A 57,671-nucleotide genomic window follows, 5' to 3' on the forward strand; every position below is an offset into this window, starting at 1 on the left:
GCGCCGGGTCAGGACGGCGGCCAGGGCGAAGACGGCCGCGGTGATGAGGATGGAGATCGGCAGGGTGAACAGGTATCCGGCACCGATCGATTTGTAGTGGTCGTTGGACACGGAGATGATCTGGCCGCCGGTGATGAGCTGGGCGACGCCGCGGCCGGCTGTCATGAGTACCAGGGTGGCGATGATCGGCTGCACGCCGATGGTGGACACCAGGAAGCCGTTCCAGACACCGAGGACGAGGCCGGCGACGACGGCGATGAGGACCGCCGTGGCGGCCGTCACCGGGGACCCGGGGTCGGGGGAGGCGGCGATGTAGGCGCACGAGGCGGCACCGGCAATCGCCACCACTGCGCCGACTGAGAGGTCGATGCCGCGGGTGGCGATGACCAGGGTCATGCCGAGGGCGATGAGGATGGTCGGGGCTCCGTTGCGCATGATGTCGATCAGGCTGCCGTAGAGGTGCCCGTCCTGCATCCGAAGGCCCAGGAAGTCGGGGCGGAAGACCTGGTTCAGCAGCAGCAGTGCTGCCAGGGCTATCACCGGCCAGGCAAGGCGGTGTTTGAGGAGTGATTTCACTGAGCACCTCCGGCGATGACCGTCATGACGTCTTCCACGGAGACGCCGTCGTTGTTGATTTCGGCGACCATTGCCCTGTCCTTGATGACCGCGACGCGGTCGCTCACGCGCAGCACCTCCTCAAGTTCGGAGGAGATGAAGAGGATGGACATCCCGTCGGCGGCGAGTTTGTTGACGAGCTTTTGGATTTGGGTCTTGGCTCCGATGTCGATGCCGCGGGTGGGCTCGTCGAGGATCAGGAGTTCGGGGTGGGTCACCAGCCAGCGGGCCAGGAGCACCTTCTGCTGGTTTCCGCCGCTGAGGTTGCGGATGAGCGCGTCGGGATTGGCCGGCCGGATGTCGAGGGCTTCGATGTACTCGGCCACCAGCTCATCCTGGACGCGGCGGGGGATGCGGCACACCCAGCCCTTGCTGGCCTGCATGGCCAGCACCAGGTTGTCGCGCACGGTGAGGTCCCCGATGAGGCCTTCCTCCTTGCGGTCCTCGGAGCAGAATCCGATGCGCTTGTCGATGGCCGCCCGCGGCGAACGGATCTTCTGGCCCGCGCCCTTGACCTTGATGGAGCCTTCGTCGGCCTTGTCCGCTCCGAAAAAGAGCCGGGCGATCTCGGTCCGGCCGGCACCGAGCAGGCCGGCCAGGCCCACCACTTCACCCGGATAAATGGACAGGTCCACGTTGGACACGGAGCCCTTCCGGCCGAGGCCCTGGGCCTCGATGAAGGGCGTGACGCCGGCGCCGCTGCCGGCGCGGGTCCGGGCAGGGGCCTGGTCCAGTTCGGCGAGGGCCTCCATGTCCTTGCCGATCATCTTGGAGATGAGGCTCATGCGGGAGAGGTCGCGGGTCAGGTACTCACCCACGAGTTTTCCGTTGCGCAGGACGGTCATGCGGTCGGAGATCTCGTAGACCTGCTCCAGGAAGTGGGAAACGAACAGGATGGCGACGCCGCGGTCGCGGAGGTCCCTGATGACGCGGAACAGCTGATTGACCTCGTCGGCGTCCAGGCTCGACGTCGGCTCGTCCAGGATAAGGACCTTGGCGTTGATCTCCACCGAACGGGCGATGGCGATCAGCTGCTGGACGGCGATGGAGTGGGTGGACAGCAGGGAACCGGGATCGATGTGGTCCAGCTGCAGTTCGGCCAGGACCTCCCGCGTCCGGGACCGCACGCCCTTCCAGTCGATGGAACCCCGACGGCGGGGCTCGCGGCCCAGCAGGACGTTTTCCTCAACGGTGAGGTTGGGGCAGAGGTTGACCTCCTGGTAGACGGTGCTGATGCCCGCGGCCTGGGATTCGCCCGGCGTCGAGAAACGCTGCGGTTCGCCGAGGACCGTGATGGCACCGGAATCAATGGTGTACACGCCGGTCAGGGCCTTGATCAGCGTGGACTTCCCGGCTCCGTTCTCGCCCATCAGGGCGTGGACCTCACCCTGGAACAGGCGGAAGTCGACGCCGTCGAGCGCCTTAACCCCTGGGAATCCAATAGCTATGTCGGTCATCTCGACGACCGGAACGATTTCGTTCATCCTCGTGTCTTTCCTGTGATTGGTGTGCCGTGCGGCGGCGGTAATCCGCCGCCGCACGGACGTTCAGGGGCGCCGCGGCTCAGTACGGGCGGCTGGCAAGAACCTGCTTGGCCTGCTCCTGCGTGAAGGTCGTCTCCTCGGTGACGACGCGCTCGGGCACGCTCTCACCGGCAATGACCTTCTTCGCGAGATCCATGAGCTGGTCGCCGAGCATGGGGCTGCACTCGACGATGTAGTTGATCTTGCCGTTGCTCAGCGCAGTCATGCCGTCCTTCACGGCGTCGATGGTGATGATCTTGATGTCCTTGCCGGGAACCTTGCCGGCGGCTTCGATCGCTTCGATGGCGCCGAGGCCCTCGTCGTCGTTGTGGGCGAACACGACGTCGATGTCAGCGTTGTTCTTGAGGAAGGCCTCCATGACCTGCTTGCCGCCGCTGCGGGTGAAGTCGCCGCTCTGCGAGGCGACGATCTTCAGCTTCGGGTCAGCCTTAATGGCTTCCGCGAAGCCTTCCTTCCGGTCGTTCGCGGGTGCGGATCCGGTGGTGCCCTGGATTTCGACGATGTTGACGGTGTCTGTTGCTGACTTGGACTCCTTGACCAGCCAGTCTCCGGCCTTCTTGCCTTCCTCCACGAAGTCGGAGCCGAGGAAGGTCTTGTAGAGCGTCTTGTCCGAGGAGTCCACCGCGCGGTCCGTCAGGATCACCGGAATCTTGGCATTCTTCGCTTCCTTCAGCACCGTGTCCCAGCCGGACTCCACAACGGGGGAGAACGCGATGACATCGACCTTCTGCTGGATGTAGGAGCGGATGGCCTTAATCTGGTTCTCCTGCTTCTGCTGGGCGTCGGAGAACTTCAGGTCGACTCCGGCCTTCTTCGCCGAATCTTGGACCGACTTGGTGTTGGCCGTCCGCCAGCCGCTCTCGGCGCCGACCTGGGCGAAGCCCATGGTGATCTTGTCATCGCCGGAGGTGCCGGCAGCACTGCCGGCACCAGCGGTCCCGCCGCACGCAGTGAGGGTAAGCATTGATGCGGCGGCAACCGCAAGCAGGGATTTCTTAAACACAACATCCTCCCGGAAGCGTAGTTACATTGCAGGCGGGAGACTTCAAACACCGCCGTTGCTGCAAGTGAGCTGATGCGCTCGTGGATCATTGTGAACGCTAACAATCCGGCCCGTCAAGTAGTTCGGGTCACAATTCCGTGCTCGTATGCGAAGCCTGCTGATTTTTGTGAATCCTCTTTACAAGAGGCGAAAGATGTCGAATACTCAACTCCGGTCGGCGTTTTGTTAGCGTTAACACTGATCGCCGGCGAACCGTTCAATGGAGAAAGGCCATCCCTTCCATGCCATCCAAACCATCAAGTCCCGCCAAGCGGACGTGCACGCTCGTGCTTGCCGGGTCCCTGACGGCTGCTCTGCTGTCACTGACGCCGGCCATCGGCGCCAATGCCGAGTCTGCCCAGAACCGGACCATCAGCATCGACACCGCCGGCTCCGGGCCTTCGATCGATTCGACCATGTACGGAGCCTTCTACGAGGACATCAACCAGGGCGCCGACGGCGGCATCTACGCGGAGCTCGTCCAGAACCGGTCGTTTGAGTTCAACTCCGCCGACAACCGCACCTACAGCCCGATGACCGCCTGGGAAACCCTGAAGCGGGGCAGCGACGGAACGGTCGCCGTCGTCAATGACAACAACCGGCTGAACGAAAACAACCGGAACTACCTGCTGGTCGAAGCCACCAGCGCGGGCGCCGGAACCGGCGCCGGGGTGGGCGTGCGCAACAGCGGATGGAACGCCGGGCAAAAGCTTGAGGCGCACAAAAAGTACAACTACTCGGTGTGGGCGCGCACGTCCAACCCTGCGGGATCAACCCTGGCCGTGACGCTGGAGACGCCCGAAGGCACCCGTCTGGACATCGCCGCCATCAAGGTCAAGGGTGACCGCTGGGCCAAGTACGAGGTGACTCTCTCGCCCAAGTCCTCCACGGGCGCCGGCCGGCTCACGACCCTCGTCCAGGGCACCGGCACGGTCCGGCTCGACATGGTGTCGCTGTTCCCCAAGGACACCTGGAACGGCAGGGAAAACGGCCTCCGTAAGGACCTTGCCGAGAAGATCAACGACCTGCACCCCGGATTCCTGCGCTTCCCCGGCGGCTGCATCGTCAACACCGGAAGCTATGACACCTACTCGGCCCCCAACTACACACGGGCCCGCACCTACCAGTGGAAAGACACCATCGGGCCGGTGGAACAGCGTCCGGCGAACCGGAACTTCTGGGGCTACAACCAGACCTACGGCCTGGGCTACATGGAGTACTTCCAGTGGGCCGAGGACATGGGAGCCGCCCCCGTGCCGGTGGTGCCGGTGGGCGTGACCGGCTGCGGCGACAACAACCAGGCCCCGGACCAGGCAACGCTTGACCGCTACATCCAGGACACCCTGGACCTGATCGAGTTCGCCAACGGCGACGCCAGCACCGAGTGGGGCGCCAAGCGCATCGCCTACGGCCATCCGGCACCGTACAACCTCGACCGCATTTCCCTGGGCAACGAGGAGTACAAGCCGGAGTTCAAGCAGTACTTCACCCAGTTCTACAACGCCGTCCGCAAGGCCCACCCGGAGATCAAGATCATCGGAAACACCGGCCCGTTCAGCCAGGGTCCCGAATTCGACGACCTGGCCAAATTCAACGCCGACACCGGCGTCGACCTCGTTGACGAGCACTACTACAACGACCCCTCCTGGTTCCTGAACAACAACCACCGCTACGACTCCTACGACCGCAACAGCTACAAGGTCTTCCTCGGCGAGTACGCCTCCCGCGGAAACAAGCCCGACAACGCACTGGCCGAAGCCTCCTACATGACCGGCCTCGAGCGGAATGCGGACGTGGTCAAGATGGCGTCCTATGCGCCGCTGATCGCGAACGAAGCGAACACGCAGTGGAGCCCGGACATGATGTTCTTCAACGGCACGTCCGTGCGCACCACCCCCAACTACGAGGTCCAGAAGCTGTTCATGAACAACGTCGGCAACCAGGTGGTGCCGAGCAGGCAGGACAACCCGGCCTCCACCGTCGTGCCGATTTCCGGCAAGATCGGCCTGTCCACGTGGGCCACCTCCGCCCGCTACGACGACGTCAAGGTCACCGGCCAGGACGGCGCAACCCTGTTCAGCGACGACTTCTCCGGAACCGCCGCGGCCTGGACCGGCAACGGTACCGGATCCTGGTCCATCCAGGACGGCGGCTACGTCCAGTCCAGCACCACCGCCCAGAACACCATGGTGACCGCCGGCAGCGCTGACTGGAGCAACTACACGCTCAGCACCAAGGCAACCAAGCTGGCCGGTTCCGAAGGATTCCTCGTCTCTTTCGGCGTCAAGGACACCGGAAACTACTTCTGGTGGAACCTGGGCGGCTGGAACAACTCCAAGTCCGTCGTCGAAAAGGCCGTCAACGGTGGCAAGACGAACGTCATCGAAAAGAACACCGTGATCCAGACTGGACATGAATACGACATCCGGATCGAGGTTACCGGGCGCACGGCCAAGCTCTCTACCTGGACGGAGTCCTGTGGGGCACGGTGGACGACACGCAGGCCGATCCCGTCTACTCCGTAGTCACCAAGGACACCAAGTCCGGCGACACCATCGTGAAGGTGGTCAACACGAAGGCCGACAAGACGCCGGTGGACATCAAGGTGGCGGGTGCAGCCAACATCAGCACCACGGCCGCGGTAACCACCCTGACCCAGACCGCTGACGGGCAAAACCTGGCCCCGGCGTCGAGCACCTTCAACGGAGCCGGGACGGCGTTCACCTATGAGTTCGAGCCCAAGTCGGTGACCTTCATCCGGCTCGCCGCAGCCCGCAAGTAGGCAGCACACCAAAGCCACGGCTTTGACCGGGAAGGCCCGGCTGGATTGCACAGCCGGGCCTTCCCCTTTACCCGGAACATTCCCCCAGGAGATCCAATGACGAATCACGTGTCCAGACGAAACATTCTTCGGCTTGGGGCTGCCGCGGCCGCCCTGCCCTGGCTGCCATCGCTTGCCTCCGCAGCCGCGACGGCCGCGGAGGGCCCGACGACCAATGCACTCGCCGCCGCGGCGGCGGCCGTCCGTCCCTTCAAGCTGTCCGACGTGAGCCTGGGGCCAGGGGTGTTCGGCCGGAAACGTGAGCTGATCCTGAACTTCGCCCGCGGGTACGACGAGCGTCGCTACGTCAACGTCTTCCGCGCCAACGCCGGCCTGCGGCCGCTCGACGGGGTGGTTCCGCTGCCGGCGGGAGGCTGGGAAGGGCTCGACGGCGAGGCGAACGGCAACCTGCGCGGGCACTTCACCGGGCACCACATGTCCATGCTTGCCCAGGCGTATGCGGGCACGGGGGAGGAGGCCTTCGGAACCAAGCTACGGAACCTGGTGGGGTCCCTGCACGAATGCCGGCAGGCGCTCGCCCGGGAGCCCACCATCCAGACCGTTGCCGGACGCCTGCCCGGGACCGCCGTCGACATTGCCCGGGGTTCCTACATGCACGGCCAGCTCCCCGCGGGCACCCTTGACGGGCTGGCGGCCATGACCTTCGCCGCGTGGGTGCGCCCGACGGCGGCGGCGAACTGGGCGCGCATCTTCGACTTCGGCAACGACACCAAAACGTACGCCTTCCTCGCCCAGCGCGACGGCGCCGGGCTGCCGCGGTTCGCCATCACACGGAACTTTGCCGGGGGTGAGCAGACAATCGTGGGCACTGCCCCGCTGCCGGTCAACGAGTGGAGCCACGTTGCGGTCACCCTGGACGGCCAGGCCGGAACGCTGTACGTCAACGGAAAGCAGGCCGGCAGGAACGCTGCCCTGACCCTGACCCCGGCCCTGCTGGGAAGCCTCGCCAACGTGTGGCTTGGCCGGTCGCAGTACAACGATCCCAACTTCCCCGGCGCCTACCAGGACGTGAACATCTGGTCCTCCGCGCTGACCGCCGGGCAGATCGGCGAGCTGGCGGCAGCCCGCGCGTCGGGCACTTCGGCGGGGAACGGCGACGTCCTCTCCCTCGCCTGCAGCGAAACCAGCGGAAACGTGCTGGCCGATGCCTCCGGGAAGGGCCGGCATGCAGCGCTCCGGCGCACCTGGGGCGTGCCCAGCCATCCCGGATTCCTCGCTGCCTACCCGGAGACCCAGTTCATCGAGCTGGAGAGCAGGACCACGCCGGACTACTTCCGCGTCTGGGCTCCCTATTACACCGCGCACAAGATCCTGAAGGGTCTCCTCGATGCCTACACCGCTACCGCGGAACCAAAGGCGCTGGACCTGGCAACCGGGCTCTGCGACTGGATGCACTCGCGGCTGAGCAAACTCACGCCGGCAGTACGCCAGCGGATGTGGGGAATCTTCTCCAGCGGCGAATACGGCGGCGTCGTGGAAGCCATCCTGGAGACCTACGGGCACTCGGGCAAGCCGGAGCACCTGGAGCTCGCCAAGTACTTCGATCTCGACTCCCTCATTGATGCGTGCGCCCAGAACAAGGACGTCCTCGCCGGGCTGCACGCCAACCAGCACATCCCGATCTTCACTGGTCTGGTGCTGATGTATAACGCGACCGGGGAGGAGCGGTACCTCACCGCGGCCCGCAACTTCTGGACCATGGTGGTGCCCACGCGCATGTTCAGCATCGGCGGGACCAGCCAGGGCGAGTTCTGGAAGGAACGGGACCGGGTCGCGGCCACCCTGAACGCGACCGACGCCGAATCCTGCTGCGCCTACAACATGCTCAAGCTGTCCCGCGAGCTGTTCTTCAGGGAGCAGAACCCCGCGTACATGGACTATTACGAGCGGGCACTTTTCAACCAGGTCCTCGGGTCCAAGCAGGACAAGGAAAGCGCGGAGCTGCCGCTGGCCACCTACTTCATCGGCCTGCAGCCGGGCGCCGTCCGCGACTTCACGCCCAAGCAGGGCACCACGTGCTGCGAGGGCACCGGCCTCGAGTCGGCCACGAAGTACCAGGATTCGGTCTACTTCACCGCCCATGACGACAGCGCGCTCTACGTCAACCTCTACATGCCGTCCACGCTCCGGTGGGCTGCGAAGAACGTTACGGTCACCCAGCAGACCTCCTACCCCTTCGAGCAGCGCACAACCCTGCAGGTTGCGGGCTCCGGACAGTTCGAGCTCCGGCTGCGGGTCCCGGCGTGGGCCACCGCCGGCTTCACCGTCCGGGTCAATGGTGCAGTAACGGAGGCAGCGGCCACCGCTGCTGTCCCGGCCACGCCGGGCACCTACCTCAGCATCGCCAGGGCCTGGAAGAACGGGGACACCGTGGACGTCGAGATGCCGTTCACCCTCCGCGCCGAGCGGGCCCTGGACGACCCGTCCGTGCAGACCCTCATGTACGGGCCGGTGCACCTCGTGGCGCGCGACGCCCGCACGAATCTTCTCCCGTTCAGCCTTTACGGGACGGCCAGACTCAACGGCGATCTCGCCCCGGCTCTCCGGCCGGTCGCGGGCAAGCCCCTGCACTTCACCCTCGCCGGCGTCGAACTGGCACCCTTCCTCGAGGGAACCGAGGATGCCTTCCACTCGTACTTCCGGCGCGCCGAGCCGTCCGTGGTGTTCGGCGGCGTGGACTCCGGCGTGGCCAACCCGGCGCGGGCCAACAAGATTACGCTCCTCGACGACGTCTGGCAGTCAGCACCGTTCGCCAACAAGCCGGAGCTGCTTCGGCGCGCGGCCCAGGTGACGGAGGCGTGGGTCTCCGAGGGCTCGCTCAGCCGCGCGGACGCAGACCGGATCTATGGTGCAGCCCAGCGGGCCGCGTTCGGCAGCCCCGAAAGCGAGATCGACGACCTGCAGCAGATTGCGGCGGCTGCGCTGGCGGCCGGCCGGATCACGGCGGAAACCGGCGACATGCTCGGCGCCCGGCTGAAATCGGCCAGCAAAGCGCTCGCCCAGAAAACCACGGCCAAGGCCGTGCACTATCTCGGGCAGTACATCGACGGCGCCACCCGGGATATTGCCGACCAGTCGCTGCGGGACCTGCTGGTCAGCGGCGCGCAGGCGCTGGTAGCCAGGCTGAACTAACTTACCCATCAACCATCGCGGCCTCCGGGCCGCCCGAACGAAAGTGTCTCAATGCTCCCTACACACCCACGGGCCCGCACGGGCCCGGCCATGACGACGGCGGCTGCGCTGGCCGCTTCGGCTGCCCTGGCGCTCGGCGGGCTGGTCGCCGCGGCGCCGGCCCACTCCGCCGTGGACGACGGTCTGGTCCTCAAATACAACCTGACTGAAGCCGCCGGGACCGTGGCGGAGGACAGCTCCGGCAACGGACGCAACGGCGTGATCAGCGGTGACGCCACCGCGCTGGGCAGTGAAGGGCTGCAGCTCGGGGGCACAAACGCTCACGTCCGGCTCCCGAACGACGTCATGCGCGGGCTCGACTCCATCACCGTCTCCACCGACGTAAAGATCGCGGCCGACCAGGGCGCGCCCTACTTCATCTGGGGGATGGGCAACACCACCAGCGGCACCGGGAACGGCTACCTGTTCACCACCGGCAACGCGTACCGGACGTCCATCGCGAGCGGCAACTGGTCCACCGAGCAGACCCTCAGTGCCAACCGGGACCTGGCGCGCAGCGCCTGGAAGACCATCACCTACACCCTCAGCGGCGGAACCGCCGTCCTCTACGAGGACGGCACCGAAGTTGCCCGCAAGACCGGCGTCTCCATTACGCCGGGAAGCATTGGGGGAGGAACGACGACGGCGAACTACCTTGGGCGGTCGGTCTACAGCGGTGACAAGTACCTCAAGGGGCAGGTCCGGGATTTCCGCATCTACAACCGCGCCCTCTCGGCAGCCGAGGTTCGCGAGCTCGGCTACGTTTCCCCGGAACAGCGGGTGGCCCTCGACCTGCAGGACCTGTCGCTGGGGGATACCTCCGCCGTGACTGCGCGCCTGTTGCTGCCCACCACCGGCCCGAACGGCTCGGCTTACACCTGGTCATCCTCGGATCCGGCCACGGTCTCAGCCCAGGGCGCGGTCACCCGCCCGGCTAACGGAACCGGAGACAGGACCGTGACGCTGACCGCCACGGCCACCTCAGGTGAGGCGTCGGCGTCGAAAACGTTCACCGTCACGGTGCGGGAAGACATCAGCGACGACCAGAAGGTCACCGAGGCCGCGGCGGCCCTGAACGTATGGGATGCCGACGCGATCCGGGGGAACATTACCCTTCCCACGGCGGGGCTGCACGGAACCAAGGTTGAATGGACGTCGAGCGACGAGTCCGTGGTCACTGCCACCGGCGAGGTGACGCGGCCGGCCTACGAAAGCGAGCAGGCCAGGCTCAACCTGCACGCCACTGTTTCCCTTGGCAAGACCAAGGCCAGGAAGAAGTTCCGGGTGACGGTGCTGCCGCTGCCCAAAGCCGAGGCCAAGGAAGGCTACGCCTTCGCCTACTTCACCGGCAACGACCTCGCTGGCGAGAACATCTACATGGCCGCCAGCCGCGGCAACGACGCGCTCAAGTGGGACGAGCTGAACGGCGGAAAGCCCGTCCTCAAGTCCGGGCTCGGCACCAAGGGCCTGCGCGACCCGTTCATCATCCGATCCCCGGAAGGCGACAAGTTCTACATGATCGCCACGGACCTCTCCATCGGCAGCGGCACCAGCTGGGACTCCTCCCAGCGCCAGGGCAGCCAGTACATCGAGGTCTGGGAATCGACCGACCTGGTCACCTGGTCCGGGCAGCGGCATGTGAAGGTCTCGCCGGACACCGCGGGGAACACCTGGGCTCCGGAAGCCCACTACGACGAGAAGATCGGCGCCTACGTCGTGTACTGGGCCTCCAAGCTCTACGCCGACAACGACCCCAACCACACCGGCGGCACCTACAACAAGATGATGTACTCCACCACCCGGGACTTCCGGACCTTCACCGAGGCCAAGGTATGGAATGACCCGGGCAACTCGGTCATTGACTCCACCGTCATCAAGGAGGGCGACACGTTTTACCGGTTCACCAAGGACGAGGGCCGTGTCTCCGGTTGCCTGGACATCATGCAGGAAAAGTCCAAGGACCTGCTGGCCGTTGACCTGCCTGCCACGAACCCCCGCAACTGGTCGCTGATGGGCAACTGCATCGGCAAGAACGCCGGAACGGGCGGCGTGGAAGGGCCCACCGTCTTCAAATCGAACACCGAGGAGAAGTACTACCTGTTCGTCGACGAATTCGGCGGCCGCGGCTACATCCCGCTGGAAAGCACCAGCCTGGAAAACCCCAACTGGAAGCTGTCCACCAACTACGAGCTGCCCCGCGCACCGCGCCACGGCACCGTCCTGCCCGTCACCAAGACGGAGCTGGAGCGCCTGCACAGCCAGCTGTGATTCTGCTCTGATTCGGCAAAAGGACAGGGGGCTTCGCCGATGCCGGCGAGGCCCCCGTGCCCTTTACCTTTTAGTGTCCTTCACCGCCTCGCCTGGGCTGTTGAGCCCAACGTGCCCGGCAGCCGCTGACTGCGGCTAAACTCCGGGGCGGGCCTACAATCCTTCTATTGATTTCTGCCGGCTCCCACGCTTTGGAGTTCTAATGATCCGGAAGGCTGTTGCAGGAGACGCTGCCGCCCTTGCTGACTTGGCGGCGGCGACGTTCCCGCTCGCTTGCCCGCCCGGCTCCTCGCCCGAGGACATTCGGCTCCACCTCAAGCGGACGCTCAGCGAGGACAAATTCGCTGAGTACCTCGCGGACAGCAAAATCGCCATCCTGGTGCTGGAACAGGGCGGCCGGCTTGACGGGTACACCCTGCTCGTCGACCGGCAGTCAAAGGACCCCGACGTACTCCGCGCCCTTGGCGCACGCCGGTCCATCGAGCTGAGCAAATGCTATGTGCACCCGGACCACCATGGACGGGGCGCAGCCTCCACGCTCATGCAGGCTTCCTTAGACTGGGCTGCGGACCAGGGCGCTAAAAGCGTCTGGCTGGGGGTCAACAGCCAGAACGCCAAGGCCATCCGCTTCTACGAGAAGTCGGGCTTCACCAAGGTTGGGACAAAATCGTTTACCCTGGGCGACTCGGTGGAGAGCGACTTCATTTTGGAGTTCACTCTCCCGGTGAAGGGCTGACCACGCCGCCCCTCTGCTGCGCCCGCCGCCTCCGCGGGAAGGAAGCCAGAAGCTGCTGCCGCATGGTGAGCCGGCTGCTCCGGACCACCACAATCACTGCGAGCAATCCGGTCAGCAGCACGACGGCGCCGCCCGCGGCAACTGACCAGCGGGCGCCGAACGTGCTGCCGAGCCAGCCCATGAGCGGGGCCCCCAGGGCAGTCCCGCCCTGCAGGGTTGCCAGGTAAAGAGCAAGCACCCGGCCCCGGTACTGTGGCTCCACGGAGAGCTGGATGCTTGTATTGCAGCTGTTCAGGAACGTCATTGAGGCGAGCCCCACCGGAACCAGAACGGCGGCGTACAGCCAGAACGACGGCGAGACGCTGCCGACCAGCGTGAAGAAACCCAGGCCCAGTGCTCCGCCGAGCAGGAAGCGCAGCCGGGGGCCGGACCTGCGGGCTGCCAGCAGGGCTCCGGCCAGTGTCCCGACAGCCATGATGGAGCCCAGGAGTCCGAATTCGCCGGGCCCCATTCCGAATTCCGCCGTGGACATCAGAGCGTTGGTGATGGGGAAATTCATGCCGAACGCCCCCAGAATGCCCACCAGGACGAGGATCAGCACCAGATCCGGACGCCGGCGCACATAGCCCAGTCCCTCGGCGACCTGGTGTTTGCTGCGGACTGCCTGCGGGGTGGGGGCCAGCCCCGCTGTGCGGATCCGGGCCAGCGAGATCAGGACGGCGGCGAAGCTGGCGGCGTTGAGCAGGAAAACGGGTCCGGTGCCAGCCCAGGCGATGAGTACTCCGGCGATCGCAGGTCCCGTCAGTCGGGCAGTGTTGAAGGAAGCGGAATTGAGGGACACCGCGTTGGCGATGTCGTCCTGTCCCACGAGTTCGGAGACGAAGGACTGGCGTGCGGGCCCGTCAATGGCGCTGGCCAGCCCAAGGCAGAGGGCGGCTGCGTACACCTGCCACAGCTGCGCCGCGCCGGTAACCACCAGGAGCCCAACGACCAGCCCGCACAGGCCCATGGCCGACTGCGTCCAGAGCAGGATCACGCGCTTCCGGTGCCGGTCTGCGAGGACTCCTGCGTAGGGGCCAAGCAGAAGCATGGGGAGGAACTGCAGGGCCGTGGTGATGCCGACGGCCGTGCCGGAATGGTCCGTGAGGACGGTCAGCACCAGCCAGTCCTGGGCGACCCTCTGCATCCAGGTGCCGATGTTGGACACAAGGGCCCCGCTGGCCCACAGCCGGTAGTTGGGGTTCTGCAATGCCCGGAAGGTGGTGCTCACCGGGCGCTCATCTCCTGCATGATGTGCGCGGCCCGGCTCAGGGTCAGCCTGTCCTCCGGACTCAGTCCGGCGACCCGTTGTGCCAGCCAGGCGGTCCGCTGGCCCCGCGCCTCTTCCAGAACGTCCACGCCCGCAGGCGTGATGCCCACCTGGATTTGGCGGCCGTCCTCCGGATGCGCTGACCGGGACACAAATCCCAGCTCTGCGAGGGCGTTTACGATCCGGGTCATCGACGGCGCCTGGACATGTTCACGCTCGGCAAGTTCGCGGGGGGTGCGCGGGCCGTCGCTGTGGAGCTGGGCCAGCACTGTGTACTGGCCCGGCGTGATGACGTCGCCGGTGGCCTCAACGCGGAGCCGGCGGGAGGTCCGCATCACGGCAGTCCGAAGGTCGATCGCAAGGATGTCCGGCCTGATGGATTGGGGGGTCTCTTGGTGTGCCGCTCCGGTTGCAGGCATTGAGGAAGTGCGCCTCCTTCTCATTGGCGAGTTAGTTAGCAACGCTAATTAGCTGGTCTAACCATTATTCACCGAGCCTCTGCGATCGGCAACCAATGCGGGGGTGAATGTGAGCTATTTCCCCTTCGGGGCCGCCGTGCTTTCGCGGACCACCAGGTCGGTGGGGACCAGCGTGACGCCTGGTTGGGTGGTGTTGGTGCGGATCTGCTGGAGGACGTTGTCGACGCACCGGTTGCCGACGTCGGCGAAGTTCTGGTGGACCGTGGTCAGCGGGGGAGCGTAGGAGGAGGCTTCGGGGACGTCGTCGAAGCCGACCAGGCTGATGTCTTCGGGGACGGATTTTCCCTTTTCCCGGAAGGCCCGGAGTATGCCGAGAGCCATGTGGTCGTTCGCGGCGAACACCGCCGTGCAGCCGGGTTCATCGGCGAGCCGGAGCCCGGCCTCGTAGCCGGAGTCCGCTGACCAGTCGCCGCGGAGCACGGGCGGGACGGGCCTGCCGGCGGCGGTGAGCGTGGAGCGCCACGCGGCGGCCCGGCGCTCGCTGGCGAAGGATTCCTCGGGGCCGGCGACGTGCCAGACGGTCTCGTGGCCGAGGTCCAGGAGGTGTTTGACCGCCTTTTGGGCGCCGTCGGCCTGGTCGGTGTCCACCACGCTGTAGCTGTCACCGGCGTCGGAATCGACGACGACGACCTTGACTCCCGGGGGCAGCGTCACGGTGGCTGCATCGAGGAGGTGGACCTCCATGATGGCGATCACCGCGTCAACGGCGAGTTCGCCCATCCGGGAGAACGCACCCTGGATTCCGGCCTGCGTAGGTGCCGTCACCGGGATCAGCGTGATGGCGAAGTCCTGCCGGGCTGCATGCAGTGCGATGGCCTCCAGTGTGCGCATGTTGCCCAGCGAGGACAGCGAGAACGTGATCACCCCGATGGTCCGGAAGCTGCCCCGCTTGAGCGCCCTGGCGGCACTGTTCGGCCGGTATCCCAGCTCGTTCATTGCCGCAATGACCTGGCGCCGCGTGCTTTCGATGACGTCAGGGCTCCCGTTGGACACGCGGGAAACCGTTTGGGATGAGACTCCGGCGAGCTTGGCGACGTCGGCCATGGAGACCTGCTGCTTGCGCCGCGGCGCAGTGCCGGCCACCTCCTTCAGGGGGGACAAATTGTGGGCCGGGGGTTGACCGGATTCGTGCTCCATGTCACCATCGTACCAATCATGTTTGCGCAAACATTCACAAAAGCTCACATTAATGTTTACGCAAACAAAACGTTCGGTCACCCGCCAAGTGACGCAGCCCTACAGAGGACCCTTCATGACAATGACGTCCCCGCAAGTCGTACCGCGAGCCGGAGCGGCTGGGCCGGCAGGCCGCACGAGCCGCCGCGCCAGCCGCCGTTCGTGGGCCGGCTGGTGGTTTATCGGCCCGTTCATGGCCGTTTTCGCCCTGGTTTTCCTCGCCCCGATCGCGTATTCCATCTACCTGAGCGTCTTCCGCAACCAGCTCATTGGCGGCACCGCCTTCGTGGGCCTGGACAACTACGCCCGGGCGTTGGGGGACCCGCAGTTCTGGTCCGCGCTGGGACGGGTTTCGCTGTTCCTGGCGGTCCAGGTGCCGGTCATGCTGATGATCGCCCTCGTTGTGGCCCTCGCCTTGGACAGCGGCAGGCTCTACGGGAAGTCGTTCTTCCGGATCTCGATCTTCCTGCCCTATGCCGTGCCCGCCGTCGTCGCAACGCTCATGTGGGGCTTCATGTACGGCACCCGCTTCGGACTGGTGGGAAACATCAACCAGGCCTTCGGCCTGAACCTGCCCAGCCCGCTGTCCTCCGAACTCGTGCTGGCCTCCATTGGAAACATCGTCACGTGGGAGTTCATCGGCTACAACATGCTGATCTTCTACTCCGCGCTGACCGTTATCCCCAAGTCCCTGTATGAGGCCGCCGAGATCGACGGCGCCGGCCAGCTGAGGGTCATCGCCGCGATCAAGCTGCCGGCCATCCGCGGCGCCATCGTGGTAGCCACGATCTTCTCGGTGATCGGCAGCTTCCAGCTCTTCAACGAGCCCAGCATCCTCAAGAGCCTCTCACCCAACACCATCTCGACCTACTTCACGCCCAACCTGTACGCCTTCTCCCTGTCGTTCTCCGGGCAGCAGTACAACTACTCCGCCACGGTGGCGATCATCATGGGGCTGATCACCATGGCCATTGCCTATGCCGTCCAGGTCCGCGGCATGCGAAAGGAGCGCTGACCATGAGCGTTCAGACAGCCGCCCGCCCCAGCAGTGCCGGCGCAGGAACGCCGGCCCCGCTGAAATTCCGCACCCCGCGCCTGCGGTCCCCGCGCACACCCGGGTCCCGGCGCTCGCGCCGCAGCCTGGCACTGACTCTCCTGATGGGCCTTGTCCTGCTCTACAGCCTGGCCCCGCTGTTCTGGCTCCTGGTCAACGCCACCAAAACGCAGGACGGCCTGCTCAACTCCTTCGGCCTGTGGTTCGACGGGGACTTTGCCCTCTGGGACAACATCGCCCGGACAGCAACCTACGACGGCGGGATCTTCCTTCGCTGGTTCGCCAACACAGTCCTCTACGTCGTGCTCGGCGCCGGCGGTGCCACTTTCCTCGCCGTCCTCGGCGGCTACGCGCTGGCCAAGTTCGATTTCCCTGGCCGGAAGGCCGTGTTCGCCGTCGTCATCGGAGCGGTGGCCATTCCGGGCACGGCGCTCGCAGTCCCCACGTTCCTCATGTTCAGCCAGATGGGCCTGACCAACACCCCCTGGGCCGTGATCATTCCCTCGCTCATCTCGCCCTTCGGCCTGTACCTCATGTGGACCTTCGCCGCCGAGGCCATCCCCACCGAGATCATGGAGTCCGCCCGGATCGACGGTGCCAGCGAGGCACGCACCTTCTTCCAGGTCTGCCTGCCGCTGCTGGCACCGGGCATTGTCACCGTGCTGCTCTTCACCATGGTGGCCACCTGGAACAACTACTTCCTGCCGCTGATCATGCTGAAGAACCCGGACTGGTACCCCCTCACCCTGGGCCTGAACGCCTGGAACGCGCAGGCCGGCACCGCTGGAGGGGAAGCCATCTTCAACCTGGTCATCACCGGTTCCCTGTTGACCATCCTGCCGCTGATCGCAGCGTTCCTGCTGCTCCAGCGCTACTGGCAGTCCGGCCTTTCCGCCGGAAGCGTCAAAGAATAACGCCCGTCCCGCTCCAACAACGCAGTTAGAAGGAAGACATGATCAAGACCCTGACCCGCCGCGGCCTGCTGCAGGCTTCCACTGTCGCCGCCGCACTCGCCCTGGGGCTCACCGCCTGCGGAGGCGGCGGCAACGCGGCGCCGCAGCAAACGGTCAACAGCGATGCCGTCGAAGCCGCCCTCCAAAAAGGCGGCAAGCTGACAGTGTGGGCCTGGGACCAGTCGCTGAAGAAAGTCGCCGAGGGCTTCGAGGCCAAGTACCCCAACGTGGACGTCAACCTGGTCAACGCGGGCACCGGAAACGACCAGTACACCGCCCTGCAGAACGCGATGTCCGCCGGCTCCGGGGTGCCCGATGTGGCGCAGATTGAGTACTACGCACTTCCGCAGTTTGCGCTCAGCAAGTCACTGGCGGAGCTCGGCCAGTTCGGCGCTGCAAACCTCGACGGTACCTTCACGGCCGGTCCGTGGTCCTCGGTGCAGGCGCAGGGCGGCGTCTACGGCCTTCCCATGGACTCCGGCCCCATGGCCCTGTTCTACAACAAGCAACTCTTCGACAAGCACGGCATCGCAGTGCCCACCACCTGGGATGAGTTCCTCGAGGCCGGACGTGCGCTGAAGAAGGCTGACCCGAAGGCCTACATCGCCAACGACACCGGGGACGCCGGGTTCACCACCAGCTTGATCTGGCAGGCCGGCGGCAAGCCCTACCAGGTGGACGGCACCAACGTCGGCGTGAACTTCTCCGACGAAGGGTCCACCAAGTTCGCCGAGACCTGGCAAAAGCTCATTGGCGAGGACCTCCTGGCCCCCATCAGCTCGTGGAGCGATGAATGGTACAAGGGCCTCGGCAACGGCACCATCGCCACCCTTTCCACCGGCGCTTGGATGCCCGGGAACCTGGTCTCCGGCGTTGCCGACGGGGCCGGCAAATGGCGGGTCGCACCCTTGCCGCAGTGGGAGAAGGGCGCCAATAGCAGCGCCGAAAACGGCGGCAGCTCGCTGGCCATTCCTGCGGCCAGCAGCCAGGCAGCGCTGGCCTACGGCTTCCTGAAGTACTCCAATGTTGAGGAAGGCGTCCAGGCCAGGATCGACGGAGGAGCGTTCCCCGCCACCTCAAAGGACCTGGCGTCCGAGAAATTCCAGAACACCGAGTTCAAGTACTTCGGCGGCCAAAAGGCCAACCAGATCTTCGCCGAATCAGCGAAGAATGTTCCCGCCGGCTGGTCCTACCTGCCGTTCCAGGTCTACGCCAACAGCATTTTCAACGACACCGCCGGCCAGGCCTACGTCTCCGGCACCAAGCTCAAGGACGGCCTGGCCGCATGGCAGAAAGCCTCGGTCAAGTACGGCACCGAGCAGGGGTTCACGGTCAAGGAATAAGAGCCCGCAGGCAACCCACCCATCTGCGCGGACGCGCCAGCCAGCCCGGCGCGTCCGCGGCCACCCAAACGCGCCCAAAAAGAGGAACTCCATGACCCACACCGCCCAACACCGCTGGCTGCGCTGGCCGTCCCCGGACACCAAGAGGCTGGCCTTCGGTGCCGACTACAACCCCGAGCAGTGGCCCCGCGAGGTCTGGGCAGAGGATGTGCGGCTCATGAGGGAGGCCGGGGTCAACATCGTCTCCCTGGCCATTTTCTCGTGGGCACGGATCCAGCCCTCGCGGGACACCTGGGACTTTGCCTGGCTCGACGACATCATCGGCCTGCTCCACGCCAATGGCATTGCCGTGGACCTTGCCACCGCCACCGCCTCCCCGCCGCCGTGGCTCGCGGCCGAACACCCGGAAATCCTTCCGGTCACCCAGAACGGCGAAACCCTCTGGCCCGGCGGCCGGCAGCACTGGCGGCCCACGTCGCCGGTGTTCCGCGAGCACGCACTGACGCTCGTGCGCGCCATGGCCGAGCGCTACAAGGACCACCCCGCCGTCTGTGCCTGGCACGTTTCCAACGAGCTTGGCTGCCACAACATCTATGACTATTCCGACGACGCCGCAGCCGCCTTCCGCCGGTGGCTCCAGGACCGCTACGGCACACTTGAGGAGCTGAACACCGCCTGGGGGACCGACTTCTGGTCCCAGCGCTACGCGGACTGGAACCACATCCTCCCGCCGCGCAAGGCGGCGTCCTACCCGAACCCCACGCAGCAGCTGGACTTCAAGCGCTTCTCCTCGGACTCGTTGCGGGATTACCTCCGCGCCGAACGCGACATCCTCAACGGCATCACCCCGGACATTCCCGTCACCACCAATTTCATGGTGATGGGGGAAACGAAGGGAATGGACTACGCCGCCTGGGCCGCCGACGTCGACTTCGTCTCCAATGACCACTACGTGGTCCCGGGACCGCAGGACCATGACGAACTGTCCTTCTCCGCGAACCTGACCGGCAACATCGCCGGCGGCAACCCCTGGTTCCTCATGGAGCACTCCACCAGCGCCGTCAACTGGCAGCCTGTGAACACGCCCAAGAAGCCCGGGGCCCTCGCCCGGGACTCACTCACCCACGTGGCCCACGGCGCAGACGCGGTCTGCTTCTTCCAGTGGCGGCAGTCGCGCGCCGGGGCAGAGAAATACCACTCCGCGATGGTCTCGCACGCCGGCAGCAACAGCAGGCTCTTCCGCGACGTCAGCGCGCTGGGACGCACGCTGGGCGAACTCTCGGGGATCACCGGCAGCCGCCGCGAGCCGGCACGGGCCGCGATCCTCTTCGACTGGGATTCCTGGTGGGCCAGCGAACTGGACTCCCATCCGAGCGACCGCCTCCGCTACCGGCAGGAGGCACTCGACTGGTACTCGGCGTTCCTGGCCACCGGCATCCGCGCCGATGTCCTCCCCGCGGCAGCCTCCCTTGAGGGCTACCAGCTGGTCATCGCACCGGTCCTGCACGTTGTGCCGGCCGAGCTGCGCTCGCAACTGACCGCTTTCGTTGAAACCGGCGGGCATCTCGTGACCACCTACTTCTCGGGCATCGTGGACCAGAACGACCACGTGTGGCTCGGCGGATATCCCGGCGCCCTCAGCGATCTGCTGGGGATCCGGGTGGAAGAGTTCGGGCCGCTGGCACCCGGGGAAGAAGCCAGGCTCGACGACGGTTCAACCGGCACGCTGTGGGCGGACTCCGTTGCCACCACCTCCGCCGAAACCAAGATCCTGCGCCGGTTCACTTCCGGGGACCACGCCGGCGAAGCGGCTGTTACCCGGCGCAGCGTCGGCAGTGGATCCGCCGGCTACGTGGCGACGCGGCTCGGACCCGCCGGCCTGGTCCCTGTCCTGCGGGAATTCGCCGGCCTGGCCGGCGTCGAGTCTGAACTGCCCGCCGAACTGTGTGGCGCCGTCGAACTCGCCGTCCGCGCAGGGGAGGACGAACGCTTCCTTTTCCTGATCAACCGAACGGACCAGGCCGTCGACATCTCGGCGGTCCCCGGGGCCGTGCTCGCGGGCACCGGACCGGGCGACGGTACCGCCAAGCTTGCCGCCCGCGGCGTGGCCGTCCTCAAAAGCCCCAAATAAAGCAGCAGTCCCCAGAGAACAGCAGCATCACCGCACCGAAGGGAATTCAATGACGAACAGATCCAGACGGCCCTGGGCCGTGACCGCCGCCGGCGTCGCCGCGGCGGTCTTCTCCGCAGGGCTCGTGGCCGGACCCGCGTCCGCCGCGCAGGCACCGGTCTTGGCAGCCGACGAACCCGTGCCGGCCGGCGCCGTCACCGTGCGGCCGGACCCCTCCTACCAGGGCGATGCCTTCGAAGGGTGGGGCACCAGCCTGGTGTGGTTCGCCAATGCCACCGGCGACTATCCGGATGAAATCCGCAACAAGCTTGCCGACATGGTCTTCGGCGACGAGGGGCTGAACCTCAACATCGCCCGGTACAACGTCGGCGGCGGCAATGCGCCCGACGTGAAGGACTACCTCCGGGCCGGCGGCGCCGTTGAAGGCTGGTGGCAGGCCCCCGCGGGCACCACGCGGGAGGACAAGGACTGGTGGGATCCGGAAAATCCGGACCACTGGAACCTCGACGCCGACCAGACGCAGCGCTGGTGGGTGGACCGGATCAAGAACGACATCACGCACTGGGAAGCCTTCAGCAACTCCCCGCCGTGGTTCCAGACGGTCAGCGGCTACGTTTCGGGCGGCTTCAACTCCTCGCAGGACCAACTGCGGACCGAGAGCGTTGACGACTTCTCCTCCTATCTGGTCGGCGTCGTCAAGGAGCTGGAAAAAGCGCACGGCATCAAGATCGACACCATCGATCCCATGAACGAACCGAACACCCCGTACTGGGGAACCAGCCTGAATTCGGCCGGCCAGGCCGTCGGCGGCCGGCAGGAAGGCGCCCACATGGGCCCCGAACTGCAGCAGAAGGTGGTCCAGTCCCTGGCCAAGGCACTGGCCAGCGCCGACACCGGCGCCGTCATCAGCGCCATGGACGAGACCAACCCCTCGACGTTCGCCAGCAACTGGAACAGCTATTCCGCCGACGCCAAGGCAAACGTCGCGCAGCTCAACGTCCACACCTACGGGACCGGGCAGCGGACAGCCGTCCGGGACATCGCCAAGGGCGAGGACAAGCCCCTGTGGATGAGTGAAACCGGCGGCTCCTGGCTGGACGGGCAGAACTTCACGAGCATGCAGCCCGGCCTCGGCCTGGCCCAGCACATGGTTAACGACCTCCGCGAGCTCGAGCCCGAGGCCTGGGTGTTCTGGCAGCCCGTCGAGGACTACAACAACATGAAGCCCGGCGGCGAAAGCGCCATCGGCTCCAACTGGGGCGAGATCCAGCTGCCCTTCGACTGTGATGCCGGGGACAACCTCGAAAGCTGCCCGATCTACACGAACACCAAGTTCAACACGGCGCGGAACTTCACGCACTACATCAAGCCCGGGGACCGCCTGGTCAAGGTGGACGACACGAACAGCGCGGCCGCCGTCTCCGACTCCGGAGCAACCGTGGTGCACGTGAACGACAGCAAGCAGCAGCGCCAGGTTGCCCTGGATCTTTCCGGCTTCGAAGCCGTCCAGGGCAACGCCACCGTGACGCCGGTGACCAGCGACGCCTCCGGCGCGCTGGCGCAGGGCGAGCCGGTCGCCGTCGGAAAGGACCGCACGGCGGTCCTCACGGTACCGGCCGAATCCGTCACGACGTTCCTCGTCAATGGTGTGCACGGTGTGGCCAAGGACGCCGCCCTGGTTCAGGCAGACCACGTCTACCGGCTCCAGGGCGTGGAAAGCGGCAAGTCCCTTAGCCAGGGAACCGGCAGCGCCGCCGTCATCCGTTCCGGTGCGGGCGCCGAGCAGCAGTGGAGCATCCGCCGCCTCAGCGGCGAGAACAGCAGCCGTGCCCGCTACGCAGTCGAAACGCCCGACGGCGGGCGGCAGCTCGCCGTCGTCGACGGAACCCCGCAGCTGGTACCGGCGGAGGCAGCCCCGGCTGACGCCTTCCAGTGGACCATGTCCACCACGGGCGACGGCACCTACACGTTCGTCAATGCGGCCACCGGCCGGCTCCTCGAGGTGGGCGGGCACGCCACCGCGGACGGATCCCCGGTGACCCTGTGGACCGCCAACTCCGGCGAGAACCAGCGCTGGCGGGTCATCGACGAAACTGTCCAGGGATTCCAGAACGTCGTGGCCTTTACGGTGCCCGGGAGCGTTCCGGAGCTGCCCGCCACGGTGGTCCCCGTCTTCCGCGACGGTGCCCGCGGCGAACTGCCGGTGACCTGGGCGATGCCGCCGGAGAGCCGGTGGAGCAAGCCCGGAACCGTTGACGTGCGTGGGACGGTGACGGACGTGCTGGGTGCTGCGCATCCGGTGACGGCCAAGGTCACCGTCGACACGCTGGTGGCGACACTGCCGGCGCGGGCCAAGACCTATGCCGGCGGAACGCCCGCGCTGCCTGCCACCGTGACAGCGGTGACTGCCGCCGGCAGCAAGGTGGAGCGGCCGGTTGTCTGGGACGCGGCTGGACCGTTTACCGAGGCAGGCGTTGCCACGGTTGCCGGCACCGCCGACGCCGCCGACGGCCGGACACTGCCCGCCACCGTGCGCGTCCAGGTCACGGCGGGAACGGCCGACAACGTGGCCGATGACCCCGGCACCATGTTCAGCGCCACCTTCACCGAGCCGGGCTACGGCACGGCAGGGCTGGGCAACGGCAACCTGACGGACAAGGCCTGGTCCAACTGGAAGTCGGGCATCAAGAACGCCACCGACACCCTCTCCGTGGCGCTGGCCAGCCAGAAGACGGTGACCGGCGTGAAGGTCCACTTCTACCGCGACGGATCCACCGACAGCTACGCCCAAAGCCTCCAGGTGCAGTCCAAGGCAGCCGACGGCGCGTGGCAGAACGCTGGCCCCCCGGTCCAGGTCCCCGGCGGCAGCCCCGCCCCGGTGGTCACGGTTCCGGTTGCCAACGTGGACACCAAGGACGTCCGCGTGGTCCTCACCGCCCGGCCGAACACCCACATGACGGTCAGCGAAGTGCAGGTCCTGGCGTTGGCTCCGGGCCAGTCCTCCGACGCCTCCGCGGCAGCCATTTCCGTCAACGGTCAGCCGCTGGCCGGCTTCGACCCAGACGTCGCCTCCTACCGGACCGGCGTCCAGGGAGCGCGGCAGGAAGTCACGGCCACGGCTGCTGACCCGTACGCCACGGTCACCGTTACCCCGGCGGATCGGCAGTCCGGAACCGCCGTGGTCACGGTCCGAAGCGAAGACGGGAGCCAGACCCGGACGTACGAGGTCGTCTTCGGCCGGTAGGAAGCTGGGTTCCGTCGCGGCTAGTCCGCGGCGGAACCGAGCGCGGTTGTCACGAATCCCGTGGGGTCCGCCAGGAAACGGGCGAACCCCAGTTCCGCCGCGCCGATCATCATGAGGTTGGAGCCGAGTGCCGCGGGGTGCACCTTGGCCTGGGCGGCCGGCCCGTCCATCGCCTGGGACAGCAGCAGGTCATCGAGGGCGGACGGCGCGAGTGCGTAGAGGACCCCCAGGAAACCGTCGAGGATGATCACTTCCGGGTTGAAGGTGTTAACGGCGTTCCGCAGTGCGATGGCCAGGAAGCCCAGCTGCCGGGATATTTCCTCTGCGACGGCGGGGCTGCCTGTCGCCCGGAGAGCCTGTTCCAGCTGGGGCGTGTCGCCGCCGCTGAGACCGAGCAGTTCGAAGAGCCGCCCCTGGGACACCTCTGTTTCCAGGCAGCCGGTGGCGCCGCAGTGGCACTGTTCGCCGGAGGTGCGGACGAACGTGTGGCCCAGTTCCCCGGCGTAACCGGAGGCGCCGCGGAGCAGCATGCCGTTGGAAATGATCCCGCCGCCGATGCCGCTGGCCCCGCCGTTGAGGTACACGAGGTTGTCCCGGCCGGCGCCGGCCCCGAAGATCAGCTCCGCCTCCGCCGCGAGCGAGGCATCGTTCGCCGCCTGGCAGGCGTAGCCGGTGGCTTCGCTCAACATCCGGGCAACAGGCTCGTCCCGCCAACCGAGGTGCGGCGCATGGCGGACCGTCCCGTCGTCGGGGGTTTACCAGGCCGGGCACCGCCACACCGATGCCGGTGATCCGGTACGAGTGGTCCAGCTCCGTGCGCATTCCCTCGATCACCGCAGCGGCGATGTTGACCGCCTCCCGTGCGCTGGGAATCCGTTCCGTGGCGAACCGGATCTTCTTCTGGACGATGCCGCCCAGGTTGACCAGCCCGATGGTGACCGCATCGATCTCCGGGTAGACAGCAAGGGCCGCAATGGAAGGGCTCGGGCGCACCTCGGGGCTCGGACGGCCCACCTGGGCCTCGCCTGTTGGCGCCGTCTCATAGACCAGCCCGAGCGCGGCCAGCTGGCCGATCAGGGTTCCGACCGTGGACCTGTTGAGCCCTGTCCTTTTCGTCAGCTGGGCCCGGCTGAGGACACGGTGATGGTGGACCAGCGACGTGATCAGCGCCAGGTTGTTCCGCCGGGAGGGGTCCAGCTCGCTGGGAGGGGCGGCCGGAGCGGCCCGTTGGCGAGGGGAAGACATCATCGGAACGATATCAGCTGCCGAAGACCTTGGTGTCGAGGAAGTCGTTGCGGAACTTCCCCTCCGGATCGAGGCGCCCCGCGAGGGCCTTAAAGTCGGCGAAGCGGGGGTAAAGCGGCGCGAGGCGGGAGGCATCGGCGTCGAACAGCTTGCCCCAGTGCGGACGGGCGCCGAACGGCGCCAGGGCGGCCTCGATCACCGGAAGCACGGCCTCGACGGCGGGCTGGTCCTGCCGCCAGGTGAGGTGCAGGCCGATGCTGTCGGTTCCGTAGTTCGGGCTCAGCCATAGGCTGTCGGCGGCCATGGTGCGGATTTCGGAGACCAGCAACAGCGGAGTCAGCAGATGGGACAGCCGGCGCATCGTCTGGATGGCGTCCACGGCGTGCTCGCGGGGGACCAGGTATTCGCTTTGCAGCTCGTCGCCCTTGCTCGGAGTGAATTCCATCCGGAAGTGGGCCAGCCTGTCCGACCACGGGCCGGGCACGCCCAGCTGCTGCGTGCAGGTGCTGCCGGATACCCCGGCGATGGGATGCCGGGCTTCGGAGGCCGGGGTGCCACCGTAGAAACTGGCACGGTCGGCTACTCCTTCTTCCTCCGTCCTGGCCTTGAGCCAGGCCTGCCCGATCCGGTCCCCGCTCCAGTCGGTGAAAAGGCTGGCACTGTACGCCGAGGAGGTGACGTCGTCGAAATTCTCCAGCACCTGGTCCCACGAGAGGTTGTCAAAGACCGTCTGCACCACCGGAAAGGCAGGTTCGATGTCCAGCGTCAGGCTGCTGGCCACGCCCAGGGCGCCAAGGCCCACCACCATCCCGTCGAAGTCCGGGGTTTCGCCGCGGCGGGCAGTGAGGATCCCGCCGTCGGCGGTGACCAGTTCAAGGCCGGCGACGGCGGTGGCCAGATTGCCGTTTCGGTCGCCTGATCCGTGGGTGGCGGTGGCGACGGCCCCCGCAACCGAGATGTGGGGGAGGGAAGCCAGGTTGTGCAGCGCGTAGCCCTGCCGCTGCAGCTCCGCCGCCAGGGTCCCGTACCGGGTGCCGCCGCTCACTGTCGCCGTCATGTTCGCGGAGTCCACCTCGATGGCGGGGGCGAGGTGTTCGAGCGAGACCAGGGCGCCGGTGGTGTCGGCGATGCGGTTGAAGGAGTGCCGCGAGCCGAGCGCGCGGAGCCGGGACACGCCGGCAACCAGGTCCTGAAGCTCCGCCACGGTCCGCGGTTCCCGCACCTCGGCTGCAGCGTACCTGAGGTTGCCGGCCCAGTTGTACTCCTCGATGTGCAGCTCAGTTCCTGCTTCGCTGACCATTGCCTGCCCTTCGTTTGGTGTTTTAGAGAACATAACACCCCGTGGTGCCGCGGGGATAGGGCTCCACCGCACTTCGCCAAGGTGTTTGGCGGCAGAAAAAATGGTTGACAGACCGCTAAAACCGAATATGTTTGGTTCTGGAACATTTTCCGGATCTGCCTGCGTGACAGGTCCCCTCCAAACCAAACGGGAGCACTCAATGGCGATTCAGCCCACGCGTGATGACAAGTTTTCCTTCGGCCTGTGGACCATCGGCTGGGAGGCGCAGGACCAGTTCGGCTCCGCAACCCGCCCGCCGCTGGACACCGTGGAGGCCATCAACCGGCTCAGTGACCTGGGCGCCTACGGCATCACCTTCCACGACAACGACCTGTTCCCGTTCGGCTGCTCCGCGGCTGACCGGCAGCGGGAGATCGACCGCCTGACCGGTGCACTGAAGGCCACCGGCATGGTGGTGCCCATGGTCACCACCAACCTGTTCAGCCACCCGGTCTTCAAGGACGGCGGCTTCACCAGCAACGACCGGGGTGTTCGCCGCTTTGCCCTGCGCAAGGTGCTGGAAAACATCGACCTCGCCGCCGAGCTGGGCGCCGAAACCTTCGTGATGTGGGGCGGACGCGAAGGCAGCGAGTACGACGCCGCCAAGGACATCCGCGGGGCCCTCGAACGCTACCGGGAGGCCGTGAACCTGCTGGGCGACTACGTGACGGACAAGGGCTACAACATCCGCTTCGCGATCGAGCCGAAGCCCAACGAACCGCGCGGCGACATCCTGCTGCCCACCCTTGGCCACGCCCTGGCGTTCATTGAGACCCTCGAGCGCCCGGAGCTTGTGGGCATCAACCCCGAAACGGGCCACGAGCAGATGGCCGGGCTGAACTTCACCCACGGCATCGCCCAGGCGCTGTACCAGGGCAAGCTTTTCCACATCGACCTCAACGGCCAGCGCAGCATCAAGTTCGACCAGGACCTGGTATTCGGCCACGGCGACCTGCAGAACGCTTTCTCCCTGGTTGACCTGCTGGAGAACGGCGGTCCCGAGGGCGGGCCGGCGTACGACGGGCCGCGCCACTTCGACTACAAGCCCAGCCGGACCGAGGACATCAACGGCGTCTGGGACTCGGCGGCCGCCAACATGCAGACCTACCTGCTCCTGAAGGAGCGCGCCAAGGCCTTCCGCTCCGACCCGGAGGTGCAGGCTGCCCTGGAGGCGTCGCGGGTTTCCGAGATCAACGTCCCCACCCTGAATCCGGGCGAAGGCTACGAACAGCTCCTCGCTGACCGCTCGTCCTACGAGGATTTCGACGCCGACGCCTACTTCGGCGGCAAGGGCTTCGGTTTCGTGAAGCTCCAGCAGCTCTTCATCGAACACCTGCTCGGCGCCCGCTGATACTGTGACGGCTGCTCCTATGTCACTCGTTGCCGGGGTCGATTCCTCGACCCAAAGCTGCAAGGTCGTGGTGCTGGATGCTCACAGCGGCGCCCTGGTCCGGGAGGGCCGGGCCGGCCACCCGGACGGCACCGAGGTCCACCCGGACCACTGGTGGCGGGCTCTTGCCGAAGCGTTCGACGACGCCGGCGGGCTCGCCGGGGTCAGATCGCTTTCGGTGGGTGGCCAGCAGCACGGCATGGTGCTGCTGGACCGCGAGGGCAACGTGCTGCGGCCGGCCCTGCTCTGGAACGACACCCGCTCGGCAGAGTCAGCAGCGGCCCTCACCGAAGAAGTGGGCGCGGAGGACTATGCGAAGCGGACGGGGCTGGTACCTGTAGCTTCCTTCACCGTCACCAAGGTCCGCTGGGTCCGCGACCATGAGCCGGACATCGCCGGCCGGGTGGCCGCCGTCGCCCTGCCGCACGACTGGCTGACCTGGCGCCTGCGGGGCTACGGCCCCGCCGGCGCCAGCCCGCTGGGACCCGATCTGGGGCAGCTCACCACGGACCGCTCCGACGCCAGCGGCACGGGCTACTGGAACCCGGCAACCGGCACCTACGACCTGGAGCTCTTCGGCCTGGCCTTCGGCCGCGACGCCGTCGAAGCCGGCCCGGATACGGTTGGTGCGTCCGGTGCGGTCATCCTGCCACGCGTCCTCGGACCCGGCGCCACCGCGGGAACCATCCATCCCTCATGTTTCAGCACCGTCGGAACCTCTCCGGGGTCACCGCCCCGGGTCGCCTTGGAAGAGGGCGTGGTCCTTGGTGCCGGTGCGGGGGACAATGCCGCGGCGGCACTGGGCCTGGGCGCCCGGGCGGGGGACGTCGTCGTATCTGTGGGCACGAGCGGCACGGTGTTTGCCGTCTCCGATGAGCCGCTCGGCGACCCGAGCGGGACGGTGGCGGGCTTCGCGGATGCGAGTGGCCTGTTCCTGCCGATTGCCGTGACCCTCAATGCAGCGCGGGTGCTGACGTCGGTGGCCGGGCTGCTGGGGGTGGACTTCGACGAGCTGTCCCGGCTGGCGCTGGAGGCTGAACCGGGTGCGGGCGGCGTGGTGCTGGTCCCTTATTTCGAGGGGGAGCGGACGCCCAACCTGCCGCACGCGACGGCCAGCTTTTCCGGGCTGACCATCGCCTCGACCACGCGCAGTAACTTCGCACGGGCCGCCGTCGAAGGGATGCTGTGCGGGCTGGCGGGAGGACTGGATGCCCTCCGCGCCCTGGGCCACCCGGCCGAGCGGCTTCTGCTGATCGGCGGCGCCGTGCAGAACCCTGCGGTCCAGCGGATTGCGGCCCAGGTTTTCGACCTGCCCGTGCTGGTTCCGAGCCCCGGCGAATACGTGGCCCGGGGAGCTGCCGTGCAGGCGGCCTGGGCACTGACGGGAGAACGGCCGGCATGGAACGTGGCAATGGACGGCCACCCCGAGCCGGACTTCCAGCCACCCATCGCGGAACAATACAGGGTGGAGCAGCGCAAAGCGGAGCAGGGCGCCAGTTGAAGTCCTCCGCTGGTTGAGCCTGTCGAAACCGAGCCGGTGGTTGAGCCTGTCGAAACCCGAGCCGCGGAGTGGCTCTGTGGTCCGCTGGTTGAGCCTGTCGAAACCGGCAAGCTCAACCGGCGGAGCCTCTGCGTGCCGGCGGCACCCAACTGGGTAGCACTTCAGGGCCTTCTCAGCGCTGGGAACGCCCTGACGTGCTACCTACTTTCGTTCTCCGGTGGGTTCAAGGAACTTTTTGGATCCCGCCCTCAACCTGGGTCCGATCGTCCTTTAATGTCGTACCCCCTTGGCAGACTGGGTGCATGGAAGGCTTCGGGAATTCAGCACTGACAGCAGGAGCGCCGCACGGCGGCGTTCTGCAGGCTGCCGCCCTTCCCGATGCCGCTTTCCCTTTCGAAGCGTTCCCGGAAGGCGCCATTCCATTCGATCAGTTCGCGGACGACGGATTGCCGTATGACGATGACATCGACGCCGCGTTCCCGGCATCGTTTCCTGAGGACCCGTTTCCCGAGGCCCTGTTTGCCGATGTCCTGTTCGCTGCCGGCGCCGCCACCAGCGCAGCCACCGGCACTGATGGGCGCGGGCCCGGTACCCGGCGGCCGGCTTTGGCGGACCGGGTCGCTGCGGCAACCGCCCTTCTGCGGGCCGATCTGAGCGCCGACGGTGCCGGGCTGATCGACCAGACGCACGCGTACGAGAACGTCAAGAACATGCTTGCCGGGCAACAGGCGAGGCTTGCCGTGACCTTCGAGGCCCGGCACAGCCAGGAGCAGACGGACCTTGGGACGGATGAGGGCCGGGCGACACTGACCGCCGAGGATCTGGGCAAAGACCGCAGCAATGACCGGGGCCCGGGCGCGGCCGAGCAGATCGCCCTGGCCCGGGGCGAGTCCCCGCACCGCGGCGGCCGGCTGCTCGGCACAGCCAAGGCCCTGGTGCAGATGCCCCGCACCCTGGCCGCCCTGGACACCGGACAGCTCAACGAAGAACGCGCCATGCACATCGTGAAGGAAACCGCCTGCCTGAGTGCGGCCGACCGGACCGCCGTCGACGAGGAACTCGCCGCCGACACCGGAACCTTCACCGGCGCCGGGACCCGCACCGTCATCGCCGCCGCCCGGGCCGCCGCCACCCGCAAGGACCCCCGCTCCGTCGCCCAACGCGCCAGCCACGCCGCAACCGAACGGACCGTCAGCCTGCGCCCGGCCCCGGACACCATGACCTACCTGACCGCCCTGCTCCCCGTCCACCAAGGCGTCGCCGTCTACGCGGCCCTGACCCGGCACGCCGACACCCTCCACGCCGCCGGCGACCCACGCTCCCGCGACCAAATCAAAGCCGACACCCTCGTCGAACGCACCACCGGCACCCCCGCCGGCATCACCGGCATCGAAATCAACCTCCTCATGACCGACCGCACCCTCCTCCAGGGCGACACCGAACCCGCCCGGATCCCCGGCTACGGTGTTGTCCCCGCAGACTGGGCACGTGACCTCCTCACCCACGGACCGGGAGAAGGAGGCGAGGAGCTCAAGACCTGGATCCGCCGGCTCTACACCGCCCCGGAGACCGGCGACCTGGTCGCCATGGACTCGCGACGGCGCCTGTTCCCGGCGCCGCTGCGCCGCTTTATCCGGATCCGGGACGACACCTGCCGCACCCCCTACTGCGACGCCCCCATCCGCCACCACGACCACATCATCCCCTGGCACGGCGGCGGCGCTACCAGCCTGGCGAACGGCGCAGGACTGTGCGAAGCGTGCAACCACACCAAAGAACTCCCCGGCTGGAAAGCCCAACCCATTCCCGGGCCGCGGCACACCATCGAACTAACTACACCCACCGGCCACACCTACTACTCCACCGCACCGCCACTACCCGGATCTGGACAAACCGGAACCGGGCTGCCCGAAACAACCCGCTCGGTACGGTCAGCACCAATCCGACAACGGTGAAGCGGCGGCGGAAATACCGCCGCCGCCGAACCCGGCCAAGGGAGGAGTTAGCTCCTACGAGCTGACCTCGGCGACCTGCACGGCCAGCGCCGTCAGTTCCACTGGCTCCGGACGGGCCACCGTGCTCTTGATCTGCACCGCGGAACCCGTCCGGGCCGAAGCCAGCATGGACTCCATCACGTCGAGGACGTGGTAGGCCAGCTGCCCGCCGGCGCGCGGCTCGGAGCCCTCTGGTGTTGCGGCGAGGTCGGCGATCCCGAAACCGCGTCCGGAGTCGACGTAGCCGGCCGAGACTGGCAGGGTCTGCCAGTCGTCCGCGCCCAGCGGGAAGACCTGGACATCGCCGTCGAAATGGTTCGGGTCGGGCACAGCCAAGGAGCCGCGTTCACCGTGGATTTCGATGTTGGGCGACTTGGACTTCACGGCGTCGAAGCTCATGAGCAGCGTGGACAGTGCACCGGAAGCGTGCATCAGCACCCCAGTGACATGCGAGTCGACCGCCACCGGCACCGTCTCACCAGCGCGCGGCCCGGAGCCGATGGTCCGCTCGTTGCGGGTGTGGCTGGCGGCGCCGACGACGGAGACTACCGGGCCCAGAAGCGTGACCAGCGCGCTCACATAGTACGGACCCATGTCCAGCAGCGGTCCGCCGCCGGGCTGGTAGTAGAAGTCCGGGTTCGGATGCCAGCGTTCGTGGCCGGGCGTCACCATGGTGGCTGTTGCGCTGATCGGCGCGCCGATCAGGCCGTCGTCAATCGCCTTGCGGGCGGTCTGGATCCCGGTGCCGAGCACCGTGTCGGGGGCGCAGCCGACGACGACGCCCGCCTCGCGTGCCGCCTCCAACACCTGCCGTGCCTCGGCGGTGGTCGCCGCGAGCGGCTTCTCCCCGTAGACACCCTTTCCGGCGGCAATGGCCTTGAGTGCAACGTCGGCGTGGGCCGCGGGGATGGTCAGGTTCAGGACGAGGTCGACGTCCTCCGCGGCGAGGAGGCTGTCCACGGAAAGTGCGCGGACGCCGTCGTAGTCGTCCGCAACAGCCTGGGCGCGCGCGGGGTCCAGATCGGCCACGGCCACCAGTTCGATCTGGTCGAGCCGGCGGAAATTCGCGAGGTACTGGGCGATGATGGCGCCGCAGCCAATAATTCCTACTTTCAACGGCTTGCCCACAGCAGGCCCCTTTCGATGATGGTGCGGACGTTGCTGTCCTGGAGGATGTCGACGTGATGGCCGGGGGTAGTGACGAAGATCCGGCCCTTGCCCCATTGGCGGGTCCAGACGGCCGGTGAGGTCACCTCGCGGTGCCAGGGGTCCCACTCGCGGACCTTCTGGGTGGTGGTGGCGAGGACGTCGATGTAGTCGTCGGCCAGGACCCAGTACTGCTCGGTGACAAGTTCGAAGTCGGAGATGCCTTCGGTGATGGGGTGGTGGGCGGCGGCCGGGAGCATCTTCACGGTGTACGGCACGTAGTTGTCGGACTGCTCCCCGATGCGCTCGTCCGGATGCTTGCCGGGGTGGCACGCGAACTGGCCGCCTATCAGGTGCAGGTAGTCGGAGTTGTTGCGGTAGGAATCAGCGATCCCACCGTGCCAGCCGGCCAGGCCGGTGCCATTCTCGACGGCGGCTCGCAGTCCCTCGAACTCGTCCCTTTCAATCGTGGTCATGGTCATGCACTGCATAATCAGGTCCACGCCCGCCATGTAGGTGGCGTCGGCGTAGACCTTGGGCGATTCCTCGACCCGCACGTCGTACCTGTTGCTTTTCAGGAACGGGATGAAAAGCTCGGTGGCTTCGAAGGGCTGGTGGCCGTCCCAGCCGCCGCGCACCACCAGGGCGGACTTGTTTCCGGTCATGACAAAGCTCCTTTGGTTAACAGGTATTAGTGGTTCAGCGGGTGGCGAAGGCGGCGTCGAATGCCGCGGCGGGCGGGGCAATGGCCGCGAGGTTCTTGACCAGTGCGAGTGCCTGCGGTGCACCGGTCAGGCGGTCCATGCCGGCGTCTTCCCATTCGATGCTGGTGGGGCCGGCGTAGCCGATGGCGTTCAGGGTGCGGAAGATCTTGTTCCACTGCACATCCCCGTGCCCAGCCGTGACGAAGTCCCAACCACGGCGCGGATCGGCCCAGGCCAGGTGCGAGCCGAGCCGGCCGTTGCGCCCGTCGAGCTGGCGCACGGACTCCTTCACATGCACGTGCAGGATGTGCTCGGCGAAGTCCTGCAGGAACATCACGGGGTCCAGGTCCTGCCAGATGAAGTGTGACGGGTCGAAGTTCAGCCCGAAGGCGGCCCGGTGCCCGATAGATTCCAGGGTGCGCTTGGTGGTCCAGTAGTCGTAGGCGATCTCGGAGGGATGCACCTCAAGGGCAAAGCGGACTCCGACCTCGTCAAAAACGTCGAGGATCGGGTGCCAGCGGTCAGCGAAGTCCCGGTACCCGGCGTCGATCATGGCCTGCGAAGCGGGCGGAAACATCGCCACGGCCTTCCAGATGGAGGAGCCGGTAAACCCGGTCACGGTCTTCACGCCAAGCCTGGCCGCTGCCCGGGCGGTGTCCATCATGGACTGCGCCGCCCTGGTGCGGACGCCCTCCGGATCGCCGTCGCCCCACACCGCAGGCGTCAGTATGCCCTGGTGGCGCTCGTCGATCGGGTCATCGCAAACAGCCTGCCCGGTGAGGTGGTTGGCAATGGCGAAAACTTTGAGGTTGTTCTTCTCCAGGATGTCCAGCCGGCCCTTGAGATAGGAGTCGTCCTCTGCGGCGCGCCGCGGATCAAGGTGGTCGCCCCAGCAGGCGATCTCCAGGCCGTCAAAGCCCCACTCTCCGGCGAGCCGGGCCACCTCCTCGAAAGGCAGGTCGGCCCACTGGCCGGTGAAGAGCGTTATGGGTCGTGTCATCGGTTTTCCTGTTCTGCAGTCATGGGTCTCAGACTTTCTGCCATTGGCTGGAGTTGGCTGCGCTGGCCTCCACAGCGGCCAGTACGCGCTGGACCTGCAGGGCGTCCGCGAAGGACGGTTCCGGCTGAGTGCCATTTGCAAGCGCGTGAACGAGGTCGACCACCTGGTGAGTGAAGCCGTGCTCGTACCCGAGGCCGTGTCCGGTGGGCCACCAGTTGCCGACGTACGGATGCTCAGGTTCGGTGACGAAGATCCGGCGGAAGCCGGCGTCGGGTGATTCGGCTGCATCGTAGAAGGAGAGGGCGTTCATGTCCTCGAAGTCGAAGGCGAGGGAAGCCTTGGTGCCGTTCAGTTCCAGCCGCATCGCGTTCTTCCGCCCCAATGCGTAGCGGGTCGCCTCGAAGACGCCGACGGCGCCCCCTGCGGCAGCGCCGCCGTCGAACCTTGTGTCTTCAAAGCGGGCACTGAAGATGGCTGCGTCATCCACGGTGACGGCTCCGCGGGGTGCGTCCCGGCCGACGTCGCCGTGACCGCCCAGGCCCACCAGGTCCCCAGCCAGGGGCCGCTCGGGAACGAACGTCTCCAGAAGCGCGGAGACGCCGGTGATCCTCTGCCCCGTGATCCATTGGGCCGCGTCGATGCTGTGCGCTCCGATGTCCCCCAGTGATCCGGATCCGGACTTGCTCTTGTCCAGCCGCCACGTCATGGGTGCGTTCTCATCGGACAGCCAGTCCTGAAGGTACTGCGCGCGGACATGGCGGATGGTCCCCAGCCGGCCTTCGTCCACCATGCGCTTGGCAAGTGCCAGCGCCGGCGTGCGGCGGTAGCTGAATCCGCACATCGCAAAGACACCCCGCTTCGCTGCCGCCTCTGCCACAACGGTCATCCGCTCCGCCTCCTCGACGGAGTTGGCCAGCGGTTTTTCGCACAGCACGTGCTTGCCGGCCTCGAGGGCGGCGGCCGCGATCTCGGCGTGGGTATTGCCGGGCGTGCAGATATCGATCAGATCGATGTCGTCGCGTTCGATCAGCCGGCGCCAGTCTGTTTCGGCCGACTCCCAGCCGAGCTTGTCCGCGGCTGCCCTGACGCCGCTGGCATTTCGGCCGGCGACGGCGGTGAGCTGCGGCTGCAGGGGCAGGTCGAAGAACCGGGGCGCTGTTCGCCAGGCCTGTGAATGGGCGGCCCCCATGAAGGCGTAGCCCACCATGCCGACCCGCAGCGGCTTTGCGGTTGTCATCCAATGTCCTTTCGGTTGTTCGCTGGTTGAGGTTGTCGAAACCGGGCCTCGACAAGCTCGACCAGCGGCGTAGTTATTTGGTGAAACCGGCAGTCAGGCCGCTGATCAGCTGGCGCCGGGCCACGATGTACAGCACCAGGAGTGGCAGCGTGGCCAGCACTACCGAGGCGAGCACCGCGGGGATGTTGACGCTGAATTCGCCCTGGAACGTCCACAGCGAGAGCGGCAGCACCCGCGTGGCGGGGCTCTGGGTGAGGATCAGCGGGAACAGGAAGCCGTTCCAGACGTGCAGGGCGTTGTAGATACCCACGGTGATCACCGCGGGCTTGGTCATCGGCAGGGCCAGCCGCCACAGCATGGCCCAGTCCGAGCAGCCGTCCAGCCGCATCGACTCGAACAGCTCGTTGGGCACGTCCCGCATGAAGTTCGACAGGATGAGGACGGACACCGGAATGGCGAAGGCGATGGATGGCAGGATCAGGGCCAGCAGTGTGTCGTAGAGGTGGGCCCGGGTGATCATCCAGTAGATCGGGATGATGGTGGCGTGGAGCGGAATGGCCAGGCCCAGGAGGAACAGGTTGTTGGTCCAGTTCACGAACCGGCCTTTGCCTCGGACGATCGCGTATGCAGCCATGAACGAGACGAACAGTGCCGGAATGACCGTGCCCAGCGTGACCACGACGCTGTTCAGGAAGTACCGGGCAAAGTCGTTTTCCAACACCAGCTTGTAGTTGTCCAGTGTCGGTTCGGCAGGCGGAAGCATGGGGTTAGTGGCAAAGAATCCGGCCTGGTTCTTCAGGCTGGTGATCACCACGTAGTAGATGGGCAGGACGATCACCGCGAGCCAGAGCCAGCCGCCGAGGCCGCCGGGTAGGTTTGGCCGACGGCGGCCGGCGCGCCTGGAGTTCTGGCGCGGAGTGGCGTGGGTAAGGACCGGCGCCTCCGGAGCCGCGGGGAGCTGAGTTGTGGAAGCCATCAGGCTCCTTCCAATTGGCTGTCGTTCCGGTTCTTGCCGCCAAGGCGCTGCAGCAGCAGGGCCAGGCCCAGTCCGATGACGATCAGGATCACGCCCAGGGCGCTCGCCGCCCCCATGTCGTTGGCCTTGAAACCGGTCAGGTACATGTGCAGCGGCAGTAGCCGGGTGCTGTAGCCCGGGCCTCCGCCGGTGAGAACGAAAATCAGGTCAAAGTAAGCCAGGCTGCCCACCACCATGAGGGTGGAGGAGGTGATGATGGTGTACTTCAGCTGGGGCAGGGTGATGTTCAGGAACTGCCTGACCCGCCCCGCGCCGTCGATCTCCGCGGCCTCATACAGCGAGGTGGGGATCTGCCGCACGCCGCCTTGGTAGATGAGGGTGTGGAACGGGACGAACTGCCACGCGATGACGAAGACCACCACAAACAGGACGAGGTCGGAGTTACCCAGCCAGTCCTGGATCAGGAAGGGCACCTGGAGGCCCGGACCGAGACCGAAGTTCGGGTCCAGCAGCGCCTTGAAGGCAATGGCAACGGCGGCTGAAGAGAGCAGGAGCGGCAGGAAGTACAGGACGGCGAGCGCTGCCCGGTACTTCTGGCTTCCTGCAGTAAAGACGCCGAGCAGCAGGCTGATCGGAGCCTGGACGATGAACGAGAAGAACACGATCTTGGCGGTCACCAGCAGGGCGTTGCCGGTGACGGGGTCGGTGAATACCGTGGTCCAGCTGGCCAGGCCCTCAAGCCGGATCTCGCGCAGGCCGTCCCAGCTGGTGAAACTGAGGAAGACGACGCCGGCCAGCGGGACGACGGCGAACACCAGGAAGAAGACAAGGGCCGGCGCTGCCAGCCACCCCGACGGGCCCGTGTCGCGGACCCGCCGGCGGTCGGAACTCGTGATGGTCACGCTGTTACTTCCCGATCGTGGCGTTCATCGTGGCGACGAACTGCTCCGGGGTGATCTTCTTGAGGAAGATCTGGTCAAGGTTGGACAGCATCGCGTCGCCCTGCGCGGGGCTCAGCGCCTGGTCCCAGGAGAGTGTGAAGCTCGGCGCCTTCTTGGCCAGGCCGTAGACGAAGGTGAGGAAGTCCTTGTCGGGTGAAGCCTCGAGCTTGCTGTCGATGCCGTTGACTACCGGGACGGCGCCCGAGGCAATGAGGGCGTCCGTGTCGGCGTCAGTGAACATGCCATCCTTGACGTAATTGAGGGCGGCCTTCTTCTGCTCGTCGGTGGCCTTGGCGGAGATTGACCAGAAATTGGAAGGATTGCCCACCACGTTGGCGGGGTCGCCCTTGCCGCCTTCGACGGTGGGGAAGGTAGTGAAGCCGAGCTTGCCGCCGGTGACGAAGCTGCCTGCGTCCTTCTTCATGCCCTGGTAGATCCAGCCGCCCTGCAGGACCATGGCCGCCTTGCCCGTGTAGAGCAGGGCCTGGTCGGCGTTGCTGTCCGCGGCGATGGAGGAGAAGCCGTTCACGAAACCGCCGGCGTCCACCAGCTGCTGGATCTTGGTCAGCGCCTCGGTCACCGCGGGGTCCGACCACGCGTTGGGCTTGTCTGCTGCGATGTTCGCGAAGACCTCGGGACCGCCGATGCGCTCAACGAGGTACTCCAGCCACATGAGGTCCGGCCACTTGGACTGGCCGCCCAGGGAGAAGGGGGCGACGCCGGCCTCCTTGAATTTCGGCACAAGCGCCATCAGCTCGTCCCAAGTCTTTGGTGGCTGTGCGCCGACCTTGTCGAAGACTTCCTTGTTGTAGTACAGAACCACGGGCTGGACGTTGTTGTTCGGCAGGGCGTAGGTCTTGCCGTCGATCTCGCCGTTCTTCAGGACGGAAGGAAGGTAGCGATCCTTCACGTCGGGGTTCTCCTTGACGAAGGCCGAGAGGTCCTCCACCTGGCCCGCATCAACATAGGACTTCAGGACACCGCCGCCCCAGCCGTAGATAAAGGTAGGGCCTTCGCCGGCGCCGACGGCGGTGCGGACCTTGGTCTTGTAGGCATCGTTGGCGAAGAAATCCAGTTTGATGGACTGGTCGGAGTGTGCGCTGTTCCAGGCCTCGACGGATTTTTGCAGCACAGGCTGGTTTCCGCCCGTCAGGCCCCACATGGAGGCCGAACCGTCACCTGCCGCGGTGGATCCGGCCGGGCCGCTGGAGCCGCAGGCAGCCAGGCTCACAGAGAGGGTGGCTGCTGAGATTGCCATCGCGACCGAGCGCAACTTTCGAGTTGTCATCTAAACATTTCCATTCATCCATCGGGCTCGACGCTGATAGCCCGGCTTTGCGTATACGGGAGACCGCCTGGAATCAGGCCGCACTGCCCATGAACTGTTTGCTGAGACGTTCACCGCTGCTCCGAAATATTTCGATAAAATTTGCGGTGTGACATAAAACATAACGATGTGGCGGGGATGCGTCAAGGGCTTTCTTTTGTTTTAAAGCTTGATGGGGCGTTGACGAAAGCATTGGAAGCCTGCAGACTGAGGTCTCGAAATCTTTCGAAAAGGGAACGGATGTCCAGGATCGAATCTCAAGGCAAGCTGACGTTGGCGGCCGTGGCGCGGGAGGCGGGTGTCTCCACTCCCACTGTCTCCAAGGTGATCAACGGCAGGGACGACGTCTCTGCGGACACCCGTGCCAAAGTGCTGACCGCGCTGGCGCGGACCGGTTACAAGTCTCCGCTGCAGAACCGCCGGAACGCCTCGGGCCGGCAAATGGTCGAGGTGGTCATCGACAACCTGGAATCCGGCTATGCCGTAGAGGTGCTCAACGGCGTGCTGGAGTCCGCAGCCGTCTCGGACATCGAGGTCCTGCTGAACGTCACCGGCAAGCAGGGCGCATCAACCCTGACCCCGGAGCAGCGCGCCCAGCGGATCGTGGATGAAGGCCGCTGCGGCATGATCGTCGTGACATCAGCCTTCGGGGACGCCCAGCTGGATGCCTTTCACCGGCGGAAGATCCCCGTGGTGGTCATTGACCCCCTGAATCCGCCTCCGGGGGACGTGGTCAGCGTCGGTGCAAGCAACTGGGCGGGAGGAAAGGCCGCGACTTCCCACTTGCTGGAGCTTGGCCACCGCCGGATTGCCTTCCTTGGCGGCCCGGATACAGCCGAATGCAACCAGGCGCGGCTACACGGGTATATGGCGGCCATGCGCTCCGCCGGCGTGGGCGTCGAGGACGAGTATGTCCTGTCGGGTCATTTCCGGTCGGAACACGGCGCCAAGGGCATGAAGCACCTGCTTGGACTGGACCAGCCTCCCACCGCCATCTTCGCCGGCAGCGACAGCATTGCCCTGGGTGTGCTCGCCGAAGCGCGCCGGCAGGGGATCCGGGTGCCTGATGACATGAGCCTGGTCGGCTTCGACGGCACATACCAGGCCGAGGAGTCGGTGCCGCCGCTGACGTCGGTTTCGCAGCCGCTGCAGGAAATGGGTGCCACTGCCCTGCGCTTCGTCCTGCGCCAGATGCGGGGCGAGGTGCTGGATTCGCGAAGGGTGGAACTCGCCACCCAACTGGTGGTCAGGGAGTCCACCGCGCCGCCGCGGGAAGATGGGCCGCGGAAAAACCGGCTTCGTAAAGATGGGATTGTCTCGGGCTAGCCTCGGCTCGGCCGCCTCCTGCGGGTTAAGCTGTGACCAGTGCCCTTCAGGCAGCTGGAGGAAGTCGATCTGTGCCGGGGGGAACAGTCTGATGAGTCGTGTGAACGTGCCGGGTGACCCGCTTGACCTTCCTTCGGGCCACGGCTCCGGCAGTCCTTTGATCGACAGGATGGACGCCTTTCTTGGCGGCCTCGGGAGACGCGGCAAGGTGGTGATGAGCCAGCTGCCCCTTTCCGTCACGGTCGCGCTGGTGGTTGCCGCCACCGCCGTCTTTCACCCCGAATCGCTGGCCGATGCCGGCTTCCAGACCGCATTGCTGGCACACGCCGCACTTTTTGGCTTGAGCGTCGCCGTGCCCTGGAACAGACTTCCTGCGGGCGCATACGCGGTGATTCCGGTGCTGGACTGTGTGGCCATTGGATTCACACGGGAGACCGGCGGTTCCAACTTCAACGTCCTGAGCCTCCTGCTGGTCTTTCCTGTGACGTGGCTGGCCGTGGACCGCAACCGGGCCGGCGTCGTCCTTGCCGCGGGCGCTGCCCTCCTCAGCACCCTGCTGCCCGCGGCGGCTCTCGGAAATGTACCGACCCAGGCGTCGATGATCCGGACGATCTTCCTCCCGCTGGTCATGACTGCAATCGCAGTGACGGCCCACGTGGTGGCGGGCACGCTCTACCGCCAGCGTGAGACCCTGGTCAGGAAGGACGAAGCGCTCGCGGACACGGCCGCCGAGAGCATCCGCAGGCAGCAACTCCTTGACGCAGTGCTTTCCACGGTCAATGTTGGCGTGTGGGTCGTTGACCAGAACGGACGGAACGTGCTGACCAACAAAGCCTTGCAGACGGACGCGGCGCTGTCCGGACTGGCCCCGTCAGCCAACCAACCGCGGCTGTTCGAGGCTGACCGGACCACTTCGGTGCCACCGGAACGCTTCCCGACAGCGCGCGCCGCCGCCGGCGAGACGTTCACTGACGCGCTGTACTGGGCCGGTGAAAGCAAGGCCGGTGAAAGCAATGCCGGCGTGGACGAGGACATGCGCGCCTATTCGGTCACGGCCCGCACCATGAGCTCAGGGAACGGAGATCATGCAGGTGCGGTGATCACCTTCGCTGAGGTCACGGCGCTGATCCGTGCCCTGTCCGCCAAGGACAACTTCGTCGCCACCGTGTCCCATGAGCTCCGCACCCCGCTGACGTCCATCCTGGGCTACCTCGAACTGGTCCTGGATGAGCCCGGCCACGAAGACATCGAAGACGAGCTGAAGATAGTGCAGCGCAACGCCACTCACCTGCTCGGCCTTGTGAACGATCTGATCGCCGTCGCTTCGGAACGCGTGGAACTGAACCTGCAGGAAACCGACGTTGCCGGCCTGCTGGCAGGCGCCGTGGCTTCCGCGGGCGCCCATGCCAACGGCAGTGGTGTGGAACTGGTCCTCGAGGTCGAGTGCAGTCCGCCCACGTAAACTGGCAGCATGCGGTTGGTAGCGAGTGACATAGACGGAACGATCCTTGGGCACGACGGAAAAATCAGTGACCGCACCGTCCGTGCCTTCCACGCCTGCCGGAGGGCCGGCGTCGAACTCGTCTTTGTCACCGGCCGCCCGCCGCGCTGGCTGCACCCGCTCGAGGAGCAGCTGGGCCACACCGGCACCGTGATTTGTTCGAACGGCGCCGTGGTCTGGGACCTCGAAGCGGACAAGGTTGTCTCGGCGCAGACCATGGCCATCGACGACATCTTCGAAATCCGGCGGATCATCAAAAAGGTGCGCCCCACCGCCCTCTTCGCCGCCGAAACCCTCACCGGCTTCCACCTCGAGCCAGGCTTCATCGAAAACGGCTCAAGCGAACTGCTGTCCGAATTCACCCCTGCCCCGCTGGCCTCGACGCTCAGCGCGGAGGACGCCGTCGTCAAGTTCCTGGCCATCGTCCGCGAAGGCACGGCCGACGAGTTCCTCGCGGAGGTAAGTCCCGCCGTCGGGAGCCTCGCGTCGGTGACGCACTCGGCGCCCACCGTCGCCATGCTGGAGCTCGCCGTGCCCGGGATCAACAAGGCCGTTACGCTGGCCGAATACGCCGCCTCGCTGGGGATAGATGCCGCGGACGTTGTGGCGTTCGGCGACATGCCCAACGACATTGAGATGCTCCGCTGGGCCGGCCACGGCTACGCCATGGCCAGCGGGCATCCGGAGGCGATCCGGGCGGCCGGCCAGCAGGCGCCGCACTTCGACGACGACGGCGTGGCCCAGATTCTCGAGGAAAAGCTCGCCGCGCTGGGGCTTCAGCTGCCGTAAGCCAGGCGTCGCCCGGCTGTCACCGAACTCCCGGCTGGCGGCCAACCTGCGTTCATGTCCGCACCGTAGGGTGCGGCCTGTTGGGTGAGTGACCGATAGGGGACATCGTGGCCAGGAAAAAGAGCAAAACTGCGGCCGAGGCTCCGCTGCGTCCCGTTGAGCCGGCAGCGAACTGGTCGGCCCTGCGCGAGGGGGACCGGGTCAGTGTCCGGCTGGCGCTGGGGATTGAAACCGGCGGCCTAGTTTCGGCTGTCACTCCGGACCGCACCGTGGTGTGGGTGGATCTCGACGGCGGCCGCGGCCGCACGCTCCTGCACTGCAGCGACGGCGTGGAGATCCTGCCCGCCTGAGGGTGCTCCGTTAAGCTTCGGGGATGACGGGAACCCTGCCTTACTTCTCCGCTGCTGGGCCTGTGGCCTTAGCCCACCGCGGATTTTCGCGTGCCGGCCTGGAAAACTCCCTGGCGGCGTTCCGCGCGGCCGTCGAGCTTGGCTATTCCCACCTCGAAACGGATCTCCACACCACGTCCGACGGCGAGCTGTTCCTCTTCCACGATCTGACCCTGGACCGGGTCACGGACGGTCACGGCCGGATCCGTGACCTCACGGCAGACGAGGTGCGGCGCGTTCGCATCGGCGGGACGGAGCCTGTGCCCACGTTTGACGAACTTGTGGCGACATTTCCGAATACGCGCTTCAATCTCGAGGTCAAGGACTGGCACTCCGTCCCCAGCGTGGTGGCCGCGATAGAGCGCCACCAGGTCCATGACCGGGTGCTGATCGCCAGTTTCTCCGACCGCCGGCGCCGCGCGGTCCTGAAGCAGCTCAGCCGCAGGACGGCGTCGTCGGCGGGGAGGCAGGCCAACGCCCTCTTCCTGGTGCTGGGGCCGCTGCTGTCCGTTCGCGCGCTCAGGTCACCAGTGCGCGCCGTGCTGCGCCGGGCCCTGCGCGACGTCGACGCCCTGCAGGTGCCGGTCCGCTACCGGGCCATCCCCGTCATCACCCCGGGGTTTGTGCGCCGGGCGCATGAGCACGGGCTGTACGTGCACGCCTGGACCATCAACGACCCCGCCGAGATGCACCGGCTGCTCGACCTCGGCGTGGACGGGATCATCTCCGACCGCGCCGACCTGCTGAAGGAAGTCCTGCAGGCGCGCGGGCAGTGGGGCTAGGTATCCAGCCAGGCGCGCTCAGAACCTGGCCGCATCCCAGAACTTAGCCGCGTCCCAGACCGGTGCCCGGGTCCTGGTCCCCTTCGGAAGGATCTGCCCGCAGCTCCTCCGGATCCGGATCGGGGAGCCCCGCCGGGCCGGGGACGCCGCGCGCTGCTTCCGGCGCATCCGTGGCACCTGCCGCGCCGATGCCGCCGGACGTCGCTGGTCCGGCTGACTCGTCGGCTGACTCATCCGTGCCCGACGTGCCTTGGCCTCCGCTCGCCTCGGTGCCCGGGCCCTGCGGTGTGTAGGTGGTGCGGCCGCTTTGCTGCGGACCGAGGTCGTCATCCCCCGCGTTGGAACCTTCGCTGATGGAGGAGTGGACCTGGATGTCTTCGTCGGATGCTCCGGGCTCAGGAACGTGGGCGTCGTCCGTGGGATCGGACGTCTGCCCCAGGTCCTCCATCGCGTTTTCCGCTGCTTTGCCAATGCTGTCGCCGATTCCCATCAGTTTGCTCCTTAGATACGTTCCGGCCGGGGCCGGACTGTGCGGCATCTGACTGTTCCAGAATTATCAGCATGCTTACAATTAGTCCAGTGTTGCCGGACCCCCGGCCGCATGAGTCCGTCACCGAAGTCCGTCGCCATGCCGGCGTACCTGTTCCAAGGAGGACCGCAAAAACCATGAGCACCTACCATCCCGAAAATGACCCGGCCAATCCGGACCGGGACGCCGCCAGGACAGATGAAGCCAAAACAAAGGGCGCAGCCGGCGGGGACTCGGCCGCCACGCCCAACCCCGATCCCTTGGACGGTAACGTCACGGGACTTGAGCCCGGCGGGGGAGTGCCGCCCGGCGAGACGCCGCCCGCCGAAGACCAGATGAGCGGCGACCAGGGGCACGACGAATAAGTAGGACGACTATCGGAAGGAGTCGGCGATGGCTGACCGGCTGGTTGCCGACGTAATGGTGGAGCGCCTCAAAGCTTGGGGCGTTAACAGGGTCTTCGGCTACAGCGGGGACGGCATCAACGGCTTTATGGGCGCCCTGCGCCGCAGCACCGAGGGCCGCGGCGCGGGCGGCGCTGGCAGCACCAAGGGCAGCGGCACAGGCGGAGCCGACAGCATCAAGAGCAGCGCCGGCGTCGAATTCGTCCAGGCCCGGCACGAGGAAACAGCGGCGTTCATGGCCGTCGGGCACGCCAAGTACACCGGCAAGGTGGGTGTGGTGACGTCCACCCAGGGGCCGGGGGCCGTGCATCTCCTCAATGGACTCTACGACGCCAAGCTGGACAGCGTCCCCGTGGTGGCCATCATCGGCCAGCAGAGCCGCAGCGTGCTGGGGTCGGCCTACATGCAGGAAATCGACCTGCTCACGCTCTTCAAAGACGTGGCGGCCCAGTTCGCGCAAATGGTCAGCACCCCGGAGCAGCTTCCCATGGTGCTGGACCGCGCCTTCCGAACAGCCCTCGAAACCCGCACGCCGTGCGTCGTGATCGTGCCACACGACATCCAGAAGGCCCCGGCCCCAGAGCTCGAGCAGGGGCACGGCATCATCGTCACCGCGCCCGAATGGCAGCCCGCCCGGGTACTGCCCCACGATGATGACATGGCCAGGGCCGCCGAGGTGCTGGGAGCCGGCAGCAAGGTGGCGTTCCTGGTGGGCCAGGGCGCCAAGAACGCCCAGTCCGAGGTCATCGCCCTGGCCCAGCAACTGGATGCCGGCATCACCACCAGCCTCCTGGGCAAACCGTACATCGATGAGACACTGCCGTTCGCCGTGGGCACCATGGGGCATCTCGGTTCCACGGCCAGCGCGCACCTGATGGGGAACTGCGACACCCTCCTGATCATCGGCTCCAACGACCCGTGGACGGAGTTCTATCCGAAACCCGGCGCTGCCCGGGCCGTCCAGGTGGACATCGACGGCCGGAAGGTCGGAAACCGCTACCCCGTTGAAGTGGGCCTCGTGGGCGATGCCGCCGAAACCCTTGCCAGGCTCGCGGAGCTGCTGAACGGCGCCGGCGGGCAGCCAGGCGGGCAATTGGGCGGGCAGCCGGAGGCGGGGGCCCGCAAGCAGTGGCGGGCGGATGTGGAGGAACAGGTCCGCAGCTGGCGGTCTCTCACCGAGGAACGCTCCCGCGTTCCGGCCAAACCCGTCAACCCGGAGCTCGTGGTCCGCGAGCTCAGCGGCCGGCTGCCGCGCAACGCCCAGGTGAGTGTCGACGTCGGCAGTTGCGTTTACTGGTACGCCCGCCAGCTGACCCTCCCGGAGGGAGTGCCGGCGCACCTTTCGGGGACGCTCGCCAGCATGGGCTGCTCGGTTCCTTACGGGATCGCGGCCAAGCTGGCCCGGCCGGACAGGCCGGTGGTGGCCCTGGCCGGTGACGGTGCCATGCAGATGGCCGGCATCGCCGAGCTGGTCACCGTCGCACACCGCTGGCGGCAGTGGTCTGATCCGCGCTTCGTCGTGTGCGTCTTCAACAACCGCGATCTGGCGGAGGTCACGTGGGAGCAGCGGGAAACCGAAGCCGAGCCACGGTTCCCGGCCAGCCAGGAGATCCCGGACTTTCCCTATGCCGGATACGCGGAGCTGCTGGGGCTGACCGGCATTCGCGTTGACTCCCCCGAGCAGCTCGCCAGTGCGTGGGACCGGGCGTTCGCGGCGGAGCGCCCCGTGGTGATCGAGGTCCTGACCGACCCGGACGTGCCCCTCCTGCCGCCGTTCCCGGCGGGAGCGGAAAAGCTGGACGGCATGCGGTCCGTGCTGTCCGGGGAAGGCGAATCCGGGAAGGGTGCGGCCGCGCTGCTGGACACCTATGCGGGCCAGGAGGAGCCGCAAAGCTGACCGCATGACGGACCAGGCAAGCCCATTCCCTGGCGCTGATGGCAGGATAGGGACATGCGTATCCTCATCGCCCCTGACAAGTTCAAGGGATCACTCACCGCCGTCGAAGCCGCCGCCGCCATCGCCGAGGGTGCACTCCGTGTCTACCCGGACGCCGTGACCACCCAGTTTCCGATTGCCGACGGCGGCGAGGGAACCCTGGAAGCCGCCGTCGCCGCCGGCTACGAGGAGCGGATCAACGCCGTCGTTGGTCCCATCCTGGCCCCGATTGGCGCCGCCTGGGCCCTCCGGAAGGACAAGTCCGGGGCCACCACTGCAGTCATCGAGACCGCGCAGGCTTCCGGCCTGGCCCACATGGAGCCCACACCGGAGAACTCCCTGCGGGCGCACAGTTACGGCTGCGGCCAGCTCATTGCCGCTGCCTTGGACGCCGGTGCCACGGAAATCGTGCTGGGCGTCGGCGGCTCGGCCATGACCGACGGCGGCAGCGGCGCCCTGCGCGCGCTGGGCCTTAAGCCGCTCGACGCCGCGGGGAACGTGGTGCCGCTGGGCGGCGGTTCACTGGCCGACGCCGTATCCCTGGATGTCACCGAACTGGATCCGCGGCTGTCCGCCGTCAGGTTCCGGATCGCCGTCGATGTCCAGAGTCCGCTCTACGGCGCCACCGGCGCTGCGCACGTCTTTGGCCGCCAGAAGGGCGCCGACGACGACGCCATTGAGAAGCTCGACGCCGGCCTGCGAAACTGGGCCTCCCTCCTCCGGGAGGCGACGGGCCGGGATGTCAACCTTCCGGGCGCCGGCGCCGCCGGCGGTTTCCCGGCGTCGTTCCTGGCATTCACCCAGGCCACCCTGGAAGGCGGATTCGCGCTGGTTGCCGCGTTGACGGGGCTGGCCGAAAAGCTTGCCGACGCCGACTTGGTGATCACCGGCGAGGGCTCCATGGACTCCCAGTCGCTCACCGGCAAGGCGCCGATCGCGCTCGCGGAGGCCGCCCGGGAGCGCGGCATCCCCGTAGTCGCGGTGGCGGGGCGGATCCTGGTCACGCCGGAGGAACTGGCCGAACACGGCGTGGTGGCTGCGGCGCAGCTGCTGGACGTCGCACCCAGCCCGCAGGACGCCATCTCCGACGCCGGCAAATACCTCGCCTGGGCCACGCGCCAGGTGCTGGAAGGGGCCTGACGCTACTGCTCCTCCTTCTGGGCCTTCCGGTGCAGGTGCACGGGGACATAGGCCAGGAGGATGGCCAGCACGGCGAGCAGCACGCCGCCGGCGATGAGGCCCACCCTGCGGCCGGCCGTAACATCGAACACCAGCGCGGCGGTTCCCACGCTCAGGGCCGCCACGCCGCCGAGGGCGATTTTGGTGATGTTGTCCGCGCTGGCTACGAGCGTTGCCTTGAGCCGCTTCCGGAACAGCCGGCGGTGGACGCTGACCGGCAGGAGGATGAACGCCGTGGTCAGCGCGGCGAGGGCGACGTTGACGAGGTAGAGCGTGACCTGGAAATCATCGAGCGTTTCAAAACGCTGCTGGAACGGCAACGTCAGCAGGAAGCCGGCCAGGATCTGGACTCCGGTCTGCAGGACGCGCAGCTCCTGGATCAGTTCCATCCAGTTTCGGTCCAGCTGCTCCTCTCGGGTCTCGTTCCTGCCGCTGCCAGCCCAGGTGTCCGGATCGGTCATGAACCCTCCTCTGTCTGGCCCGCTGCGGGCGTGCTTGCTCCAAACCTAGGCTCAAGTCTGCCCTAATTCAATAAATGCTAAGTTTGCTGACTAATGTTTTATGAGGTGGTGGACTTGCTCCTCAAACCTGCGTTAGGTTCGAACAACCGGCAGCCCGACAACGTGAGCAGGTGGACAATGACCGACCCAGCAAAGCAGCCTGACCAGCCAGGCGATCCCCGGGGAACGTACCACTCCGGGCCCTTTCCCGAGCAGGAACAGAAGCAGCCGGGCCTGACCGCCCCCATGGATCCGCAGCCGGACCACGGCGAGCTGAGCTATGAGGGAAGCGGGGCGCTGGAGGGCAAAGCGGCGCTTATCACAGGCGGCGACTCCGGCATCGGCAAGGCGGTGGCCATCGCCTTCGCACGCGAGGGCGCCGACGTCGCCATTTCCTATCTGCCCGAAGAGGAGGACGACGCGCAGGACACTGCTGAATGGATCCGCAAGACCGGCCGGCGGGCACTGCTCCTCCCCGGTGACGGCAGGAACGAGGACTTCAGCACGGCGATCGTCGATGACGCTGTTACTGAATTCGGCCGGCTCGATGTGGTGGTGCTCAACGCCGCCTACCAAAAGAACCGCGAGAGCCTTGAGTCGCTGCCCACGGAGGAATTCGACCGCGTCTTCAAGACCAACCTGTACTCGCTGCTGTGGACTGCCCGGGCAGCGCTGCCGCACCTGAAGGCGGGTGCCTCAATTATCACCACGGCCTCCATCCAGGCATTCAATCCGTCTCCCGGGCTCATTGACTATGCCATGACCAAAGCGGCCCAGGTGGCCTTCACCAAAGCCCTCGCCCAGGAACTGGGACCCAAGGGAATCCGCGTCAACGCCGTGGCGCCCGGCCCCATCTGGACGCCGCTTATCCCCGCCACCGAGTGGCCGGACAAGCTGCCGAAATTCGGTCAGGACACCCCGCTGCAGCGTGCCGGGCAACCCGCCGAGCTTGCCCCCGCCTACGTTCTGCTGGCGTCCGACGCCGGTTCGTACATTTCCGGGGCGGTGGTTCCCGTCACCGGCGGCAAGGGCCTTTGAGTCTTCCCGTGATGCCAAAGCAATTCCCAGCCAAGCAATTTCCCCACAAGCAGGAGGAACAGATGAGCCAGGACAACCAGCATGCAGCCCCTGAAGAGGAAGTAGGAGGCTACGGCACACCCACCGCGGAGCAGGAAGCCGGCGGCCAGCAGTTTGCCCAGCCCCGGGAAGAGGAAGACTTCGACGCCGCGGGCCTGAACCAGAACAGCCCGGAAGGTGAGACCTTCCAGACCGGCACGCCGAACCTTAGCCACTTCGCCGAGGAGGATCAGGACAGCTCCGGCGAACCCGGGGCAGGACGCTTCGGCGGAACCGACGAACAGCTCCACGCCGAGAACGAAAGCAGCGTGGCGGGCTTTGACCCGGTCCCCGGTGAATCACCGCTGCCGCGCGATCCGGACGCCTCACCCGGTGCGGGCGCCGAGGACGGGGACACGGCCGTGCCCTCGGCGGACGCCGAAATCGACGAAGGCAACGCTGACGAATCCAGCGCCGGACAGTTCTCCTCGGAACCCGGACAGGACGCCGCGGGCATTCCGGACGGCAGCGGGGACGACCTGCCGAAGGAAAAGTCACCCAACGACGACGACGAAACGTTCGACGCCGGATAAGCGTTTTTGCACCACTTTCGAAACCGGCACGGCCGCGGCGCCCCTTCGAACAGGGGCGCCGCGGCCTTGCCATTGGGCCGGAGCCACGAAAGCGGTGCAGAAATGCTAGCGCTTCTTGGGCTGCCTCTTCGCTGCGGCGTTGATGGCCGCCTTGGCGGCGGGCGGCAGGCCCGGCTGCTCGGTCTCCGGCTCGGCAGCGGTGCCGCGCGCCCTCGCGATGGCCCTCATGCCGTGGTAGATCACCAGGGCTGCGGCGGACCCGAGCGCGATGCCCGTGAACTTCAGTTCCCCGACAGTCCAGGTGTAGTCCGCGATGCCGATGATGAGGGAGACCGCGGCCGTGGTCAGGTTGACCGGGTTCGAAAAGTTGACCTTGTTCTGGACCCAGATCTTCACACCGAGGATGCCGATCATGCCGTACAGCATGGTTGCCGCGCCCCCCAGCACGCCCGGCGGAACGGTGGCGATCAGTTCGCCGAACTTCGGCGAGAAGCTCAGCAGGATGGCGAAGATGCCGGCCACCCAGTAGGCAGCCGTGGAGTAGACCTTGGTGGCAGCCATGACGCCGATGTTTTCCGCATAGGTAGTGGTGCCTGAGCCGCCGCCGAAGCCGGCGAGCACCGTGGCGGCGCCGTCGGCCATCAGGGCACGGCCGGAGACCCCGTCCAGGTTCTGGCCGGTCATGGCGGACACGGACTTAACATGGCCGATGTTCTCCGCCACGAGGACCAGGACCACAGGAACGAACAGGCCCACGACGCCGAGGTGGAACTCCGGGGTCTGGAAGTGGGGGAGGCCCACCCACGGGGCGGCGTCCATCTTGGAATAGTCCACCTCGCCCCGGAGCATGGCCACGAGGTAGCCCACCACCACGCCCACCAGGATGCTGAGGCGGCCAAAGATCCCTCGGAACAGGACGCTCACCACAATGATGGTCACCAGCGTGATCAGTGCTGTCACGGGGGCGGCATCGAAGTTGTTCTTGGCGGCCGGAGCCAGGTTGAGCCCGATCAGGGCCACGATGGCGCCGGTGACAATCGGCGGCATCAGCCGGTTGATCCAGCCGGCGCCGAACTTCTGCACGATCGAGCCGATCACGGCGAGGCCGGCTCCGGCGAGCACCACGCCGCCCAGCGCCCCGGGTACGCCGAACTGCTGCTGGGACGCCGTGATGGGGGCGATGAACGCAAAGCTTGACCCGAGGTAGCTGGGAACGCGGCCCTGGGTGATCACGAGGAACAGGAGCGTGCCGATGCCGGAGAAGAGGAGGGTGGTGGCCGGCGGCATGCCGGTGATGATCGGCACCAGGAAGGTGGCGCCGAACATGGCCACGACGTGCTGCATTCCCACGCCGATGGTCAGTGGCCACGTGAGCCGTTCGCCGGGAGCCACCACTTCGCCCGGACGCACTGCCTTGCCGTTGCCGTGCAGCTTCCATTTGATTCCGAGCATGCTCATTGGCGGGGCCTTTCGGAGAGGGAGTTTGCCCGCTCGCCGGGCTGGATCTTCAGGAGCAAGAATACCCCGCCGGACGCGGGCACGAGAGGGCACTTTGCCAGCAGTGTGTCCAGCAAGCAGGCGCCCTGGTGTGTCAAACGTCACGCCGCCTGTTTGGTCGTTCCGGGAAGAGCGTGCCGCCGAATCCGGTTGAACCCGGAGAAAGCAAACTGAACCACCGTAAGTAACTGAACCACCGCAAGTAACAAGGATCGCCCGACGCCGCCCGCAGGGATGTCGGCCTAGTGAAAGGGGCGCGAATGACAATCGCCCACGAAGAAGCAGTAATCGATTCCGCCGCCGTGGATGCCATTTTTGCCGAAGCCCGCACCGCCAACGCGTTCACGGGTGAAGTCAGCGAGCAGCAGGCCCGCGCCATCTACGAACTGACCAAGTTCGGCCCCACGGCCTTCAACTCCCAGCCCCTGCGCGTCACCTATGTGCGCTCGGAGGAGGCCCGCGGCAAGCTCGTGGCCACCCTGTCCGCGGGCAACCGGGCCAAGACGGCCTCCGCACCCCTCGTGGCGATCCTCAGCTACGACACCGCCTGGCAGGAACAGTGGGACAACTTCCTCCCCGGCTACAACGCCCCCAAAGCCATGTACGACGCCGCCCCGGACCTGGCCACCTCGACGGGCAACAACAACGCCCACCTGCAGGCCGGCTACTTCATCCTGGCCGTCCGCTCGCTCGGCTTCGCGGCCGGCCCGATGACCGGTGCGGACTTCGCTGCCATCGACGCTGAATTCTTCCCGGCTGGCGACCAGAAGAGCTTCCTGGTGGTGAACATTGGCCAGCCCGGCCCCGAGGCCTGGGGTGACGCAAAGCCCAAGTTCGCTTACGAGGACGTCGTCCGCACGGTCTGAGCGTTTCGCGTGCTGCGCCACTGACTGGCCCCGGACACGGAATGCCTCCGGCAATATGGGGGACATTCCGGAGGCATTCGGGACAGTATTTCTGCAGTTCAGAACTGCAAGGCATGCTCCGGGCCAATTCCAATATTAGCCCTGTTTGGACTTCTTGGGCCGGTCCGTGCTGCCCCAACATGCGCCTGCGGCAGCAGCAGGAAAGCGCCGGACGGCCATAGCCGTCCGGCGCTTTCTGGTTCCTGGCGGGGGCCGGCTGGATCCCTACGAAATGACCCCGTCCACCAGCGCCTTCGCTTCGGCCTGGACCTGCTTGAGGTGGTCGGCGCCCTTGAAGGACTCCGCGTAGATCTTGTAGACGTCCTCGGTGCCGGAGGGGCGGGCCGCGAACCACGCGTTCTCGGTAACCACCTTGAGGCCGCCGATGGAGGCGCCGTTGCCCGGCGCCTTGGTCAGCTTCGCGGTGATCGTCTCGCCGGCCAGCTCAGTGGCAGTGACGTCCTCCGGGGACAGCTTGCCCAGCGCCGCCTTTTGGTCCCGGGTGGCGGCGGCGTCGATCCGTGCATAGACAGGAGCGCCGAACTGGTCGGTGAGGCCCTTGTAGAGCTGGGACGGCGATTTGCCGGTGACTGCAGTGATCTCCGAGGCCAGCAGTGCCAGCAGGATGCCGTCCTTGTCCGTGGTCCAGACGCTGCCGTCGCGCTTGTTGAAGGAGGCGCCTGCCGATTCCTCGCCGCCGAAAGCACCTTCGCCGGAGAGCAGGCCGGGAACAAACCACTTGAAGCCCACCGGCACCTCCACAAGCTTGCGGCCCAGGCCGCCCGCCACGCGGTCGATGATCGAGGAGGACACGAGGGTCTTGCCCACGACGGAGTTCGGGTTCCAGCCGCTGCGGTTGCGGTACAGATAGTCGATGGCCACCGCAAGGTAATGATTGGGGTTCATCAGGCCGCCGTCGGGGGTAACGATGCCGTGCCGGTCGGCGTCGGCGTCGTTCCCGGTGGCGACGTCGTAGGCGGCGGACCCGTCCGCACCAACAGCCATCCGGTTGATGAGCGAGGCCATGGCTGACGGGGAAGAGCAGTCCATCCGGATCTTCTCGTCCCAGTCCAGGGTCATGAAGGCCCACTGCGGGTCCACCGTGGGGTTGACCACCGTGAGGTTCAGCTGGTGGCGTTCGCCAATCTCACCCCAGTAGTCCACGGACGCGCCGCCCATGGGGTCGGCGCCGATCCGGACACCGGCGTCCCGGATGGCGTCCAGGTTCAGGACAGAGGGCAGATCGTCCACGTAGCTGCTCAGGAAGTCGAACTTTCCGGTGGTTTCGGCCTCGAGGGCCTGGGCCAGCGGAATCCGCTTCACGCCGCGGAGCCCGTTTTCCAGCAGTTCGTTGGCCCGGTTGGCGATCCAGCCCGTCGCGTCGGTGTCGGCCGGGCCGCCGTGCGGAGGGTTGTACTTGAAGCCGCCGTCAGCCGGCGGGTTGTGGCTGGGGGTAACTACAATGCCGTCAGCCTGCGGGGCTCCGGCCGGGGCGTTGCGGTTGTACGTGAGGATTGCGTGGCTCAGTGCCGGGGTGGGGGTGTAGCCGTGCCGCGCGTCGATGAGCACGTTCACGCCGTTTGCTGCCAGCACCTCAAGGGCGGAGTTCTGCGCCGGTTCGCTCAGCCCGTGGGTGTCCTTGGCCAGGAACAGCGGGCCGGTGATGCCCTGTCCGGCGCGGTATTCCACGATCGCCTGCGTGATCGCCACGATATGCGCTTCATTGAAGGACGCTTTCAGGCTTGATCCGCGGTGCCCGGAGGTTCCGAAGGCCACGCGCTGGCCGGGATCCCCCAAGTCAGGTTTGACGTCGTAATACGCGTCGAGCAGTGCGGTCAGGTCGACAAGGTCTTGGGGTTGGGCAACTGTGCCCGCTCGGCTAGCCATGGCACCAGCATGCCAGACGACGGCGAAGGGCGACACGGAGTGTCCGGAATCCGGCCCCTGTGACGCAGAATGTCATCAATTTTCCGTGCTACTTGCATTTATCCGGGATAAAAAACTGAGTAGTGCCGGAAAAGTACTTATATACCCGCCACTAAGGGGCTGTTACGTTCAAACGGCAAGGACCTGCCCGGTGTGAAGTACGACGCCGGGCGTCCGGACCAGCGGAAACGTCCGGGAAGCCTGTGGCTGAGTTTCAACCGTGCCCCCCCGCGGCGGAAAATTCGGCCCGGTTTCAGCCGATAATTTGACCGGCTTTTCGGGCCGGGTCATTTATGGCCGGGTGATTTGGTTCGGTTGAATTGGTCCGATATTTGGAAGACGAGCGAGTAATGCAGAGGTGAACAATGGGGCCCGGAGATGCAGCATTCGAACGGACGAGGCTAGCCTCTGAACGGATTGCTGCTGGCTCCGTCAGTGCGGAGCAAAGCAGTCATCTTGTGGCCGAAAGGCTTGCCCAGCTGGGGCCTTACGGCTGGTTCCTCCTTCACGACGTCCATTGGCCCGGCCGCCCTCTGGCCCGGCTGGAGCATGTCCTGGTGGGACCCGGCGGTGTGGTGGTGGTCAGTGCCAAGAACTGGTCCGGCCACGTCGACGTCGCTGATGGCATCCTTCGGCAGAACGGTCATGACCGGTTCCCTGCGGTGGAGACGGCGCTGGCGCAGGCCGCCGCGGTGGCTGCAGTCCTGCCGGCGCCGCGGCGGAGGCTGGTCCGCTCGCTGATCTGCCTGACGGCCCAGCCCGAATTGCACGGCACCACCGGATCGGGCATCGAGGTGCGGGGGATAGATTGCATCGCGGCCGCCGTGACCGACCTGCCGGACGTGCTGGATGCCCCTTCGGTGCTGTTGCTCTACGCACAGCTTGGGCAGCTCCTCACCCGTCCGCAGGTGCCGGAGGCCGGCACCGTCGGGAATCTGTACCGCCCCGATACACGTCGCGCGGATACACACCGGCCGGAATCGTACCGGGCTGCGCTCCGGCGCCCGGTCCACAACTACACCGTCCACAGCCGTCCCCTTCCACCGAACTACCTGTACGGCCGGGACCAACGTCCGGGCACGGTGCTGCGCGTCCTGGGAAGGTCGCTCGTCGCGGGCCTCGTTTCCGCGGCGTTGCTGGCGCCGCCCCTGTGGCTGTTGTGGGAGCTGCTGCCCAAGTGAGCCGGCCGCCCGTGCCTTGCCGTGCCCGAGCCATTGCCGTGGTGGCGGCGGTAATGTTCTGTTGAGGACCATGTGAGGGGATTTCCATGACAGAGCAGCGTCCCGGATCCGGCGACGAGCCGGCACCGGACACCCACCACCAGTCGTCGTACGGCAAACAGGGCCCGGACATCCCAGCCCCGCCACTGTATGATCCGCCGCAATACAACCCGCCGCCGTACACCCCGCCTGGCCAGCAGTATGGCGGGCAGTACGGCGACGCCAGCCAGCAGTACAGCCAGCCGGCCAGCCCCTACGCCCAGCAGTACGGCTACCAGTACGGCCAGCAATACAATCAGGCGTATGCCAGCCCGTACGGCCAGCCGTCCTACTACGGCGCAGCACCCCAGCCGAAGGGCCTGAGCATTGCCAGCCTCTGCTGCGGCATTGCCGTCTACCTGGGCTTCGGATTCTTCATCCTGCCGCAGCTGGCCGCCGTGATCCTGGGCCACCTGGCGCTGCGCCGTGAACCGTCAGGCCGCGGCTTCGCCATCGCCGGCCTGGTGATGGGGTACCTTGGCCTGGCCCTGACCATCCTCGCGATCGTGGGACTCACCATCCTGGCAAGCGTCGCCAGCACGTCCAGCACCATCTGACCGGCCTGTACTCCAACCTAAAACCCCAGCTGGGCTGCCACCTGCAGGAGCAGTGCCTCTGATCCGGGCCGCCCAATCAGCTGGATGCCCATCGGCAGCCCCGCCCCGGGGCTGCCGCCGGTCCAGTGCACGGGAATGCTGACGGCCGGCAGGCCGCACACATTGACCATGGACGACCATGGTGCGAACTCGCATTGCCTCCGGTAGTCGCCGTCGGCGTCGCCTGCCCATTCGGGGGACGGCCACCTGCCGTCCCCGTGGTCCGACCCGGTGAACCAGCCCACGGGACGCGGTGTCTGGGCCAGCGCCGGCGTCAGGACCAGGTCCCAGGCCGAATACTGTGCAAGCGTGTCGCGCTCAAATTGCCGCAGGAACGCGAGGCATTCATTGAGTTTGGCGGCGCTCCGCTGCTGTGCGCGCCGCCGGAAGGTGCGCGTCAGCGGCGTCAGCAGGGCCTCGCGGTGCGGTGCGATCCGGGCCGCGCCCACGCCTGCTGTCCAGGCGGTGGTGAACGCGTCGGGGTATCGGTTGTCGTACCGGATCTCAGCCTCGGCGACATGGTGCCCAGCCCCGGTGAGTAGTCGGATGCCGGCGTCCAGCGCGTCCAGTGCCTCCGGATCCGGGGTGAACGGGAAGATCCCGCCCCACGGGCTGTCCAGGCTGACACCAATCCGCAGCGAAGCAGGCGCCCGGCTGACAGCATCCAGGTAGCCCGCTCCGTCCGGCATTCCCGGGCCGGCGGGGGCCAAGACATCGAGCAGCAGTGCGGCGTCGGCCGCCGAGCGCGCCACCGGCCCGGCCACCACCAGTCCGGCGGGATCCCCGCTGCTTTCACCCGCCGGGACCACGCCCCTGCCGGGCTTCAGGCCCAGCAAGCCGCATGCTGCCGCCGGTATCCGGATCGACCCGCCGCCGTCGGTCCCGGGCGCGAACGTTACCAGCCCTGCCGCCACGGCGGCGGCGCTGCCGCCGGAGGAACCACCCGAACTCCTGCTCAGGGCGTACGGATTACGCGACGGCGGTGCGATGCGGTTTTCGCTGTAGGCCGTCAGCCCGAATTCGGGTACCTGCGTCTTGCCGAGGGAGATGGCACCGGCGCCCCTGACCGCTGCCGCGAGGGCGCCGTCGGCCGGTGCGGGACGGCGGTCCAGCGCAGCGCTGCCGTGGGTGGTAACCACGCCGGCAACATCGGTGAGGTCCTTGAACGCCACCGGCATCCCGTGCAGCGGCGGCAGCGGCTGGTCCGGACGACGCCGGGCGAACAGGGCGTCTGCTGCGGCGGCCTCGGCCATCGCCCTCGGCCCGGTGACGGTGATAAAGGCGCCCAGCCTGGGGTTCGATTCCTCGATCCGCGCGAGGAAATGCGCGGTGACTTCGCGGGCCGAGACTTCTCCGGAACGCAGCGCTGCCCTCAGCTGCACGGCCGGCAGGCGGTGGATGTCGGCCAGGCGGGGTGGGGCGGACACTGTGCTCCTTTGCGGCGGCTCGCGGGCTTCGGACCAGCGTAACCTGTGCCGGCCGAAGGGCGCGGGTGCTGCGCTGGCGATACGCTGGAACTGAGAGCTTGAGGCCAAGGAGAGGACTCCCATGAGCGACTTCGATACCGTCACCATCAAGGACGTCCCCGCAGACGCCACCATCCTGGACGTGCGGGAGGACTATGAATGGGCAGCAGGTCACGCCGAAGGGGCCCTGCACATCCCCATGGACCAGTTGCCTCGGCGCCTGGATGACCTCGACCCGGACGAAGACCTGTATGTCATCTGCCGGACCGGCGGGCGTTCCTTCCGGGCAGCCCAGTGGCTGGTGGGCCAGGGCTACTCCGCGGTGAACGTG

General features: G+C 66.6%; 46 protein-coding genes and 1 pseudogene (2 of these 47 running past the window's edge). 27 read left to right on the plus strand and 20 right to left on the minus strand.

What is annotated here, in order from left to right; genetic code table 11:
• From QF036_RS02645 to QF036_RS02655, 3 genes are all read right to left on the minus strand, one after another.
• Positions 1 to 576: the 5' portion of an ABC transporter permease gene (locus QF036_RS02645; protein ID WP_307098976.1), read on the minus strand. It extends 468 nt beyond the left edge of the window; 576 of the gene's 1,044 nt are visible here — the first part of the coding sequence; it begins with the start codon at positions 574 to 576; the stop codon falls past the left edge of the window.
• Complete coding sequence (locus QF036_RS02650; protein WP_307098977.1) at positions 573 to 2,099, minus strand: sugar ABC transporter ATP-binding protein; 1,527 nt, start codon at positions 2,097 to 2,099, stop codon at positions 573 to 575. The genes QF036_RS02645 and QF036_RS02650 overlap by 4 nt, the downstream gene beginning before the upstream one ends.
• A gap of 79 nt (positions 2,100 to 2,178) precedes the next feature.
• On the minus strand, positions 2,179 to 3,162 hold the full coding sequence (locus tag QF036_RS02655; RefSeq protein WP_307098979.1) for an ABC transporter substrate-binding protein: 984 nt from the start codon (positions 3,160 to 3,162) through the stop codon (positions 2,179 to 2,181).
• 281 nt (positions 3,163 to 3,443) lie between these two features.
• On the opposite strand from QF036_RS02655, the gene QF036_RS02660 reads away from it, so the two are divergent.
• The 5 genes from QF036_RS02660 (at position 3,444) to QF036_RS02680 (ending at position 12,218) form a co-directional block, all read left to right on the plus strand.
• Complete coding sequence (locus QF036_RS02660; RefSeq protein ID WP_307098981.1) at positions 3,444 to 5,726, plus strand: alpha-L-arabinofuranosidase C-terminal domain-containing protein; 2,283 nt, start codon at positions 3,444 to 3,446, stop codon at positions 5,724 to 5,726.
• Positions 5,690 to 5,983, plus strand: coding sequence for a hypothetical protein (locus QF036_RS02665; RefSeq protein WP_307098983.1), 294 nt, complete (start codon positions 5,690 to 5,692; stop codon positions 5,981 to 5,983). Before QF036_RS02660 ends, QF036_RS02665 begins: the two co-directional genes overlap by 37 nt.
• A gap of 96 nt (positions 5,984 to 6,079) precedes the next feature.
• Positions 6,080 to 9,175 (plus strand): beta-L-arabinofuranosidase domain-containing protein, encoded by a 3,096-nt coding sequence (locus tag QF036_RS02670; protein WP_307098985.1) that lies wholly within the window; start codon positions 6,080 to 6,082, stop codon positions 9,173 to 9,175.
• A 51-nt stretch (positions 9,176 to 9,226) separates the two neighbouring features.
• A complete protein-coding gene (locus tag QF036_RS02675; protein WP_307098987.1) occupies positions 9,227 to 11,482 on the plus strand; it encodes an immunoglobulin-like domain-containing protein in 2,256 nt (751 codons plus the stop codon).
• 202 nt (positions 11,483 to 11,684) lie between these two features.
• The gene (locus QF036_RS02680) at positions 11,685 to 12,218 is read left to right on the plus strand and encodes a GNAT family N-acetyltransferase (RefSeq protein WP_307098989.1); all 534 of its coding nucleotides are present in this window, start codon (positions 11,685 to 11,687) and stop codon (positions 12,216 to 12,218) included.
• On the opposite strand, the gene QF036_RS02685 is transcribed toward QF036_RS02680, so the two are convergent.
• The 3 genes from QF036_RS02685 to QF036_RS02695 form a co-directional block, all read right to left on the minus strand.
• On the minus strand, positions 12,196 to 13,488 hold the full coding sequence (locus QF036_RS02685; protein WP_307098990.1) for an MFS transporter: 1,293 nt from the start codon (positions 13,486 to 13,488) through the stop codon (positions 12,196 to 12,198). The genes QF036_RS02680 and QF036_RS02685 overlap by 23 nt on opposite strands.
• Positions 13,485 to 13,946 (minus strand): MarR family winged helix-turn-helix transcriptional regulator, encoded by a 462-nt coding sequence (locus QF036_RS02690; RefSeq protein WP_307098992.1) that lies wholly within the window; start codon positions 13,944 to 13,946, stop codon positions 13,485 to 13,487. Before QF036_RS02690 ends, QF036_RS02685 begins: the two co-directional genes overlap by 4 nt.
• A gap of 114 nt (positions 13,947 to 14,060) precedes the next feature.
• Positions 14,061 to 15,143: a LacI family DNA-binding transcriptional regulator gene (locus QF036_RS02695; protein WP_307098994.1), complete on the minus strand. Its 1,083-nt coding sequence runs from the start codon at positions 15,141 to 15,143 to the stop codon at positions 14,061 to 14,063.
• Between the two features lie 115 nt (positions 15,144 to 15,258).
• On the opposite strand from QF036_RS02695, the gene QF036_RS02700 reads away from it, so the two are divergent.
• From QF036_RS02700 to QF036_RS02720, 5 genes are all read left to right on the plus strand, one after another.
• The gene (locus tag QF036_RS02700) at positions 15,259 to 16,197 is read left to right on the plus strand and encodes a carbohydrate ABC transporter permease (RefSeq protein ID WP_307098996.1); all 939 of its coding nucleotides are present in this window, start codon (positions 15,259 to 15,261) and stop codon (positions 16,195 to 16,197) included.
• Between the two features lie 2 nt (positions 16,198 to 16,199).
• The gene (locus QF036_RS02705) at positions 16,200 to 17,150 is read left to right on the plus strand and encodes a carbohydrate ABC transporter permease (protein WP_307098999.1); all 951 of its coding nucleotides are present in this window, start codon (positions 16,200 to 16,202) and stop codon (positions 17,148 to 17,150) included.
• Between the two features lie 38 nt (positions 17,151 to 17,188).
• Positions 17,189 to 18,532 carry an ABC transporter substrate-binding protein gene (locus QF036_RS02710; protein WP_307099002.1) on the plus strand — a complete coding sequence of 448 codons (1,344 nt, stop codon included), beginning with the start codon at positions 17,189 to 17,191 and terminating at the stop codon, positions 18,530 to 18,532.
• Between the two features lie 91 nt (positions 18,533 to 18,623).
• Positions 18,624 to 20,663, plus strand: coding sequence for a beta-galactosidase (locus tag QF036_RS02715; protein ID WP_307099003.1), 2,040 nt, complete (start codon positions 18,624 to 18,626; stop codon positions 20,661 to 20,663).
• A gap of 49 nt (positions 20,664 to 20,712) precedes the next feature.
• Positions 20,713 to 23,907, plus strand: a complete 3,195-nt coding sequence (locus QF036_RS02720; protein WP_307099005.1) for an Ig-like domain-containing protein — start codon at positions 20,713 to 20,715, stop codon at positions 23,905 to 23,907.
• Positions 23,908 to 23,927: 20 nt separating this feature from the next.
• Here QF036_RS02720 and QF036_RS02725 read toward each other — a convergent pair.
• A pseudogene (locus QF036_RS02725) lies at positions 23,928 to 24,599 on the minus strand (ROK family protein); the annotation flags it as partial.
• A 566-nt stretch (positions 24,600 to 25,165) separates the two neighbouring features.
• Positions 25,166 to 26,452 (minus strand): FAD-binding protein, encoded by a 1,287-nt coding sequence (locus QF036_RS02730; RefSeq protein WP_307099007.1) that lies wholly within the window; start codon positions 26,450 to 26,452, stop codon positions 25,166 to 25,168.
• A gap of 199 nt (positions 26,453 to 26,651) precedes the next feature.
• Here QF036_RS02730 and xylA point away from each other — a divergent pair, with 199 nt between their 5' ends.
• From xylA to QF036_RS02745, 3 genes are all read left to right on the plus strand, one after another.
• Positions 26,652 to 27,842, plus strand: coding sequence for a xylose isomerase (xylA, locus tag QF036_RS02735; RefSeq protein ID WP_307099009.1), 1,191 nt, complete (start codon positions 26,652 to 26,654; stop codon positions 27,840 to 27,842).
• A 19-nt stretch (positions 27,843 to 27,861) separates the two neighbouring features.
• Positions 27,862 to 29,382: a xylulokinase gene (xylB, locus tag QF036_RS02740; RefSeq protein WP_307099011.1), complete on the plus strand. Its 1,521-nt coding sequence runs from the start codon at positions 27,862 to 27,864 to the stop codon at positions 29,380 to 29,382.
• Positions 29,383 to 29,684: 302 nt separating this feature from the next.
• Positions 29,685 to 31,337, plus strand: coding sequence for an HNH endonuclease (locus tag QF036_RS02745; protein WP_307099013.1), 1,653 nt, complete (start codon positions 29,685 to 29,687; stop codon positions 31,335 to 31,337).
• Positions 31,338 to 31,391: 54 nt separating this feature from the next.
• On the opposite strand, the gene QF036_RS02750 is transcribed toward QF036_RS02745, so the two are convergent.
• From QF036_RS02750 to QF036_RS02780, 7 genes are all read right to left on the minus strand, one after another.
• Positions 31,392 to 32,504, minus strand: coding sequence for a Gfo/Idh/MocA family protein (locus tag QF036_RS02750; RefSeq protein WP_307099016.1), 1,113 nt, complete (start codon positions 32,502 to 32,504; stop codon positions 31,392 to 31,394).
• Positions 32,489 to 33,187, minus strand: coding sequence for a ThuA domain-containing protein (locus QF036_RS02755; RefSeq protein WP_307099017.1), 699 nt, complete (start codon positions 33,185 to 33,187; stop codon positions 32,489 to 32,491). The genes QF036_RS02750 and QF036_RS02755 overlap by 16 nt, the downstream gene beginning before the upstream one ends.
• 34 nt (positions 33,188 to 33,221) lie before the next feature.
• A complete protein-coding gene (locus QF036_RS02760; protein ID WP_307099019.1) occupies positions 33,222 to 34,226 on the minus strand; it encodes a sugar phosphate isomerase/epimerase family protein in 1,005 nt (334 codons plus the stop codon).
• 28 nt (positions 34,227 to 34,254) lie between these two features.
• The gene (locus tag QF036_RS02765; protein WP_307099021.1) at positions 34,255 to 35,463 is read right to left on the minus strand and encodes a Gfo/Idh/MocA family protein; all 1,209 of its coding nucleotides are present in this window, start codon (positions 35,461 to 35,463) and stop codon (positions 34,255 to 34,257) included.
• A gap of 73 nt (positions 35,464 to 35,536) precedes the next feature.
• Positions 35,537 to 36,439, minus strand: a complete 903-nt coding sequence (locus QF036_RS02770; RefSeq protein ID WP_307099023.1) for a carbohydrate ABC transporter permease — start codon at positions 36,437 to 36,439, stop codon at positions 35,537 to 35,539.
• Entirely contained in the window at positions 36,439 to 37,341 is a 903-nt protein-coding gene (locus QF036_RS02775; protein WP_307099025.1) for a carbohydrate ABC transporter permease, read from the minus strand. Before QF036_RS02775 ends, QF036_RS02770 begins: the two co-directional genes overlap by 1 nt.
• Positions 37,342 to 37,345: 4 nt before the next feature.
• Positions 37,346 to 38,668 carry an extracellular solute-binding protein gene (locus tag QF036_RS02780; RefSeq protein ID WP_307099027.1) on the minus strand — a complete coding sequence of 441 codons (1,323 nt, stop codon included), beginning with the start codon at positions 38,666 to 38,668 and terminating at the stop codon, positions 37,346 to 37,348.
• 279 nt (positions 38,669 to 38,947) lie between these two features.
• Here QF036_RS02780 and QF036_RS02785 point away from each other — a divergent pair, with 279 nt between their 5' ends.
• The 5 genes from QF036_RS02785 to QF036_RS02805 all read left to right on the plus strand — a co-directional run bounded on the left by QF036_RS02785 (position 38,948) and on the right by QF036_RS02805 (position 43,494).
• Positions 38,948 to 40,033 (plus strand): LacI family DNA-binding transcriptional regulator, encoded by a 1,086-nt coding sequence (locus QF036_RS02785; protein ID WP_307099029.1) that lies wholly within the window; start codon positions 38,948 to 38,950, stop codon positions 40,031 to 40,033.
• Between the two features lie 91 nt (positions 40,034 to 40,124).
• Positions 40,125 to 41,495 carry a histidine kinase dimerization/phospho-acceptor domain-containing protein gene (locus tag QF036_RS02790; RefSeq protein WP_307099031.1) on the plus strand — a complete coding sequence of 457 codons (1,371 nt, stop codon included), beginning with the start codon at positions 40,125 to 40,127 and terminating at the stop codon, positions 41,493 to 41,495.
• A gap of 9 nt (positions 41,496 to 41,504) precedes the next feature.
• Entirely contained in the window at positions 41,505 to 42,323 is an 819-nt protein-coding gene (locus QF036_RS02795) for an HAD family hydrolase (RefSeq protein ID WP_307099033.1), read from the plus strand.
• A 107-nt stretch (positions 42,324 to 42,430) separates the two neighbouring features.
• Positions 42,431 to 42,673, plus strand: a complete 243-nt coding sequence (locus QF036_RS02800) for a hypothetical protein (RefSeq protein WP_307099034.1) — start codon at positions 42,431 to 42,433, stop codon at positions 42,671 to 42,673.
• A gap of 23 nt (positions 42,674 to 42,696) precedes the next feature.
• Positions 42,697 to 43,494 (plus strand): glycerophosphodiester phosphodiesterase, encoded by a 798-nt coding sequence (locus tag QF036_RS02805; protein ID WP_307099036.1) that lies wholly within the window; start codon positions 42,697 to 42,699, stop codon positions 43,492 to 43,494.
• A 43-nt stretch (positions 43,495 to 43,537) separates the two neighbouring features.
• Here QF036_RS02805 and QF036_RS02810 read toward each other — a convergent pair whose 3' ends face one another.
• On the minus strand, positions 43,538 to 43,984 hold the full coding sequence (locus QF036_RS02810) for a hypothetical protein (RefSeq protein WP_307099038.1): 447 nt from the start codon (positions 43,982 to 43,984) through the stop codon (positions 43,538 to 43,540).
• A 176-nt stretch (positions 43,985 to 44,160) separates the two neighbouring features.
• Between QF036_RS02810 and QF036_RS02815 the strand changes: the two genes are divergently transcribed.
• The 3 genes from QF036_RS02815 to QF036_RS02825 are packed head-to-tail and all read left to right on the plus strand — an operon-like array spanning position 44,161 to position 47,503.
• Positions 44,161 to 44,388, plus strand: coding sequence for a DUF6480 family protein (locus tag QF036_RS02815; protein ID WP_307099040.1), 228 nt, complete (start codon positions 44,161 to 44,163; stop codon positions 44,386 to 44,388).
• A gap of 28 nt (positions 44,389 to 44,416) precedes the next feature.
• Positions 44,417 to 46,324 (plus strand): thiamine pyrophosphate-requiring protein, encoded by a 1,908-nt coding sequence (locus QF036_RS02820; protein ID WP_307099041.1) that lies wholly within the window; start codon positions 44,417 to 44,419, stop codon positions 46,322 to 46,324.
• Between the two features lie 54 nt (positions 46,325 to 46,378).
• Positions 46,379 to 47,503 carry a glycerate kinase gene (locus QF036_RS02825; protein WP_307099043.1) on the plus strand — a complete coding sequence of 375 codons (1,125 nt, stop codon included), beginning with the start codon at positions 46,379 to 46,381 and terminating at the stop codon, positions 47,501 to 47,503.
• Between the two features lie 2 nt (positions 47,504 to 47,505).
• Here the strand turns inward: QF036_RS02825 and QF036_RS02830 are convergent, their stop codons facing one another.
• On the minus strand, positions 47,506 to 48,003 hold the full coding sequence (locus tag QF036_RS02830; RefSeq protein ID WP_307099046.1) for a DUF6328 family protein: 498 nt from the start codon (positions 48,001 to 48,003) through the stop codon (positions 47,506 to 47,508).
• A gap of 177 nt (positions 48,004 to 48,180) precedes the next feature.
• Here QF036_RS02830 and QF036_RS02835 point away from each other — a divergent pair, with 177 nt between their 5' ends.
• Together QF036_RS02835 and QF036_RS02840 are read left to right on the plus strand one after the other, a co-directional pair.
• Complete coding sequence (locus tag QF036_RS02835) at positions 48,181 to 49,080, plus strand: SDR family oxidoreductase (RefSeq protein WP_307099048.1); 900 nt, start codon at positions 48,181 to 48,183, stop codon at positions 49,078 to 49,080.
• Positions 49,081 to 49,142: 62 nt separating this feature from the next.
• Positions 49,143 to 49,691, plus strand: coding sequence for a hypothetical protein (locus QF036_RS02840; protein ID WP_307099050.1), 549 nt, complete (start codon positions 49,143 to 49,145; stop codon positions 49,689 to 49,691).
• 105 nt (positions 49,692 to 49,796) lie between these two features.
• Here QF036_RS02840 and QF036_RS02845 read toward each other — a convergent pair whose 3' ends face one another.
• Positions 49,797 to 51,149, minus strand: coding sequence for a uracil-xanthine permease family protein (locus tag QF036_RS02845; RefSeq protein WP_307099053.1), 1,353 nt, complete (start codon positions 51,147 to 51,149; stop codon positions 49,797 to 49,799).
• A gap of 299 nt (positions 51,150 to 51,448) precedes the next feature.
• Here QF036_RS02845 and QF036_RS02850 point away from each other — a divergent pair, with 299 nt between their 5' ends.
• Positions 51,449 to 52,054, plus strand: coding sequence for a malonic semialdehyde reductase (locus tag QF036_RS02850; RefSeq protein ID WP_307099055.1), 606 nt, complete (start codon positions 51,449 to 51,451; stop codon positions 52,052 to 52,054).
• A 264-nt stretch (positions 52,055 to 52,318) separates the two neighbouring features.
• On the opposite strand, the gene pgm is transcribed toward QF036_RS02850, so the two are convergent.
• Positions 52,319 to 53,980 (minus strand): phosphoglucomutase (alpha-D-glucose-1,6-bisphosphate-dependent), encoded by a 1,662-nt coding sequence (pgm, locus tag QF036_RS02855; RefSeq protein ID WP_307099057.1) that lies wholly within the window; start codon positions 53,978 to 53,980, stop codon positions 52,319 to 52,321.
• A 497-nt stretch (positions 53,981 to 54,477) separates the two neighbouring features.
• Here pgm and QF036_RS02860 point away from each other — a divergent pair, with 497 nt between their 5' ends.
• A complete protein-coding gene (locus QF036_RS02860; protein WP_307099058.1) occupies positions 54,478 to 55,200 on the plus strand; it encodes an NERD domain-containing protein in 723 nt (240 codons plus the stop codon).
• An 86-nt stretch (positions 55,201 to 55,286) separates the two neighbouring features.
• The gene (locus tag QF036_RS02865) at positions 55,287 to 55,835 is read left to right on the plus strand and encodes a DUF4190 domain-containing protein (RefSeq protein WP_307099060.1); all 549 of its coding nucleotides are present in this window, start codon (positions 55,287 to 55,289) and stop codon (positions 55,833 to 55,835) included.
• Positions 55,836 to 55,852: 17 nt separating this feature from the next.
• Here QF036_RS02865 and QF036_RS02870 read toward each other — a convergent pair whose 3' ends face one another.
• Positions 55,853 to 57,283, minus strand: coding sequence for an amidase (locus QF036_RS02870; protein ID WP_307105739.1), 1,431 nt, complete (start codon positions 57,281 to 57,283; stop codon positions 55,853 to 55,855).
• Positions 57,284 to 57,422: 139 nt separating this feature from the next.
• Here QF036_RS02870 and QF036_RS02875 point away from each other — a divergent pair, with 139 nt between their 5' ends.
• On the plus strand, positions 57,423 to 57,671 hold the 5' portion of the coding sequence (locus QF036_RS02875) for a rhodanese-like domain-containing protein (protein WP_307099062.1). It continues 78 nt past the right edge of the window; the window shows 249 of its 327 coding nt (coding positions 1-249); it begins with the start codon at positions 57,423 to 57,425; the stop codon falls past the right edge of the window.

This window comes from Arthrobacter globiformis, assembly GCF_030817195.1.
GTDB classification, from domain to species: Bacteria; Actinomycetota; Actinomycetes; order Actinomycetales; family Micrococcaceae; genus Arthrobacter; species Arthrobacter globiformis_D.

Bases quoted from the DNA above. Each gene is read 5' to 3' on its own strand.
- QF036_RS02730 (WP_307099007.1), bottom strand. From the start codon at position 26,452: ATGGTCAGCGAAGCAGGAACTGAGCTGCACATCGAGGAGTACAACTGG.
- QF036_RS02790 (WP_307099031.1), top strand. From the start codon at position 40,125: ATGAGTCGTGTGAACGTGCCGGGTGACCCGCTTGACCTTCCTTCGGGC.
- QF036_RS02850 (WP_307099055.1), top strand. From the start codon at position 51,449: ATGACAATCGCCCACGAAGAAGCAGTAATCGATTCCGCCGCCGTGGAT.
- QF036_RS02765 (WP_307099021.1), bottom strand. From the start codon at position 35,463: ATGACAACCGCAAAGCCGCTGCGGGTCGGCATGGTGGGCTACGCCTTC.
- QF036_RS02805 (WP_307099036.1), top strand. From the start codon at position 42,697: ATGACGGGAACCCTGCCTTACTTCTCCGCTGCTGGGCCTGTGGCCTTA.
- QF036_RS02715 (WP_307099003.1), top strand. From the start codon at position 18,624: ATGACCCACACCGCCCAACACCGCTGGCTGCGCTGGCCGTCCCCGGAC.
- QF036_RS02785 (WP_307099029.1), top strand. From the start codon at position 38,948: ATGTCCAGGATCGAATCTCAAGGCAAGCTGACGTTGGCGGCCGTGGCG.
- xylB (WP_307099011.1), top strand. From the start codon at position 27,862: ATGTCACTCGTTGCCGGGGTCGATTCCTCGACCCAAAGCTGCAAGGTC.
- pgm (WP_307099057.1), bottom strand. From the start codon at position 53,980: ATGGCTAGCCGAGCGGGCACAGTTGCCCAACCCCAAGACCTTGTCGAC.
- QF036_RS02650 (WP_307098977.1), bottom strand. From the start codon at position 2,099: ATGAACGAAATCGTTCCGGTCGTCGAGATGACCGACATAGCTATTGGA.
- QF036_RS02835 (WP_307099048.1), top strand. From the start codon at position 48,181: ATGACCGACCCAGCAAAGCAGCCTGACCAGCCAGGCGATCCCCGGGGA.
- xylA (WP_307099009.1), top strand. From the start codon at position 26,652: ATGGCGATTCAGCCCACGCGTGATGACAAGTTTTCCTTCGGCCTGTGG.
- QF036_RS02690 (WP_307098992.1), bottom strand. From the start codon at position 13,946: ATGCCTGCAACCGGAGCGGCACACCAAGAGACCCCCCAATCCATCAGG.
- QF036_RS02755 (WP_307099017.1), bottom strand. From the start codon at position 33,187: ATGACCGGAAACAAGTCCGCCCTGGTGGTGCGCGGCGGCTGGGACGGC.
- QF036_RS02840 (WP_307099050.1), top strand. From the start codon at position 49,143: ATGAGCCAGGACAACCAGCATGCAGCCCCTGAAGAGGAAGTAGGAGGC.
- QF036_RS02780 (WP_307099027.1), bottom strand. From the start codon at position 38,668: ATGACAACTCGAAAGTTGCGCTCGGTCGCGATGGCAATCTCAGCAGCC.
- QF036_RS02820 (WP_307099041.1), top strand. From the start codon at position 44,417: ATGGCTGACCGGCTGGTTGCCGACGTAATGGTGGAGCGCCTCAAAGCT.
- QF036_RS02710 (WP_307099002.1), top strand. From the start codon at position 17,189: ATGATCAAGACCCTGACCCGCCGCGGCCTGCTGCAGGCTTCCACTGTC.
- QF036_RS02865 (WP_307099060.1), top strand. From the start codon at position 55,287: ATGACAGAGCAGCGTCCCGGATCCGGCGACGAGCCGGCACCGGACACC.
- QF036_RS02845 (WP_307099053.1), bottom strand. From the start codon at position 51,149: ATGAGCATGCTCGGAATCAAATGGAAGCTGCACGGCAACGGCAAGGCA.
- QF036_RS02720 (WP_307099005.1), top strand. From the start codon at position 20,713: ATGACGAACAGATCCAGACGGCCCTGGGCCGTGACCGCCGCCGGCGTC.
- QF036_RS02680 (WP_307098989.1), top strand. From the start codon at position 11,685: ATGATCCGGAAGGCTGTTGCAGGAGACGCTGCCGCCCTTGCTGACTTG.
- QF036_RS02825 (WP_307099043.1), top strand. From the start codon at position 46,379: ATGCGTATCCTCATCGCCCCTGACAAGTTCAAGGGATCACTCACCGCC.
- QF036_RS02830 (WP_307099046.1), bottom strand. From the start codon at position 48,003: ATGACCGATCCGGACACCTGGGCTGGCAGCGGCAGGAACGAGACCCGA.
- QF036_RS02705 (WP_307098999.1), top strand. From the start codon at position 16,200: ATGAGCGTTCAGACAGCCGCCCGCCCCAGCAGTGCCGGCGCAGGAACG.
- QF036_RS02745 (WP_307099013.1), top strand. From the start codon at position 29,685: ATGGAAGGCTTCGGGAATTCAGCACTGACAGCAGGAGCGCCGCACGGC.
- QF036_RS02695 (WP_307098994.1), bottom strand. From the start codon at position 15,143: ATGGAGCACGAATCCGGTCAACCCCCGGCCCACAATTTGTCCCCCCTG.
- QF036_RS02760 (WP_307099019.1), bottom strand. From the start codon at position 34,226: ATGACACGACCCATAACGCTCTTCACCGGCCAGTGGGCCGACCTGCCT.
- QF036_RS02810 (WP_307099038.1), bottom strand. From the start codon at position 43,984: ATGGGAATCGGCGACAGCATTGGCAAAGCAGCGGAAAACGCGATGGAG.
- QF036_RS02815 (WP_307099040.1), top strand. From the start codon at position 44,161: ATGAGCACCTACCATCCCGAAAATGACCCGGCCAATCCGGACCGGGAC.
- QF036_RS02675 (WP_307098987.1), top strand. From the start codon at position 9,227: ATGCTCCCTACACACCCACGGGCCCGCACGGGCCCGGCCATGACGACG.
- QF036_RS02700 (WP_307098996.1), top strand. From the start codon at position 15,259: ATGACAATGACGTCCCCGCAAGTCGTACCGCGAGCCGGAGCGGCTGGG.
- QF036_RS02670 (WP_307098985.1), top strand. From the start codon at position 6,080: ATGACGAATCACGTGTCCAGACGAAACATTCTTCGGCTTGGGGCTGCC.
- QF036_RS02795 (WP_307099033.1), top strand. From the start codon at position 41,505: ATGCGGTTGGTAGCGAGTGACATAGACGGAACGATCCTTGGGCACGAC.
- QF036_RS02660 (WP_307098981.1), top strand. From the start codon at position 3,444: ATGCCATCCAAACCATCAAGTCCCGCCAAGCGGACGTGCACGCTCGTG.
- QF036_RS02770 (WP_307099023.1), bottom strand. From the start codon at position 36,439: ATGGCTTCCACAACTCAGCTCCCCGCGGCTCCGGAGGCGCCGGTCCTT.